This is a genomic window from Bradyrhizobium sp. URHA0013 (genome assembly GCF_000518345.1).
Lineage (GTDB): Bacteria > Pseudomonadota > Alphaproteobacteria > Rhizobiales > Xanthobacteraceae > Bradyrhizobium.
Window position 1 is genome coordinate 370493 of record NZ_KI912426.1, and the last position, 57671, is coordinate 428163.

51 protein-coding genes and 3 pseudogenes (2 of these 54 running past the window's edge) are annotated in these 57671 nt (G+C 64.3%); 32 read left to right on the forward strand and 22 right to left on the reverse strand.

What is annotated here, in order from left to right:
* On the reverse strand, positions 1-855 hold the 5' portion of the coding sequence (locus N551_RS0122385; RefSeq protein WP_027568772.1) for an indolepyruvate ferredoxin oxidoreductase family protein. The gene continues 2622 nt to the left of window position 1, outside the view; 855 of the gene's 3477 nt are visible here — the first part of the coding sequence; the start codon lies at positions 853-855; the stop codon falls past the left edge of the window.
* A 187-nt stretch (positions 856-1042) separates the two neighbouring features.
* On the opposite strand from N551_RS0122385, the gene N551_RS0122390 reads away from it, so the two are divergent.
* From N551_RS0122390 to N551_RS0122400, 3 genes are all read left to right on the forward strand, one after another.
* The gene (locus N551_RS0122390) at positions 1043-2011 is read left to right on the forward strand and encodes a hypothetical protein (protein ID WP_027568773.1); all 969 of its coding nucleotides are present in this window, start codon (positions 1043-1045) and stop codon (positions 2009-2011) included.
* 204 nt (positions 2012-2215) lie between these two features.
* Complete coding sequence (locus N551_RS0122395; protein ID WP_027568774.1) at positions 2216-2917, forward strand: cysteine hydrolase family protein; 702 nt, start codon at positions 2216-2218, stop codon at positions 2915-2917.
* Between the two features lie 10 nt (positions 2918-2927).
* Positions 2928-4583: a hypothetical protein gene (locus N551_RS0122400; RefSeq protein ID WP_027568775.1), complete on the forward strand. Its 1656-nt coding sequence runs from the start codon at positions 2928-2930 to the stop codon at positions 4581-4583.
* Here N551_RS0122400 and N551_RS0122405 read toward each other — a convergent pair whose 3' ends face one another.
* The 10 genes from N551_RS0122405 to N551_RS0122450 all read right to left on the reverse strand — a co-directional run bounded on the left by N551_RS0122405 (position 4584) and on the right by N551_RS0122450 (position 13728).
* Positions 4584-5408 carry a carbohydrate ABC transporter permease gene (locus tag N551_RS0122405; RefSeq protein WP_027568776.1) on the reverse strand — a complete coding sequence of 275 codons (825 nt, stop codon included), beginning with the start codon at positions 5406-5408 and terminating at the stop codon, positions 4584-4586.
* Positions 5405-6343, reverse strand: a complete 939-nt coding sequence (locus N551_RS0122410) for a carbohydrate ABC transporter permease (RefSeq protein WP_018457161.1) — start codon at positions 6341-6343, stop codon at positions 5405-5407. Before N551_RS0122410 ends, N551_RS0122405 begins: the two co-directional genes overlap by 4 nt.
* Positions 6340-7662 carry an ABC transporter substrate-binding protein gene (locus N551_RS0122415; protein ID WP_027568777.1) on the reverse strand — a complete coding sequence of 441 codons (1323 nt, stop codon included), beginning with the start codon at positions 7660-7662 and terminating at the stop codon, positions 6340-6342. The genes N551_RS0122410 and N551_RS0122415 overlap by 4 nt, the downstream gene beginning before the upstream one ends.
* A 78-nt stretch (positions 7663-7740) precedes the next feature.
* Positions 7741-8520: a sulfur oxidation c-type cytochrome SoxA gene (gene soxA, locus N551_RS0122420; RefSeq protein WP_027568778.1), complete on the reverse strand. Its 780-nt coding sequence runs from the start codon at positions 8518-8520 to the stop codon at positions 7741-7743.
* Positions 8517-8834, reverse strand: a complete 318-nt coding sequence (gene soxZ, locus N551_RS0122425) for a thiosulfate oxidation carrier complex protein SoxZ (protein ID WP_027568779.1) — start codon at positions 8832-8834, stop codon at positions 8517-8519. The genes soxA and soxZ overlap by 4 nt, the downstream gene beginning before the upstream one ends.
* Complete coding sequence (locus N551_RS0122430; RefSeq protein ID WP_027568780.1) at positions 8834-9301, reverse strand: SoxY-related AACIE arm protein; 468 nt, start codon at positions 9299-9301, stop codon at positions 8834-8836. Before N551_RS0122430 ends, soxZ begins: the two co-directional genes overlap by 1 nt.
* Positions 9302-9309: 8 nt before the next feature.
* Entirely contained in the window at positions 9310-9762 is a 453-nt protein-coding gene (gene soxX, locus N551_RS0122435; RefSeq protein WP_027568781.1) for a sulfur oxidation c-type cytochrome SoxX, read from the reverse strand.
* Positions 9755-11026 carry an NAD(P)/FAD-dependent oxidoreductase gene (locus tag N551_RS0122440; protein WP_027568782.1) on the reverse strand — a complete coding sequence of 424 codons (1272 nt, stop codon included), beginning with the start codon at positions 11024-11026 and terminating at the stop codon, positions 9755-9757. The genes soxX and N551_RS0122440 overlap by 8 nt, the downstream gene beginning before the upstream one ends.
* Positions 11027-11080: 54 nt before the next feature.
* A complete protein-coding gene (locus tag N551_RS0122445; protein ID WP_027568783.1) occupies positions 11081-13267 on the reverse strand; it encodes a molybdopterin cofactor-binding domain-containing protein in 2187 nt (728 codons plus the stop codon).
* An 11-nt stretch (positions 13268-13278) separates the two neighbouring features.
* Positions 13279-13728: a (2Fe-2S)-binding protein gene (locus tag N551_RS0122450; protein WP_007594050.1), complete on the reverse strand. Its 450-nt coding sequence runs from the start codon at positions 13726-13728 to the stop codon at positions 13279-13281.
* Between the two features lie 256 nt (positions 13729-13984).
* On the opposite strand from N551_RS0122450, the gene N551_RS0122455 reads away from it, so the two are divergent.
* On the forward strand, positions 13985-15604 hold the full coding sequence (locus N551_RS0122455) for a B12-binding domain-containing radical SAM protein (RefSeq protein ID WP_027568784.1): 1620 nt from the start codon (positions 13985-13987) through the stop codon (positions 15602-15604).
* A 4-nt stretch (positions 15605-15608) separates the two neighbouring features.
* On the opposite strand, the gene N551_RS0122460 is transcribed toward N551_RS0122455, so the two are convergent.
* Positions 15609-16997: an MFS transporter gene (locus tag N551_RS0122460; protein WP_027568785.1), complete on the reverse strand. Its 1389-nt coding sequence runs from the start codon at positions 16995-16997 to the stop codon at positions 15609-15611.
* A gap of 169 nt (positions 16998-17166) precedes the next feature.
* Here N551_RS0122460 and N551_RS0122465 point away from each other — a divergent pair, with 169 nt between their 5' ends.
* Both N551_RS0122465 and N551_RS37360 read left to right on the forward strand, forming a co-directional pair.
* Positions 17167-18228 carry an isocitrate/isopropylmalate dehydrogenase family protein gene (locus N551_RS0122465; RefSeq protein WP_027568786.1) on the forward strand — a complete coding sequence of 354 codons (1062 nt, stop codon included), beginning with the start codon at positions 17167-17169 and terminating at the stop codon, positions 18226-18228.
* 240 nt (positions 18229-18468) lie between these two features.
* On the forward strand, positions 18469-18822 hold the full coding sequence (locus tag N551_RS37360; protein ID WP_081747934.1) for a UBP-type zinc finger domain-containing protein: 354 nt from the start codon (positions 18469-18471) through the stop codon (positions 18820-18822).
* 111 nt (positions 18823-18933) lie between these two features.
* Here N551_RS37360 and N551_RS0122475 read toward each other — a convergent pair whose 3' ends face one another.
* A complete protein-coding gene (locus tag N551_RS0122475) occupies positions 18934-19677 on the reverse strand; it encodes an SDR family NAD(P)-dependent oxidoreductase (protein WP_027568787.1) in 744 nt (247 codons plus the stop codon).
* 162 nt (positions 19678-19839) lie between these two features.
* Here N551_RS0122475 and N551_RS0122480 point away from each other — a divergent pair, with 162 nt between their 5' ends.
* From N551_RS0122480 to N551_RS0122495, 5 genes and pseudogenes are all read left to right on the forward strand, one after another.
* A complete protein-coding gene (locus tag N551_RS0122480) occupies positions 19840-20610 on the forward strand; it encodes a methyltransferase domain-containing protein (protein ID WP_027568788.1) in 771 nt (256 codons plus the stop codon).
* Between the two features lie 184 nt (positions 20611-20794).
* On the forward strand, positions 20795-21796 hold the full coding sequence (locus N551_RS0122485; RefSeq protein WP_027568789.1) for a DctP family TRAP transporter solute-binding subunit: 1002 nt from the start codon (positions 20795-20797) through the stop codon (positions 21794-21796).
* A 151-nt stretch (positions 21797-21947) separates the two neighbouring features.
* Positions 21948-22424: pseudogene (locus N551_RS39775) on the forward strand (TRAP transporter small permease); the annotation flags it as partial.
* 219 nt (positions 22425-22643) lie between these two features.
* Positions 22644-23924 (forward strand): TRAP transporter large permease subunit, encoded by a 1281-nt coding sequence (locus N551_RS39780; protein ID WP_245287869.1) that lies wholly within the window; start codon positions 22644-22646, stop codon positions 23922-23924.
* Between the two features lie 121 nt (positions 23925-24045).
* Positions 24046-25977 (forward strand): alkyl/aryl-sulfatase, encoded by a 1932-nt coding sequence (locus N551_RS0122495; RefSeq protein ID WP_027568791.1) that lies wholly within the window; start codon positions 24046-24048, stop codon positions 25975-25977.
* Positions 25978-26161: 184 nt separating this feature from the next.
* Here the strand turns inward: N551_RS0122495 and N551_RS0122500 are convergent, their stop codons facing one another.
* Positions 26162-27232: a glycosyltransferase family 4 protein gene (locus N551_RS0122500; protein ID WP_027568792.1), complete on the reverse strand. Its 1071-nt coding sequence runs from the start codon at positions 27230-27232 to the stop codon at positions 26162-26164.
* A gap of 277 nt (positions 27233-27509) precedes the next feature.
* On the opposite strand from N551_RS0122500, the gene N551_RS0122505 reads away from it, so the two are divergent.
* The 4 genes from N551_RS0122505 to N551_RS0122520 are packed head-to-tail and all read left to right on the forward strand — an operon-like array spanning position 27510 to position 33415.
* The gene (locus N551_RS0122505; protein ID WP_027568793.1) at positions 27510-29273 is read left to right on the forward strand and encodes an ABC transporter ATP-binding protein; all 1764 of its coding nucleotides are present in this window, start codon (positions 27510-27512) and stop codon (positions 29271-29273) included.
* A gap of 56 nt (positions 29274-29329) precedes the next feature.
* A complete protein-coding gene (locus N551_RS0122510; RefSeq protein ID WP_027568794.1) occupies positions 29330-31534 on the forward strand; it encodes an amylo-alpha-1,6-glucosidase in 2205 nt (734 codons plus the stop codon).
* Positions 31535-31556: 22 nt separating this feature from the next.
* Positions 31557-32078 (forward strand): PRC-barrel domain-containing protein, encoded by a 522-nt coding sequence (locus N551_RS38970; RefSeq protein ID WP_027568795.1) that lies wholly within the window; start codon positions 31557-31559, stop codon positions 32076-32078.
* A gap of 23 nt (positions 32079-32101) precedes the next feature.
* Positions 32102-33415 (forward strand): MFS transporter, encoded by a 1314-nt coding sequence (locus N551_RS0122520; RefSeq protein ID WP_027568796.1) that lies wholly within the window; start codon positions 32102-32104, stop codon positions 33413-33415.
* A gap of 38 nt (positions 33416-33453) precedes the next feature.
* Here N551_RS0122520 and N551_RS0122525 read toward each other — a convergent pair whose 3' ends face one another.
* From N551_RS0122525 to fixL, 4 genes are all read right to left on the reverse strand, one after another.
* A complete protein-coding gene (locus N551_RS0122525; RefSeq protein ID WP_007594028.1) occupies positions 33454-34155 on the reverse strand; it encodes a helix-turn-helix domain-containing protein in 702 nt (233 codons plus the stop codon).
* Between the two features lie 84 nt (positions 34156-34239).
* Positions 34240-34680: a response regulator gene (locus N551_RS0122530; RefSeq protein ID WP_027568797.1), complete on the reverse strand. Its 441-nt coding sequence runs from the start codon at positions 34678-34680 to the stop codon at positions 34240-34242.
* A 58-nt stretch (positions 34681-34738) separates the two neighbouring features.
* A complete protein-coding gene (gene fixJ / locus N551_RS0122535) occupies positions 34739-35356 on the reverse strand; it encodes a response regulator FixJ (RefSeq protein ID WP_027568798.1) in 618 nt (205 codons plus the stop codon).
* A 3-nt stretch (positions 35357-35359) separates the two neighbouring features.
* Positions 35360-36877 carry a sensor protein FixL gene (gene fixL / locus N551_RS0122540; RefSeq protein ID WP_027568799.1) on the reverse strand — a complete coding sequence of 506 codons (1518 nt, stop codon included), beginning with the start codon at positions 36875-36877 and terminating at the stop codon, positions 35360-35362.
* 204 nt (positions 36878-37081) lie between these two features.
* On the opposite strand from fixL, the gene N551_RS0122545 reads away from it, so the two are divergent.
* The 10 genes from N551_RS0122545 to ccoS all read left to right on the forward strand — a co-directional run bounded on the left by N551_RS0122545 (position 37082) and on the right by ccoS (position 46628).
* Positions 37082-37915, forward strand: a complete 834-nt coding sequence (locus N551_RS0122545) for a universal stress protein (protein WP_027568800.1) — start codon at positions 37082-37084, stop codon at positions 37913-37915.
* 38 nt (positions 37916-37953) lie between these two features.
* Positions 37954-38379: an HPP family protein gene (locus N551_RS0122550; protein WP_027568801.1), complete on the forward strand. Its 426-nt coding sequence runs from the start codon at positions 37954-37956 to the stop codon at positions 38377-38379.
* 344 nt (positions 38380-38723) lie between these two features.
* Positions 38724-40373, forward strand: a complete 1650-nt coding sequence (gene ccoN / locus N551_RS0122555; protein WP_007607681.1) for a cytochrome-c oxidase, cbb3-type subunit I — start codon at positions 38724-38726, stop codon at positions 40371-40373.
* A 10-nt stretch (positions 40374-40383) separates the two neighbouring features.
* Positions 40384-41118, forward strand: coding sequence for a cytochrome-c oxidase, cbb3-type subunit II (ccoO, locus tag N551_RS0122560; RefSeq protein ID WP_007594017.1), 735 nt, complete (start codon positions 40384-40386; stop codon positions 41116-41118).
* 13 nt (positions 41119-41131) lie between these two features.
* Positions 41132-41296, forward strand: coding sequence for a CcoQ/FixQ family Cbb3-type cytochrome c oxidase assembly chaperone (locus N551_RS0122565; protein WP_007594016.1), 165 nt, complete (start codon positions 41132-41134; stop codon positions 41294-41296).
* Between the two features lie 6 nt (positions 41297-41302).
* Positions 41303-42178 (forward strand): cytochrome-c oxidase, cbb3-type subunit III, encoded by an 876-nt coding sequence (gene ccoP / locus N551_RS0122570; RefSeq protein WP_027568802.1) that lies wholly within the window; start codon positions 41303-41305, stop codon positions 42176-42178.
* A gap of 111 nt (positions 42179-42289) precedes the next feature.
* The gene (ccoG, locus tag N551_RS0122575; RefSeq protein WP_027568803.1) at positions 42290-43756 is read left to right on the forward strand and encodes a cytochrome c oxidase accessory protein CcoG; all 1467 of its coding nucleotides are present in this window, start codon (positions 42290-42292) and stop codon (positions 43754-43756) included.
* A 15-nt stretch (positions 43757-43771) separates the two neighbouring features.
* Positions 43772-44257, forward strand: a complete 486-nt coding sequence (locus N551_RS0122580) for a FixH family protein (protein WP_027568804.1) — start codon at positions 43772-43774, stop codon at positions 44255-44257.
* 11 nt (positions 44258-44268) lie between these two features.
* Positions 44269-46461: a cation-translocating P-type ATPase gene (locus tag N551_RS0122585; RefSeq protein WP_027568805.1), complete on the forward strand. Its 2193-nt coding sequence runs from the start codon at positions 44269-44271 to the stop codon at positions 46459-46461.
* Entirely contained in the window at positions 46461-46628 is a 168-nt protein-coding gene (ccoS, locus tag N551_RS0122590) for a cbb3-type cytochrome oxidase assembly protein CcoS (RefSeq protein WP_027568806.1), read from the forward strand. The genes N551_RS0122585 and ccoS overlap by 1 nt, the downstream gene beginning before the upstream one ends.
* Here the strand turns inward: ccoS and N551_RS0122595 are convergent.
* Both N551_RS0122595 and N551_RS0122600 read right to left on the reverse strand, forming a co-directional pair.
* Positions 46625-47827 (reverse strand): MFS transporter, encoded by a 1203-nt coding sequence (locus N551_RS0122595; RefSeq protein ID WP_027568807.1) that lies wholly within the window; start codon positions 47825-47827, stop codon positions 46625-46627. The two genes, ccoS and N551_RS0122595, sit on opposite strands and share 4 nt — an antisense overlap.
* A 100-nt stretch (positions 47828-47927) precedes the next feature.
* Positions 47928-48410: a cupin domain-containing protein gene (locus N551_RS0122600; RefSeq protein ID WP_027568808.1), complete on the reverse strand. Its 483-nt coding sequence runs from the start codon at positions 48408-48410 to the stop codon at positions 47928-47930.
* A gap of 242 nt (positions 48411-48652) precedes the next feature.
* On the opposite strand from N551_RS0122600, the gene N551_RS0122605 reads away from it, so the two are divergent.
* Both N551_RS0122605 and N551_RS36170 read left to right on the forward strand, forming a co-directional pair.
* The gene (locus N551_RS0122605) at positions 48653-48937 is read left to right on the forward strand and encodes a hypothetical protein (RefSeq protein ID WP_027568809.1); all 285 of its coding nucleotides are present in this window, start codon (positions 48653-48655) and stop codon (positions 48935-48937) included.
* 80 nt (positions 48938-49017) lie between these two features.
* Positions 49018-49735: pseudogene (locus N551_RS36170) on the forward strand (peroxiredoxin-like family protein).
* A 24-nt stretch (positions 49736-49759) separates the two neighbouring features.
* On the opposite strand, the gene N551_RS0122615 reads toward N551_RS36170, so the two are convergent.
* Entirely contained in the window at positions 49760-50647 is an 888-nt protein-coding gene (locus N551_RS0122615) for a LysR family transcriptional regulator (RefSeq protein WP_027568810.1), read from the reverse strand.
* A gap of 172 nt (positions 50648-50819) precedes the next feature.
* Here N551_RS0122615 and N551_RS36175 point away from each other — a divergent pair.
* The 3 genes and pseudogenes from N551_RS36175 to N551_RS0122630 all read left to right on the forward strand — a co-directional run bounded on the left by N551_RS36175 (position 50820) and on the right by N551_RS0122630 (position 53891).
* Positions 50820-51642, forward strand: a pseudogene (locus N551_RS36175) (3-hydroxybutyrate dehydrogenase).
* Positions 51643-51712: 70 nt separating this feature from the next.
* A complete protein-coding gene (locus N551_RS0122625; protein WP_027568811.1) occupies positions 51713-52855 on the forward strand; it encodes a patatin-like phospholipase family protein in 1143 nt (380 codons plus the stop codon).
* Positions 52856-52940: 85 nt separating this feature from the next.
* The gene (locus N551_RS0122630) at positions 52941-53891 is read left to right on the forward strand and encodes an oxygenase MpaB family protein (protein ID WP_027568812.1); all 951 of its coding nucleotides are present in this window, start codon (positions 52941-52943) and stop codon (positions 53889-53891) included.
* Positions 53892-54018: 127 nt separating this feature from the next.
* Here the strand turns inward: N551_RS0122630 and glgA are convergent, their stop codons facing one another.
* Entirely contained in the window at positions 54019-55434 is a 1416-nt protein-coding gene (gene glgA / locus N551_RS0122635) for a glycogen synthase GlgA (protein WP_035961758.1), read from the reverse strand.
* A 191-nt stretch (positions 55435-55625) separates the two neighbouring features.
* On the opposite strand from glgA, the gene N551_RS0122640 reads away from it, so the two are divergent.
* A complete protein-coding gene (locus N551_RS0122640; protein WP_027568814.1) occupies positions 55626-56822 on the forward strand; it encodes a CaiB/BaiF CoA-transferase family protein in 1197 nt (398 codons plus the stop codon).
* 160 nt (positions 56823-56982) lie between these two features.
* Positions 56983-57671: the 5' portion of an alcohol dehydrogenase gene (locus N551_RS0122645; RefSeq protein WP_027568815.1), read on the forward strand. The gene runs 379 nt beyond the window's last position; only the first 689 of its 1068 coding nucleotides appear in the window; its start codon is at positions 56983-56985; its stop codon lies beyond the right edge, outside the window.

Here is a 57671-nt window from a genome sequence, read left to right on the forward strand (position 1 = left end):
CTTGCCGGTCGCGACGATGCCGAGCCGTGCCGGCCTGGAGTCGAGTACAATGCGGTCGAGCTGGTTGGCACGGGCAAACGCCTGCACCGCCGCCATCTTCGGGCCGAACAGGCGCTTCTCGGCGTCCAGCGGCGGGTCGGGCCAGCGGATGTTGAGGCCGCCGGGCGGCATCTCGAAATCTTCGGGGAGCTTGATCTGGATGCGTTCGGGATCGCTATAGATCGAGGCCGAACTCTCCACCGTCTCGCTGATCGCCTTGAATCCGACCCAGCAGCCGGAGAAGCGCGATAGCGCAAAACCGTAGAGGCCGAGGTCGAGGTAATCCTGCAGCGTCGCCGGGTTGATCACGGGGATCAGTGCCGCTGCAAATACCTGCTCGCTCTGGTGCGCCAGTGTCGAGGACTGGCAGCCGTGGTCGTCACCGGCAAGCGCGAGCACGCCGCCATTGAGCGAGGTACCGGCCGCATTCGCATGCTTGAGTGCGTCGACCGAGCGATCAACGCCGGGCCCCTTGCCGTACCAGATACCGAACACGCCATCGACCTTGGCGCCGGGAAACAGACCGACCTGCTGGCTGCCCCAGACGGCGGTCGCCGCGAGGTCCTCGTTCAGGCCGGGGACGAAGGCGATGTCGTGCTGCTGGAGGTGTGACTTCGCGCGCCACAGCGCGTGGTCGTACATGCCGAGTGGGGAGCCGCGGTAGCCCGAGATGAAGCCGCCGGTGTTGAGGCCCTGAAGCCGGTCGCGTTCGCGCTGCAACATGGGCAGCCGGACCAGCGCCTGCGTGCCGGACAGGAAGATCCGCTTCGATTCGAGCCGGTATTTGTCGTCCAGCTCGACCTGCATCAGCGTCATTTCAGGAGTCCTCGTCTCTTGTTCGGCTTTTATTCGACTTGGTATTCGACTTGGGGTTTGCGCTGCGGGAGGGAGGAGCGGCTGCGCGACGCGAATGTGACAGTCAAAGGGATGCGCAGACGAAGTCAATATCGCTGGCCGCATCCGTGGCGCTCCTGCTAGTCATGGCTTGCTTGCGGAGGACATCATGACGGCACAGGCGTTCGATACCGAGATCACGGAGACCGACGGAGCTCTGATCGGGCCGTGGCGTCAGCCGCGCCAAATGCTGCAAGCCCAAACCTACGACGCGCACGCCTCGATCCACGACGACGCGACCGCGCAGAAGCTCGGGTTCAAGGGCGGCACCATCGAGGGTCCGACCCATTTCAGCCAGTTCGCACCGCTGGGTGCGCGTTTGTGGGGATCGGCCTGGTTCGAGAGCGGCTGTCTCTCCGCGCATTACCGCAGCGTCTGTTACGAAGGCGAGGAGGTGCAGGCGACCCTGTCGAAACCGTTGCCCGACACTAGCCAGTGCCAGATCCAGATGGTCAAGCGCGACGGCACGGAGGTGCTGCGCGGCACGGCCTCGGTCGGAGAACCGCACGCCGCGACCGCGCTGGAGGCGCGTCTTGGCGAACTCAAGCCGCTCACTGATCCCGTGATCCTGCGCGACGTGAAGGTCGCGCAGACGAGTCGGCGCCAGGCGGTGCGGATGGCGTTCGATCAGATCATGGGCGACCTCTATCCGTTCTCGCTGCGGCAGAAGCTCGCCGTCATCACCGAGACCTCGCCGTATTATTCAGGCGCCGGCAATCCTTCTTCGAATCCGTGGGGCAGGGCGATCATCCCGATGGAGATGCTGAGCGTGCTGTTCCAGTACCGCTCCAAGGACGATCCTCTCCCGGCCAAGGGACCGGCCGTCGGTCTGTTCGCCGACCAGGAGATCAGGCTGGTGAAGGGCCCGCTGTTTGTTGACGAGGAGTACGAAGTCGAGCGCGAGGTTGTCGCGCTCTCCGGCAGCCGCCGCACCGAGAGCGCCTGGGTGAAGACGCGCGTGTTCGACAAGACAAACATTGTGGTCGCGACCATGCTGCTGAACATGGCCACGCTGAAGGATTCCTATGCGCCGTATGAGGAAGAATATCGACGGCTGTACGGAGATACTGCCTGCTAAAAACGAGCTTCGTTGTCGCTCATCCTCTAGGCAAATGCACGTCGCAAAGTCGTCGCACAGCGAATAAGCAGACGCGAGGCAGCCTGATAACGTTCTGACAGTGCAGCAAATTTTCCCGCGCTGTCCGCCCGATCGTCATTGTACACAATGGCACGGCGCTTGCAGAACTCCTGGCACAGCGAGTTCTCGCGAGGGGCGGGCGTCATGTTGAACTCAAGCAAGCCGACTTTGGGCGCGATCAGCGCCGAACCCGGGCCGATCGCACTCGACTTGTCGGCCACCGCGCTCCTCATCATCGACATGCAGCGCGACTTCATGGAGCCCGGCGGCTTCGGCGAGACGCTCGGCAACGACGTCAGCCAGCTCGCGCGCGCGGTGAAGCCGATCGGTGCGGTGCTGAAGGCCGCGCGGGATACCGGCATGCTGGTGATCCACACGCGCGAGGGCCATCTGCCCGATCTCTCCGACGCGCCGCCGGCGAAAATCGAGCGCGGCGCGCCATCCCTTCGCATCGGCGATCCCGGTCCCATGGGCCGCATTCTCATTCGCGGCGAGGCGGGCCACGACATCATCCCGGAGCTCTATCCGCTCGACAGCGAGATCGTGATCGACAAGCCCGGCAAGGGCGCGTTCTACGCCACCGAGCTCACCGACGTGCTGGAAAAATACGGCATCGAAAATCTGCTGGTGTGTGGCGTCACCACCGAGGTGTGCGTCAACACCACCGTGCGCGAGGCCAACGACCGCGGCTATCGCTGCGTCGTCATCTCGGACGGCTGCGCGTCCTACTTTCCTGAGTTTCACGAGATGGGCCTGAAGATGATCAAGGCCCAGGGCGGCATCTTCGGGTGGGTCGCAAGCTCAGCCGCGGTTCTGGAGGCGATGAAGATTTCCACATCAGCGTAGGGGCATCACCATGAGCACAGGCACGACAGGGACGGCCGGCACCTCCGAGTTCAAGCCGGCACTATGGACACCGGGCGACTGGAACGCGTTTTTCGGCTTCGGCACCAACATCCTCGTCAACATGCTGGTGCTCACGGGCCTGTTGCGCTTCGTGTTGAAGATGCCTGACAGTCTCGTGTTCGGCCGCATCCTGCCCGCGCTCGGGTTAATGATGTGTCTTTCTACCTTTTACTACGCATACCTCGCCTATCGTCTGGCACAGAAGACCGGCCGCAACGACGTCTGTGCGCTACCGTCAGGCGTCAGCGTGCCGCACATGTTCATCGTCACCTTCGTGATCATGCTGCCGATCACGATCAAGACCGGTGATCCGCTCAAGGGTTGGTCGGCGGGCCTGGTCTGGGTGTTCTTCCAGAGTTTCATCCTGATGATCGGTGGCTTCATTGCGCCTTTCATTCGAAAGATCACGCCGCGTGCGGCGCTGCTCGGCACGCTCGCCGGCGTATCCGTCACCTTCATCTCGATGCGACCGGCACTCGAAATGTACATGACGCCGCAGATCGGCCTGGTCTGCTTCGCCATCATCCTGGTGAGCTGGTTCGGTGGCGTGAAATATTGGCGCGGCATTCCCGCCGGTCTCGTTGCGATTGCGGTGGGCATGGTCATCGCATGGGGATCGAACCTGTTCGGCCTCGGTCTCGGTGGACTGAGTGTCAAGGGCGTCGGTGATGCCTTCGCGAATTTCGGCTTCTCGGTGCCGATCCCGGCGGTGGGCTACGTCTTCTCCGGCTTCGAATTCCTCGGAATCATCCTGGTCACGGCCATTCCGTTCGGCATCTATGATCTCGTCGAGGCCATGGACAATGTCGAGAGCGCGGAAGCCGCCGGCGACGAATATCCGACCACGCGCGTGCTCACCGCCGACGGAATCGTCAGCCTGATCGGCTGCCTGATGGGAAATCCCTTCATCAATGCCGTCTATATCGGCCATCCCGGCTGGAAGGCGATGGGCGGCCGGATCGGCTATTCGGCCGCGACCGGCGTCATGGTGGTGGTGCTGGCCTGGTTCGGCATCATCTCGGTGCTGCTGGCGCTGGTGCCGGTCGTCGCGATCTCGCCGATCCTGCTCTATATCGGCATGCTGATCGGCGCGCAGGCATTCCAGACCACGCCGGTCAAGCACGCGCCCGCCATCGTGCTGGCACTGACGCCGCATCTGGCTGCGTGGGCCAAGCTCCAGATCGACACGATGTTGGGCTCGACCATGAACGCGGCTGCGACGGTCGGCGGAATGGCCGCCGACAAGGCCGACGCGGTCAAGGCGGCCGCGATCGCCGCCTTGCCGCAGCAGGGCGTGTTCTATCACGGGCTCGAGATCATGGGCGGCGGCTCCATCCTCGGCGGCCTGATCCTGGGTGCGATCGGTGTCTTCATCATCGAGCGCGACTTCGAGAAAGCCTCGGCGTTTGCGCTAGTTGGTGCGGTTCTGACCTACTTCGGCTTCATGCACGGCGAAGCCGTCGGCATCGGCGGCGGCTTTGGCGTCACGCCCGCGGTCGCGTTCGCCTATGCCGTGATGGCCGCCGGTCTATTCGCGGCCAGCAGGCTCGGCGCGAGCGAGCCCTACATGCCGCATGCGGACATGCACGCGGCACCGGCGGAGTAGCTACCCGCCTTTGACGGCACCCGCGGTGAGCCCGGCGACGATCTGTCGCTGGGCGAACACCGTCAGCAGCAGCACCGGGAGGGTGACGATCAGCGCGGCGGCCGCGAGCGGCCCCCAGCTCAACTGGTCGAACGAGATCATGTTGTAGACGGCAACCGGCAGGGTGCGGGTCTCGCGTCCGGCCAGCACGATGCCGAACACAAAATTATTCCAGGAGAAGATCACGGCCAGGATGAAGGCGACCGCGATGCCGGGCTTGGCGATCGGCAGCGCGACATGGTGGAAGACCTGCCAGCGCGTGGCGCCGTCGATCAGGGCTGCTTCTTCCAGCTCCATCGGCGTCGTTTCGAAATAGCCGATCATGATCCAGATCACGATCGGCACCGTCACCACGAGGTGGATGATGATCTGCGGCACCAGCGTGCCGAGCAGTCCCAGCCACTGGAACATGAGAAACAGCGGAATCAGATAGGACAGGCCCGGCGTGATGCGGGCGATCAGGATCACGATCGCCGATTTGTGCGCAGCCATCCGCGCAATCCCGTAACCGGCGGGAACGCCGACGAGCAACGCAAGCAGCGTCGCGCTGCCTGTCACGATCAGGCTGTTGATGAAATAGGTCAGGAAGCGGTTGGAGGCGAGCACGTCGGCATAGTTTTTCCAGGCGACATGCTCGGGAATGAACACCGGCGGGTAGGCGGCGTTGTCGATCTCGAATTTGAGCGACAGCGACAGCATCCAGAGAAAGAACAGGATCGCCGGCGACACGATAAGGAACACCGAGAACCACAGGCCGATCTTGCCGATGATTTGCCTTGGACTCATGTGCCGCTCGCGATCTCGGTCCACAGCATGCGTTGGCGCGCATAAAGCATCACCGCCGCGAGCAGAACGATCAGCAGGAAGAACACGACCGCGATCGCCGAGCCGTAGCCGAGGTCGTAATAGGAGAAGGCGACGCTGTAGAGATAGATGTTGATCGTCTCCGACGCCGATCCCGGCCCGCCCTGGGTGATTGCGAAAATGATGTCGAAGCTCTTCACGGCGTCGATCATGCGGATCATGCCGGCGATGAACAGGAATGGCATGATCAGCGGCAGGGTGATGAAGCGGAACACCTGCCAGATGCTCGCGCCGTCGATCTGTGCACTTTCATAAGGCTCTGTCGGGATCGCGGCCAGGCCGCCGAGCACGATCAGCATGACCAGCGGCGTCCATTGCCAGGTCTCGACCAGCACCAGCGAGGGAATGACGGTCGCGGGATGGAATACCCAGAGCTGCGCTGGGATTCCGACCAGTGACAGCAGATAGTTCAGCACGCCGAGCTGCGGGTGGAACATCATGGTCCAGACCAGCGCGATCGCCACCGGCGTCGCCATCATCGGCATGATGAAGACGCCGCGCAGAAAGCCGCGGCCGGGGAATTTCTGGTGAAACACCACGGCCGCGAACGTGCCGAGCACGAGCGGCAGCAGCACGGAGAGTGCGGTGTAGACCAGGGTATGTCCGATGGCCTCAATGAAGCGGGGATCGCTCGTCAGCCGCAGATAGTTGGACAATCCCACGAAGGTGGTCGACGAGCCAACCTTCCACTCGTTCAGGCTCATCCAGATCGTGAAGACCCACGGGAAGATGATGATCGCGATCACGACGACCAGCGCCGGCACCACGAACGGCCAGTAGGACGGCGGCCGCAACTCCTTCTCCGGCGCGGCATCAGACTGTGCCGCGCCCGGAGTCGATTGTGTCAACGCACTCACGCCTTCTCGCTACGCTCCAGGATCGGCCGGTACTGATCGTTGGCCTTCTTCAGCTCGGCGGCAGGATCGGCGCCGGACAAGGTCGCAGTGACCGCGGCGCCGACGATGTCGCGGAATTCGGCGACTGGAATCACGACGGGCAGGCCCAGCTTGCTGATCTTGCCGGAATCGATCACCGATTGCAGCCATTCCTTGGTTTTGACGCCCTTCTGGACCTCGGGATCGCCAAGGATCGAATTGCGGAACGGCACGCCGCCGCCGGCCTGCAGCAGCCGCGCGCCCTGGGTTTTCGAGACCACCCATTGGCAGAGCAGATAGGCGGCTTCCTTGTTCTTGCTCGCCGCGGCAACGCCGATGCCGTCGCCATAGGTCGAGGAATATTGGCCCTTGGGGCCGGCGGGCACGACGGTGTAGCCGACCTTGCCGACAACGCGCGAGGCGGCCGGGTCTTCCAACGGCGGCGCCCAGCCGACGCCGTCGATCCACATCGCGGATCGGCCTTGCGTGAACGAGGCCATCGACTCCATCCAGTTGAAGCCGGCGACGCCTGGAGGTGCCGACTTTGTCAGGAGCGTCTGATACAGCTTGGTCGCGGCAATGGCTTCCGGACCATCGGTCAGGATGTTGCCCTTGGCGTCGAGGAATTCCCCGCCATAATTGAGGAAGAAGTTGCTCCACATCGCCATGTTGGCGTTGCGCAAGCCGCGCCCGACAAAGCCGTAGATGCCTTCCTTGGTATCGGTGAGCTTCTCGGCCGCCGCGGCCATCTCGTCGAGGGTCTTGGGAACGGCGACGCCCTTCTTCTCGAACAGCTCCTTGTTGTAATAGAGGATGAAATAATCCACCGACCACGGCAGTGACAGCATCTGGCCCTTGTCGTTCCTGGCATATTGCAGGCCCGCGGCCGAGAAGTCGCTCTCGACGAGATCGGGCGCGGTGAGCGCCGGATCCTTCATGAAGGGCGTCAAGTCGGCGAGCCAGCCGGCCTTCTCGAACTGCCGCTTCTGCACATGATAGCTGAGATGGACGACGTCGAAGCTTGGACGGCCCGAGGTGAACTCGATCACCACCTTCTGGCGCTGCTGCTGCTCGGGAATCTGCTCCGCTTCGACCTGGATGCCGGTGAGTTCGGTGAACTCCTTGACGTATTTTTGCAGGTTGTCGCCGCGGGGCCCCTTGGCGAGGATCACCTCGAGCTTGGTCCCTGCGTATTTCTTCCAGTTCACCTGGGCGCGCGCCGGCAATCCCGTCAGGCTGAGCGCGCCAGCTGCGGCAGTGCCCGTCAAGAGCGTACGACGCGAGATTTTGTGGTTGACCACTTGAGGTCCCTCCCTATGACTCAATTTGGGCGGATACTAGCGGCCGTTCTGCGTCTGCCTAGCCCTAATCTGTGGAATTCAGGGCCGCACGGCCGGCGTTTCCATCGGCAAGCCATGCGCTCGAGACATCAGATAGAGTTCGAGCGCGACCAGCTCGGGCGCGCCGAAATCATAGGCCTGGGCGCGGACACCCGTCATGCAACTGCGTAGCCGCCGCTCCAGCGATCCCAGCGTCTGCCATTCCAGGCGATAAAGCGGATAGCCGGTTGGCTGTCCCTGCGTGATCGGCCCGCCGGCAAGCCGGTTGTTGAAATTGTCGTCGTGGCAATTGGTGCAGGCAAGGTTGAGCTGGCCCTCGCGCTGCATGAAGAGGTCGCGGCCCTGTTCGACGAATGGCTTCAGTTGCGGATCGTCGCCGGCCGTGATCGCGACCCCGCGCGATTGGTGCGCGACCAAGGCGGACAGCGCCAGCAGGTCGCGGCTCTCGTAGGGGAGCGGCGGTGCCTGCTGATGATTGCTGCGGCACAGATTGATGCGCTGGTCGAGCGTGACCGGGCGTGCCAGCGCCTTGTCGAAGGCCGGGTAGCGCGCCGCGACGCCTTTCATGCTGCCGCGTGCATCGCCATGGCAATCCGCACAGGCCTTGTCGGCGCTGCCGGTCCTCTTCGTCCACAACGCCTCACCGTCGAGCACGAACAGCATGCCGGGATTTGAGCTGTCGTCATCCTGCATCGCACGCGTGTCCGGCCCCATGAACGAATAGCCGGAGCGACGCGCGTCCAGTCGAATCTCGCCGGCGAGCAGGGCAGGGGCCGTGGCGAGGAGCGCCGCGGCCGATATCGCGCGCCAAAAACTCATTCGACCGTGATCGACGCGGACGCGCTGGACGAATAGCCGTTGTCGCCGATCCATTCGAACTCGAACTTGCCGCTCTCCTTCGCGACCGTGAAGAACGACAGATAGGGATTGGCCGCGATCGCCGGGAAGAGATCGGCGCGAAAAATCTCGGTGCCGTTGTAGCGGCACGTGAAGCTCGTGATGATGTCGCGCGGGACCAGCGCGCCGTCCGCGGTATGGCGGAAGCCGGTCTCCATGATGTGCGAGGTCAACGTGCGGATCTCGACGATTTCGCCGCGTCTGGCTTTCGCCGGAACGTTGATGAGCGCGGCCATCAATTCATCTCCTCGGTGCAGGCGGCCAGCGTCACGACGATTTCGGTCGTGACCTGCCAGAACGTGTCGTCGGAAAGGCGCGCGATCGCCACCACCTTCTGGGTATCCGCGAGCCGAATCCGGGTCGAGATTTGGGCGCGGCCGGAGGAGGGGCCGAGATGGAAGTTGCCGATGTTCGGCTGCGGGTTCTTCTCGTTGAAGACGTGGATGCTCTTGACGTAGTCGTTCGCCGTCATCGGACTCGCGACGCTCACGGTCAGCGGCACCGTGTTGCCGTTCTCGACTAGCGGCGGAATGTCGAGCTTCACCTTGCCGGTGCGTACAGGTGCTTCGCCGACGACGTTGCGGATCGCGGCGGTGAGCATCGCCGGTGTCGCTTCGAGCGGTCGCAGGGTGACGATCGGGATCGTCCCGGCGACCGTCACGCTTCCGGCAAGGTTCAGGAATTGTCGTCGCGTGGTCGGCATGAACAGTCCTAGTCCCGAAGCGCTGCAATAAAAGCCACGATGTCCTCGATCTCGGCGGCGGACAAGATCGGTTTGCCGACGAAATTTCGCCCGACCCGCACGAGGTGATCGGTGCGATAATAGGACGGCATGATGGTCTCCGGGTTGAAGCGCGCCGCATCGACCAGTCGAAGCCGCAACTGGCTCACCGTCCAGCGGTTCCCCGCACCCGAGAGGTCAGGCGCGAGGTCGCCCTGGAACCGGGTCTCCGGGAAGGGGCCGGAATGGCACAGGATGCAGGTCGTCGTGCGCGCGAGCACGAGCGCGCGCCCGCGCGCGGCATCGCCGGGCGCGCCGGTGAGCGATTCCGCAATGCCGTCGCCGGCGATATTGTAGGGCAGGAGCTCCTCGGCTCCCGCATGGCAGGCGAAGGCGATACTGGCGGCGATCAGCGCTGCGATATGGACCGATGTTCTAGCCAAAGGTGTCCGCCGTGATGGTTTGAAACCAGCGCTCCGTTTCAGCCGCCTCGCGGGCGCGCAATTCGCGCGGCGCATCGACCGGGCTGGTCGCGCCGCCCTCGACCTCGGCGAAGATGTCGCCCCTGGGCTGGTAATTGCCCGCGAGTGAAAAGCCGTAGCCGGGTGCGACAATGTTGTAGCAGACGCCTGTCAATCGCGGCGTTTCTGGTGCGCGGCCGGCAAGGAGGCTCACGATCGCGGAAGCGCAGGCCTTGCCCTGTGCGCTTGCCGCGGATGCCGATTTGGGAATGCCCCCGCCGAGGCAGGCATCGCCGATGACGTGGATGTTCGGGACGAGTTTCGACTCGAAGGTAACAGGATCGATCGGGCACCAGCCGGTGGCATCCGCAGCGCCCGCGACCTCGGCGATGCGTCCGGCACGCTGCGGCGGGATGACGTTGGCGACGTCAGGGGTGTAGTTGCCGAACTCGGTGACGATGGTCCCGGTCGCGGGATCGACCGAGGTCACGCGGCCGCCTTGCGACAGCCCGATGCGTTCGATCATGTCGCCGTAAAGCTCCTTCCACGCCCTTTCGAACAGTCGCTGCTGGGAGAAATTGTCCTTGGCATCGAGGACCAGGATCTTTGAGCGCGGCTTCTTCGTTTTCAGGTAATGCGCGATCAGGCTGGCGCGCTCGTAAGGCGCCGGCGGACAGCGCGAGGGATTGGCGGGGATCGCAATGGCGACAGTGCCGCCGTCCGGCATGGCCTCCAACTGGCGACGCAGCAGCAGCGTCTGCGCGCCAGCCTTCCAGGCATGCGGCATCTTTTCTGATGCCGCGTCGTCGTAGCCAGGCAGAGCCTCGAAATGGAAGTCGATGCCGGGAGAGAGGACGAGACGATCATAGGGCAGCGCAACGCCATCGGCCGTCACGACGCTGCGCAGCTGCGGCTCGATTGTGGTTACGGCCTGGCTGATCACCGTCACACCTTCGGCATCGAGCCTGTCATAGCCAAATTGCTGAGCTTCGATGTCGCGCAGGCCGGCGATCACCTCGTTGCTGAAGGGGCAGGAGGTGAAGACCGCATTGGGTTCGATCAGGATGACTTGCAAGTTTGCCTGCGCGCGCTTCAGCGCGCGGGCGCACGCGGCGCCGCCAAAGCCGCCGCCGACCACGACGACGCGGCCCGCCGATTGCGCGCGCAGGATCGAAGGAACGGCGAATGATGTAGCCGCGGCGGCGATGCCGAGGACGGCATCCCGCCGTGTCACCGACGCATTCATGAGTCTTGTCCGGAAAGGGTGCCGCGGCGAGCGTTACGGCCGCCGCGGCATTTTTCAGGCGAAGGTGATGTTCTGGTCGCGTAGCGGCACCGAGCGGATGCGTTTGCCCGTCGCCGCGAAGTACGCATTGAGCACCGCCGGTGCCGCGACGCCGATGGTCGGCTCGCCGACACCGCCCCAGAACCCGCCGCTCGGCACCATCACCGATTCGACCTTCGGCATCTCGTTGATGCGCATCGAATTGTAGGTGTCGAAGTTGGTCTGCTCGATCTTGCCGTCCTTGACGGTGCAGCCGCCGTAGAACAAGGCACTAAGGCCATAGACGAAGGAGCCCGCGATCTGCCGCTCCACCTGTGCCGGATTGACGACGTAGCCGGGGTCGGTGGAGGCGACGATGCGATGCACCTTGATCTTGTTGCCGTCGGTCACCGAGATTTCGGCGGCGCCGGCGACATAGCTGCCATAGCCCATCACCTGCGCGATGCCGCGATAGATGCCCTGCGGCGCCGGGGTGCTCCAGCCGATCTTCTCGGCCACGGCGTTGAGCACCGCCAGATGCTTGGGATGATTGCCCATCAGCTTGCGGCGGAATTCGAGCGGGTCCTGGCCTGCGGCCTGGGCCAGCTCGTCCATGAAGCATTCCATGTAGATCGCGTTGTGATTGACGTTGACGCCGCGCCAGAAGCCCGGCGGAACGTGCGGGTTGCGCATCGCATGCTCGACCAGGAGGTTTGGCACGGAGTAACCGAACGCGGCTTCGCCGGACTGGGCGACGCCCTGGAACGCGGCCGGATCCATGCCGTTCTGCAACGCTTCGGGGCGGAGCGAGAACAGGATCGATTGCCCGGACAGGCGGTAGTGCAGCGCGACCAGATTGTTGTCCGCATCGAACGCGCCGGTCATCTTGCACTGGGTGATCGGGTGATATCGGCCGTGCGCCATGTCCTCTTCGCGCGACCACAACAGCTTGATCGGCGTGCCCGGCATCTCCTTGGCGATCAAGACGGCTTGGCGGACATAGTCGGTCTGGCCGCGCCGGCCGAAGCCGCCGCCGGGCATCACCTTGTGCACGTCGCACTTCTCCGCCGGCAGGCCCGACGCTTCCAACGTGGCCGCGAAGGCCGCCTCGCCATTCTGCGTGCCGCACCAGACCTCGCATTTGTCCGCCGTGTAGAGCGCCGTGGCGTTCATCGGCTCCATGGTGGCGTGGTTCTGGTAGGGATAGCTGTAGACGGCCTCGATCTTCTTGGCGGCACCGGCAATCGCCGCCTTCGCGTCGCCGTTCTTGTTGCCGACATAGGCCGGCTGCCCGTTGTCGAGACCCTCGGTCAGCCATTTCGCGATCGACTCGCTCGAGACCTTGGCGTTGTCGCCCTCGTCCCAGACGATCGGCAGCGCCTCCAGCGCGGTCTTGGCGTGCCACCAGGTGTCGGCAACGACCGCGACCGCGGTGTCGCCGACCTTGACGACCTTCTTGACGCCCTTCATGCCGGTGATCTTGGCTTCGTTATAGCTCTTCAGCTTGCCGCCGAACACCGGGCAGTCCTTGATCGCGGCGTTCAGCATGCCCGGCAGCTTGACGTCGATGCCGTAGATCATGGTGCCGGTGGTCTTCTCTGCGGTGTCCAGCCGCTTCACGCCCTTGCCGATCAGCTTCCAGTCCTTGGGGTCCTTAAGCTTGACGTCGGCCGGTGGCGTCAACTTGGCCGCGGCCTCGGCCACCTTGCCGTAGGTGGTGGCCTTGCCGGACGGCGTGTGGGTAATGACGCTGTTGGCGGCCGCGCATTCCGATGCCGGCACTTTCCACGCCTCGGCGGCGGCCTGGATCAGCATCACGCGCGCGGTGGCACCGCCCTTGCGGACATAGTCTTGCGAAGAGCGGATGCCGCGGCTGCCGCCGGTCGAGAAATCGCCCCAGACGCGCTTGCGGGCGACGCTCTGGCCCGGTGTCGGATATTCGGTCGAGACCTTCGACCAATCGCATTCGAGTTCCTCGGCGACCAGCTGGGCAAGGCCGGTGAGCGAGCCCTGGCCCATTTCCGAGCGGGCGATGCGGATGACGACGGTGTCGTCGGGTCTGACCACGACCCAGGCGCCGATCTCGGGTGAGCCGTCGGCCGCGCGGACCACGGCGGGGCCGCCGAAGGGGATATCGAGGCCGATTGCGAGACCCGCGCCGACCGCGGCGGTGCCGACGACGAAGGCACGGCGGTTCATCCTGGGAGAGACATGCTTGTTCATGTGGCGGCTCCTTACGCGCTTGCGATCGTGTGGATCGCTTCGCGCACCTGCTGGAAGGTGCCGCAGCGGCAGATATTGGTGATGGCCTCGTCGATGTCGGCGTCGGTCGGCTTCGGCTTCTCGCTCAGCAGCGCCGCCACCGCCATGATCATGCCGCTCTGGCAATAGCCGCATTGCGGCACATCCTGGGCGATCCAGGCTTCCTGCACCTTGTGCAGTGCGTTGCCGGAGGCGAGCCCTTCGATGGTCGTGATCTTCTTGCCTGCGGCCTCGCCAACTGAAACGCCGCAGGAGCGGGTGGCGACGCCGTCGATGTGAACGGTGCAGGCGCCGCATTGTGCAATGCCGCAGCCATATTTCGTACCGGTCAGGCCGGCATTCTCGCGGATCGCCCACAGCAGGGGCGTATCCGGCTCGACGTCGAGCGTGAAGGTTTTTCCGTTGATTGTTAGGTTTGCCATCGCAGTCCCCTGATTGGCCCAATCCATCGACTGGACTCAGCGGCGCAATGTGTCCGGCAAATTGGAAACGTTCAAATCAATAGTCCGAGGGGTGAGCGGCGGGAATTCCTTCCCCGGGCGCCCGCGGCACGGCTTGGGGCGACGTCCACCGGCTTCCGCGCCGCCCCCTTTGGAACCGAGAGCGACAGTTTGTCCCTTTTGCCGGGGTGCAAGTCGACAATGCTCTGCTACAGTGGAATCAGCCAAAAGAGGTTCCATGAACGTACCGCAGCCTTGCAAAGTCCTGATGCTCTATCCGCTGTTCTCGGCAGAGTCCTTCTGGAGCTTTGGCGAATCCTGCAAAGTGTTGGGCGTGAAGCGTCCCGCGGCCCCTTTGGGGCTGATCACCGTTGCCGCGATGCTGCCCGAGAGCTGGACGGTCCGGCTGATCGATTGCAACACGGAATCCTTCAGCGACGAGGATCTTTCCTGGGCCGACGTCGTCTTCACCGGCGGAATGATGCCGCAGCAGGCCGACACGCTGCGCCTGATCGAAATTTGTCGTGCCGCGGGCAAGCCGGTGGTCGTCGGCGGTCCCGATCCCACCTCGAGCCCCCATATCTATGAGAGGGCTGACTTCCAGGTGCTCGGAGAGGCCGAAAGCGTTCTCCACGAATTCGTCGCGGCCTGGGACAGTGGCGCACGCTCCGGCGTCTTCATCGCGCCGAAATTCCAGGCCGACGTCACCAAGACGCCGGTGCCGCGCTTCGACCTGCTCAAGTTCGAGGACTACCTTTATCTCGGTGTGCAGTATTCCCGCGGCTGCCCGTTCACCTGCGAGTTCTGCGACATCATCGAGCTCTATGGCCGGGTGCCGCGAACCAAGACGAACGAGCAGATGTTGGTCGAGCTCGACAGGCTCTACGCCATGGGCTACCGCGGCCATCTCGACTTCGTCGACGACAACTTCATCGGCAACAAGAAGTCGCTCCGGCTGTTCCTGCCCCAGCTGGCCGAATGGCAGCGTGCCCACGGCTACCCCTTCGAATTGTCCACTGAAGCCTCTGTCAATTTGGCCGACGATCCCGAGCTATTGGACCTGATGGGCCAGGCGAATTTCTTCGCCATCTTCGTCGGTATCGAAAGTCCGGATCCCGCGACGCTGGTCGCGATGCGGAAGAAGCAGAACACGCGGCGCAACATCGCCGAGAGCATCCACAAGATCTACGCCGCGGGCATGCTTGTCACCGCGGGTTTCATCGTCGGCTTCGACAATGAGAAGCTCTCGATGGCTGATGCCATGATCGACTTCATCGAAGAGGCGGCGATCCCGGTCAGCATGGTCGGCCTGCTCTATGCCTTGCCGAACACCCAGCTGACGCGCCGCCTGGAGCGCGAAGGCCGGCTGCATCCGGGCCATGACCTGGCGCCGACCATCGGCGCGGATCAGTGCACCGCCGGGATCAACTTCGATCCGGTGCGTCCATTGCGCGACATCCTGACGGACTACAAGCGCGTGCTGGAGCACATCTACAGCCCGGCGGCCTATGCAAGGCGCATCGACCGTCTGATGACGCTGCTCGACCGCTCTCGCCAGCGCCAGGAGCTCGCGGAAGGCGATATCCGCGCCCGGATCGGCGCGATGGAAACGGTGCACAAGGTGGTCACAGCCCTTCCCGAGGCGCGCGGACCGCTGTGGCAGACCTTCATGAACTGCGCCAAGCGCGACACAACATCGGCGCGGATTGCCGTGCAGATGATCGCCGCCTATGCGCATCTCGGGCCGTTCTCGCGCAAGGTCATCGCTGCCATCGATACGCGCCTCGCTGCACTCGACGAGGAGACGGTCATTCCGGTCGCGACCGTCGAGGCGACGGCGGCCCGACATCTGGCCTGACGGTCTACTTCATCGCCAGCCGCAAAAAGCTCATCACGCTGCCGAGTGCCGCGAACCCGGCGCCGAGTGCCAAGGCCACGACCGCGCCGTCGTGACCGGCCAGTGAGAAGCAGGCTGCGGCGAGCGCCGCCCCCGTCGTCTGCCCCGTCAGGCGCGCGGTGGCGACGATGCCCGAGGCGCTGCCGCTGCGATGCGGTGGCGCGCTCGACATCACCGCCTTCATGTTTGGCGCCTGGAAGAAGCCGAATCCCATGCCGCAGATCACCATCCGCCAGATGATGTCGGGGATCGCAGGATTGGCCGGCAGCATCGCGAGCAGCGCCATGCCGAGGCCGAGCAGCACGAGGCCGATGCCGCCGAGCAGTCCGACCGCGTGCCGGTCGGAGAGGCGCCCGGCGATCGGCGCCATGATGCCGACCACCAGCGGCCACGGCGTCATGAAGAAGCCGGTCTCGACCTGCGAACGCCCCAGCACGTCCTCGAAATAGAACGGCAGCGAGACGAAGGCGAGGCCCTGCACCGCAAAGGAACACACCGCCGTCGCCGCCGACAGCGCGAACATCGGCCGGCTGAACAGGTCGATCGGCAGCATCGGCGCCGGATGGTCGGCATGGCGGCGCGTCAGGATGAAGCCGAGCGCGAGAGCCGTGACCAGCTCGATGCCCACGACCACCGGTGAGAGATTATGCGCAGCACTGCCGATGCCCGTGATGAACAGGCCGAGGCAGGCCGACGCGAGGGCCGCGCCGAGAAAGTCAAAGCCGTGATCGGCGCGCGGCGTCTTCGGCAGCATCGCAAATCCGATGCCGAGCGCGACGAGGCCGAACGGGATGTTGACGGCGAACAGCCATGGCCACGGGCCGAGCGCGAGGATGGCGGAGGCGATCGAGGGACCGAAGGTGAAGGCGGTCGCGACCACCAGCGCGTTGTGGCCGAAGCCGCGGCCGAGCATCCTTCCGGGATAGACGAAGCGCACCAGCGCCGTGTTGACGCTCATGATGCCGCTCGCACCCAGCCCTTGCAGCGTGCGCGCAACCAGCAGGCTCTCCAGCGACCAGGCCACCGCGCAGAACAGCGAGGCGATGGTGAACAGGATCAGGCCGCCAAGATAGATGCGCTGGTGCCCGACGATCTCGCCGAGTGCTCCCAGCGGCAGCAGCGTCGCCACCAGCGCGATCTGGTAGACGTTGACCACCCAGACCGATTGCTCTGGGCTGACATGCAGGTCGCCGGCAATGGCGGGCAGCGCGATGTTGGCGATCGCGGTGTCGAGCGAGGCCATCGCCAGCGCGGTGAAGATCGCGGCAATGGCCCAGTGCCGCTGTGCGGCTGGAAGGCCGTCGGAAATGGTGTGGTCGGGCTCGCGCGCGCCGGAAGGTAACGTGATTGTCATTGCGTGGGCGCGTGGCTCCGGAGGCCGGCTACAGGGGACTTGGCATGTACTACGGCGCGGCCGCGTTCCACAGGCATATGCTTGCATGCAGTGTATGCGCGAAGGCTGGGCGATGAACCTGCGCGCCGGCGTATGATCGCGCGAACTGCTGCAATGTCAGGGGAGCGCCATGCACATCGTCGTTTTGCCCGGTGACGGCATCGGGCCTGAGATCACGACCGCGACATCAGGCGTGCTGCGCGCGGCCTCCGAGCGCTTCCAGCTCAATCTGCGGCTGGAGGAGCACGCAGTCGGCCATGCGAGTCTCAAGCAATTCGGTACGACGGTGCGCCCCGAGCTGCTCGACATCGTCCGCGCCGCCGACGGCCTGATCCTCGGGCCGACCGCGACCTTCGATTTCAAGGACGAGGCCCATGGCGAGATCAACCCGTCGCGGCATTTTCGCAAGAACCTCGACCTCTACGCCAATGTCCGGCCGGCACGCACCTATGCGGGGCTGTCCGGCCGGGTCGGCGATTTCGACCTCGTCGTGGTGCGCGAGAACACGGAAGGGTTTTACGCCGACCGCAACATGGAGCAGGGCAATGGCGAGATGCTGGTCACATCGGACGTCGTGATCTCGCTACGCCGGATCACGCGCCTGTGCTGCGAGCGCATCGCGCATGCGGCGTGCCGGCTGGCGATGAAGCGGCGCAAGCATTTGACCATCGTGCATAAGGCCAATGTGCTCAAGCTTGGCGACGGCATGTTCCTCGAGATCTGCCGCGAGACGGCGAAGGCCTATCCCGGTCTTGGGGTCGACGACATCCTCATTGACGCCATGATGGCGCATGTGGTGCGCAACCCCGACCGCTTCGACGTCATCGTCGCCACCAACATGTTTGGCGACATCCTGTCCGATCTCACCGCCGAGCTCTCCGGCAGCCTCGGCCTCGGCGGCTCGCTCAATGTCGGCGACAGCTTCGCCATGGCGCAGGCCGCGCATGGCTCGGCGCCTGACATAGCCGGACAGGACGTTGCCAATCCGGTCTCGCTGATCCTATCCACGGCGCTGCTGCTCGGATGGCACGGCGAGAACAGCGGCGCGGTGCGTTACGAGGAAGCCGCACGTGCGATCGAGGCGGCGGTCGCGAAGGCGATCGGCGAGGGCTGGGCGACACGCGACGTCGGCGGCAAGCTCGGCACGATCGCAGCGGGGGCCACGATCGCGGAGATCCTGCAGGCGGGGTGAGTGGTCACGCGGGGGCTTGCGAGTTTTTTTTGAGGGCCCGAAACAAAAAACGCGAAAACAACCCCATGCACAGTAGAGCGCCCCTTGATCGATATGGGATTTTCGAACCGCGTCACGACGACATTCGCCGCCGCCATGACGTTGACCCGTCGGGCAAAACACTGGCAAAATGCGATCGTGGCGGAGATCGCGGCGTGAATGCATCGGTGGTGGCCGCGGGCAATTTCAGTGAGCTGACCTATGAAGTCTGAGAGGGGTGGCATCAATCTCGCGGCCAAACCAAGCGGAACGGGGTGCGTGGAATGCTCGGCTGCGGGCGGGTGGTGGTTTCACCTTCGCAGATGTGTCGAATGCGGTCACATCGGCTGCTGTGATGCGTCACCAAATCAGCACGCAACGAAACACAGCGCGGCGACAGGTCATCCGATCATCACGAGCTTCGAGCCGGGCGAACGATGGTTTTACGACTATCGCACGGGAGAGGCTTTCGCCGGCCCGAAGCTTCAAGGTCCTCACGCGCATCCGTTGGATCAGCCGGTGCCCGGACCGGACGGCGCGGTGCCTCCAGACTGGCAAACGCTGCTGCATGAGTAAGGCGGTAGGCCGTAGGATGGGTAGAGCACTTGCGAAACCCATCAGGTTTCACGTCGTATGCTGTCGATGGGTTTCGCTGCGCTCTACCCATCCTACGAAGTCCAATCGGTTCTAGAACTGATACCTCCGCAGCCCCCCATCCACCGGGATCACCGTGCCCGTGATGTACCGCGCCACCGGTGACGCCAAGAACACCGCCAACGCCGCTAGGTCCTCCGGCTCGCCCCAATAGCCGACCGGGATCTCTTCCTCCGCGAAGCGCTCGCGATAATCAGGCGCGTAGTTGCGGCGGATCTGTTCGCTCATGATGCGGCCGGGCGGGATGCAGTTGATGGTGATGCCGTGCTCACCGACCTCGCGCGACAGGCCCTTGGCCCAGGCGTGCACGGCGGCTTTGGCGGCGAACGCGGCGTTGAGGCCTTCCGGCTCTGACTTGCCGGTGATGTTGACGATGCGGCCCCATTTGCGCTCGATCATCTGCGGCAGCAGCGCATGCGCGATGCGGCGATAGCTGGTGAAATTCAGTGCGATCGCTTCGTCCCATTGGCTGTCGGGGGCATCGACGGGGAGGGGGCGGCTGCCACCGGCATTGTTGATGAGGATGTCGACATGGCCGAGCTCTTTGAGCGCGAAGGCCGAAATCTTCTCGGCCGCGTCCTTGGCCATCACGTCCTGCTCGAAGGGCGTGATCAGATCGGAGCCGACTTCTTTCACCAGCTCGGCGAGCAGGTCGGTCCGCCGTGCCACGCCGACGACGCGCACGCCTTCGGCAGCCAAGCCCTTGGCGATGGCACGGCCGATGCCGACGCTGGCTCCGGTGACGACGGCGGTTTTCGATGTGAGCCCAAGATCCATGGTGACACGCCCTCTTGTTCGCTTTTCTGCTTGTCGCTGGGCCGTTCGTTTTTCTGTTCGTTTCCTGCCCTGTCCCCGTCAGCCCGATTTGCCCGACCGGGACGAGCAGTGGTAACCAAGAGCCGCGTTGAAGGAAACACGAAAAAGAAAAGGCGCCGAGCGATGGTCTGGGATCCGCAGCAATATCTGAAATTCTCCGGCCACCGGCTCCGGCCCGCCGTCGACCTCTTGATGCGGATTCCGGATTCTGGTCCGCGTGCGGTTGCCGATCTCGGCGCCGGCGCCGGCAACGTCACCAAGCTGATCAAGGAGCGTTGGCCGGACGCGACGGTGACCGGTGTCGAGGGTTCGGCCGAGATGGTCGCCGCCGGCCGCAAGGCGGCGCCGGATGTGGAATGGTCACACGAGGACCTCGGCCATTGGCGTCCGACGAAGCAATATGACGTCGTCTATTCCAATGCCGCGCTGCACTGGCTGCCCAATCATGCGGCCCTGTTTCCGTCGATCATGGAGAAGGTGACGCCCGGCGGAATGCTCGCCGTGCAGATGCCGCGCAACTTTCTGGCGCCCTCGCATGTGCTGATCGGCGAGACCGCGCTGAACGGCCCCTGGCGGTCCAAGGTCGAGCATCTCGTCACGCCGCCGCCGGTCGAAGCGCCAGCCTACTATCACGGTCTTCTTGCTCCGATGTCGGCCAATATCGACATCTGGGAGACCGAATATCTGCAGGTGCTGGAAGGCGAGAATCCCGTGAAGGAATGGACCAAGGGGACCTGGCTGACGCGCTATCTCGACATCTTGCAGGGCGACGAGAAGGCCGCGTTCGAAGCTGCCTATGGGATGCGGGTCGCGAAAGCCTATCCGAAGAACGCCGCGGGACAGACGCTGTTTCCGTTCCGGCGTCTGTTCATGGTTGCCCAGCGCAACGGCTGATCGCACTGCCGCAATGCGACATAAGCGCTCGCTTCCGGAACGGCAGCAGGAGCCGGGTTGCGCAAGATAGCTTGGCTGCGGCAAATTGGGCTTAGGTCTAGTTGTTCGGGTGGCGGATTGCTGTCAGTACTGAAATCGGAAAACAAAAAAGACCCGGTTTTAGAGGTTGTTGGGAGGTTCGTTCATGCGCAAGCTGCTTCTTGCGGTCGCCGCCGCAGCCATTCTTATGGCGCCCGCCGTTGTCGAGGCCCAGAGCCCGATCGTCATCAAATTCAGCCACGTCGTCGCCAATGACACGCCCAAGGGCAAGGGCGCCCTGAAGTTCAAGGAACTTGCGGAGAAATACACCGACGGCAAGGTCAAGGTCGAAATCTACCCGAACTCCACGCTGTACAAGGACAAGGAGGAGATCGAGGCGCTGCAGCTCGGCTCGGTGCACATGCTCGCCCCTTCGACCGCGAAGTTCGCCCCGCTCGGGATCAAGGAGTTCGAGGCGCTCGACCTGCCCTGGCTGTTCAAGGACGACCAGACCTATTCCAACGCGATGAAGGGCACGATCGGCAAGTGGCTGTTCGATAAGCTCGAGACCAAGGGCATCACCGGGCTCGCTTACTGGGACAACGGCTTCCACATGCTCTCCGCCAACCGTGCCCTGATGAAGCCGGCCGATTTCCAGGGTCTCAAATTCCGCATCTCCGGATCGAAGGTCGCCGACCAATATCTCCGGATCATGGGCTCGATCCCGCAGATCATGGCGTTTTCCGAAGTCTACCAGGCTTTGCAGACGGGCGTGGTCGACGGCTGCGAGAACACCGCGTCCAACTACCTGACGCAGAAATTCTACGAGGTGCAGAAGGACATCACCGTGTCCTATCACGCGCACCTGCAATATGCCGTCATCGTCAATTCGAAATTCTGGTCCGGCCTGCCGCCCGATATCCGCGCCCAGCTCGAGAAGGCGATGAACGAGGCGACCGACTACACCAACCAGATCGCGCACCAGGAAAACGAGGATGCGCTGGCCGAGATCAAGAAGACGGGCAAGACCACGCTGCATTATCTGACTGACGCCGATCGCAAGGCGTGGCAGGAAGCGATGCAGCCGACCTACAAATGGGCAAAGGGGCGGGTTGGGCAGGAGGTGCTCGATCTCGTCGCCAAGGAACTCGACGTCAAGATGAACTGACGCCGGCGCGCTTTGAGAACAACCATGAACGGTCGGGGGTGATCGCACTCCCGGCCGTTGCTCTTGAATGATGGGCCAAGCTGAGGGGACCAAGTTGCTGCGTGCATTGAATCGTGTGCTCGATCATCTCGAGGAATGGCTGATCGCGACGATGATCGCGGCCGCGACATCGCTCATCTTCGTTGCCGTGCTGCACCGATATGGCGCCGGGCTGTCGATCGACATCGCCAAATGGGCGGAGGCGCGCAACCTGACCTTGCTGGCGGTCCCCGCGCGAGCCGCGTTCGTCTGGCTTGCCGCTCTCGACCTGTCCTGGGCGCAGGAACTCTGCATCTACATGTTCATCTGGATGGCGAAGTTCGGTGCGGCCTACGGCGTGCGCACCGGCATCCATGTCGGCGTCGACGTCCTGGTCAATGTCCTTCCCGGCGGATCGCGCCGCCGCGTCATCACGTTCGGCCTGATGTGCGGCGCCCTTTTCACGGCGATCGTGTGCTATTTCGGGGCCGCGTTCGTCAGCCAGATGTGGCAGACCGGCCAGCAATCCAACGATTTGGAAGCGCCGATGTGGCTGGTGTATCTCACCATCCCGCTCGGCTCCGGGCTGATGTGCTTCCGCTTCCTGCAGGTCGCCTGGTCGTTCTATCGCACCGGCGAGTTGCCGCATCACGACATGGCCGGCGTCGAGGGCGTCGAAATAGACCCGGTCCATCCGGCCCCGGTCACGCGCAGTCAGGTCGTCCGCGACGAACGCAGCCCGCTCGGCTGGGTCCTGATGTTGTTGCCGGTCCTGATCGTCGCCGTGTGCTTCGCCCATTCGGCGCACGTGATCACGCTGCCGCAAGGCCTGCGTGTCGCCGTCGTCTTCGGCCTTCTGCTGTCGTTGATGCTCACGGGCATGCCGATCTCGATCGCGCTCGGTCTGACCGTGCTCAGCTTCATGTTCACGTTGACCGACGTGCGGACGGAATCGGTGGCGCTGAAGCTGTTCACCGGCATCGAGAGCTTCGAGATCATGGCGATCCCGTTCTTCATCCTTGCCGGCAACTTCCTGACCCATGGCGGCGTGGCGCGCCGGATGATCACATTCGCGACTTCGCTGGTCGGTCATTGGTACGGCGGCCTTGCGCTCTCGGGCGTGGTCGCCTGTGCGCTGTTCGCCGCGATTTCCGGCTCGTCGCCGGCCACCGTGGTGGCGATCGGATCGGTGATCCTGCCCGCGATGGTCGCGCAGGGATTTCCGAAGAGGTTCGGGGCGGGCGTGATCACGACCTCCGGCTCGCTGGGAATTCTCATTCCACCGTCGATTCCGATGGTTCTTTTTGCCGTCTCCACCAACACCTCCGTCGGCAAGCTGTTCATCGCCGGCATCGTGCCGGGACTCGTGCTCGCCATGCTGCTCGGCGCCACGACGTTCTATCGGGCCTGGCGTAACGACTATCCGAGGATGCCGAAAGCAACCCTCTACGAGCGCTTCGATGCGTTCCGCAAGTCGATCTGGGGTATCCTGCTGATCGTGATCGTGATCGGCGGCATCTACAGCGGCCTGTTCACCCCGACCGAAGCTGCCGCCGTCAGCGCGGTGTACGCCTTCATCGTCGCCGTGTTCATCTACAAGGATCTGAAGCTGCGAGACGTGCCGCGGGTGCTGCTGTCGTCGGCAAATCTTTCGGCGATGCTGCTCTACATCATCACCAACGCCGTCCTGTTCTCGTTCCTGATGACTTACGAGAACGTGCCGCAAGCGCTCGCGCAGTGGATGATCGACCAGGGCCTCGGCTGGATCGGCTTCCTCCTCGTCGTCAATCTCCTGCTGCTGTTGGCCGGCAACGTGATGGAGCCGTCCTCGATCATCCTGATCATGGCGCCGATCCTGTTTCCGGTTGCGATCAAGCTCGGCATCGATCCGATCCATTTCGGCATCCTGATGACGGTGAACATGGAGGTCGGGCTGTGCCATCCGCCGGTCGGCCTCAATCTCTACGTCGCCTCGGGCATCGCCAAGATGGGTATCACCGAGCTCACGGTCGCGGTGTGGCCGTGGCTGCTGACGATGCTGGGATTCCTGGTGCTCGTGACCTACTGGCCAGGTCTGTCGCTGTGGCTGCCAAGATTGCTGGGCATGTAGCCCGCGAACACGCTGCATCTCTCCACCTGTGGGCGCGGGGAAACGCATCACTCCGTCCCCACCATGGCAATCGACCGCGAGATGCGGTTAGATGCCGCACGCAGGCGGGGAGGAGATCAAGATGACGGACACGTCCAGCAACGAGCCGAAGGGCGCAACACCGTCCGTTATCGCGCAGCAAACGGCGATGCTGAATGCGTTGCCGTTCTCCGACACGCGGGATTTCGACGATTCCGCGCGCGGCTTCCTCGGCACCATCGAAAACGCGGAGATCACCAATCCGCAAGGGCGGACGGTCTGGAGCCTCGAGCCTTACGGCTTTCTCGCCGCCGAGCAGGCGCCGGCCACGGTCAATCCGAGCCTGTGGCGGCAGTCGCGGCTCAACATGCAGCACGGCCTGTTCGAGGTCGTGCCCGGAATCTACCAGGTGCGCGGGCTCGACATCGCCAACATGACGCTGATCGAAGGCGACAGCGGCGTCATCATCGTCGACACCCTGACCTCGATCGAGGGCGCGCGCGCCGCGCTCGAACTCTACTACAAGCACCGCGGCCAGCGACCGGTCGCGGCCGTGATCTTCACGCACACCCACACCGACCATTGGGGCGGCGCGCGTGGCGTGCTGGAGGAGGATGCACGCGCGAGCGGCCGCGTGCCGGTCATCGCGCCAAACTTGTTCATGGAGCATGCCGTCTCCGAGAACATCATCGCGGGACCTGCGATGCTGCGGCGGGCGCAGTACCAGTTCGGGCCTCTCCTCGCCAAGGGAGCACGTGGGCAGGTCGATTGCGGCCTCGGCAAGTCGATGGCAGCAGGTTCGGTGGCGCTGCTGCGGCCGACCGATTTGATCATGGCGACCGGCGACCGGCGCGTGATCGACGGCGTCGAATTCGAATTCCAGATGGCGCCGAACAGCGAAGCGCCGGCGGAAATGCATTTCTTCATCCCGCGCTACAAGCTGTTGAACCTCGCCGAGAACTGCACCCACAACTTCCATAATCTGCTGCCGTTCCGCGGCGCCGACGTGCGCGACGCGCTGGCCTGGTCGAAATATCTGGGCGAGGCCTTGCAGCTCTGGGATGGCAAGGCGGAGGCGATGTGCGGCCAGCATCACTGGCCGGTGTGGGGACGCGAACGCATCGGCACGATGATCCGGCAGCAGCGCGACCTCTATAAGTTCGCGCATGACCAAACCATCCGCCTGATGAACCACGGTCTCACCGCGGCCGAGATCGCCGAGACTATCCAGCTGCCCGAGAGCCTGGAGGGCGCCTGGCACGGCCGCGGCTATTACGGCCACATTCGGCACAATGTGAAGGCGATCTATCAAAAGTACCTGGGCTGGTACGACGCCAATCCGGTCAATCTCGATCCGCTGCCGCCGGTTGAGTCGGGCAAGAAATATGTGGAGTACATGGGCGGCGCCGACGCCATCCTCGCGCGGGCGCGTGCCGATTTCGATAAGGGCGAATTCCGTTTCGTGGCGCAGGCGCTCGGCCATCTCGTCTTTGCCGAGCCGGACAATCAGGCTGCGCGTGCGTTGCTGGCGGATACGCTGGAGCAGCTCGGCTACGCCGCCGAAAGCGCTACCTGGCGCAATGCCTATCTGTTCGGCGCGCAGGAATTGCGCCAGGGCATGCCGAAAGTGCCGGCGCGGCCGCCGATGCCGCGCGAGACGCTGGCGGCGCTGCGCACCTCACAGCTCTGGGACGTGCTCGGCAGCCGCCTCAACGGACCGAAGGCGGAAGGAAAGCACATCGTGCTGAACTGGAGCTTTTCCGACACCGGCGAGACCTTTGTGCTCAATCTGGAGAACTGCGCGCTGACTTACACAGAGGGCATGCAGGCGGAAAGCGCCGATGCCAGCTTCACGCTGGCGCGGTCGACGCTCGACGAGGTGATCGCGAAACTGACCAGCTTCCCGGAGGCCGTGGCCGGCGGCAAGGTCAAGTTCGCCGGCAACCCGATGCGCCTCGCCGAGCTGATGGGCCTGATGGACGAATTCCCGCGCATGTTCGAGATCGTCGAGCCGAAGCGGGCGGTGGTGAGGTAGCGCTAAGCCTTCTTCCGTCATCGCGAGCGCAGCGAAGCAATCCAGAATCTCTCGGCGGGGACGGTCTGGATTGCTTCGCTGCGCTCGCAATGACAGTTGATAGAGAGGAGCGCGCCCCACAAATGTCGATGGCCGGGACATGCCCCGGCCATGACGGTCGCGACGGGATGGGCGCGTGCTCCTGCTACTCCGCGCTGCTCACCAGCTTGATCCGCGGCGCCTGTTCCTCGCCAAGGCTGCGATAGGCCGCGAGATAATCCAGCGCCATGCGCCGCGCCGTGAAGCGCGTCTCGAACTGCTTGCGGATAACGGAGCGGTCGAGTTGCTGCAGGCGGCCGACGACGCCGGCGGCGCTGAGGACGTCCTCGACGACGAAGCCGGTGAGTCCCTCGTCAATGATCTCCGGCACCGAGCCGCGGTTGAAGGCGATGACCGGCGTTCCGCAGGCCATCGCTTCGATCATCACTAGGCCAAACGGCTCCGGCCAGTCGATCGGCAGCAAAAGGCCCAGCGCGCCGCTCAAGAACTCCGACTTCTCGTGATCGCTGATCTCGCCGATGAATTCCACCAGCGGATTGTTCTCGATCATCGGCCGGATCAGCTCGTCATAGTAATCCTGGTCGGCACGATCGACCTTGGCTGCGATCTTGAGCGGAATGCCGCAATGCGTCGCGATCTTGATGGCGCGATCGACGCCCTTTTCCGGCGCGATACGGCCGAGCACGGCGAGGTATTCCTGCTTCGCCTGCTTCGGCGTCAGCAGATTCTCGGGCAGGCCGTGGTGGATCGTCCTCACCCAGTTCGCCTGCGGCACCGGCCGGCGTTGCGCGTTCGAAATCGAGACGACGGGGACCTTCGAGAAGGTATTGAAAACCGGTTGATGCTCCGGCAGATCGAGCCGGCCGTGCAGCGTGGTCAGGAACGGCGTCGGCTGCCGGTAGAACAGCGACCACGGATAATAATCGAGATGGAAATGGAGGAAGTCAAACTCCTCGTCGTCACATTTCTGCCGCACCCGCTCGAGCATCACCATGTGCAGAGCATTGGGATCGCGCACGGAACCGTCGAGGCGGAGCGCCCGCGGCCATAACGCGTCCAGCTTCGCCGAGGTTTGCGAATCGCCGCTGGCGAACAGCGTCACGTCGTGGCCAAGAGCCACCAGCTCTTCCGTCAACCAGTGCACCACCCGCTCGGTGCCGCCATAAAGCTTGGGTGGAACTGCCTCCGTCAACGGAGCAACCTGCGCGATGCGCATCTCACCATCTCCTCTGTGCGATCATGATTGTAGAAAGCCCCCGCCTGTTCAGCACCGGCATGCCAATCAAGGGAACGTTCCCGCACTTGCGAAGTTCCTCCTTCCGAACGTTACTTATTCGACACGTCGGATGCTCGTCGCGATGCTGCCATCACATCATCGCAGAACGCCCGCATCCGCATGTCGTGATCAGTGTGCCCGGGAACCGAGGCGAAGTGGTCGATGTTCAGTCGACTAACAGAAAAATTGAAAACATCACGACGGGGTCGATAATCACATGGATCATCTTTCTGGGTATGCGCACCGGCCGTTTGCCTTTGTTTTGCGCTATCTTCGGCGTCGGCTCGCGTCGCATCTCGTGATCCTGACCGCAGTCGTCGCGGCCGTTGCCTGCTCCGTAGGCACGCAGTATGGCGTCAAATCCCTCGTCGACAGTCTGTCGGCCGGCGCTGCGCATGGTGGGAGCGTATGGCTGGCATTCATTTTCCTCATGACGCTGATCGCCGCCGACAATTTCCTTTGGCGGATCGCGAGCTGGACGGCCAGCTTCACCTTCGTGCGTGTCACGGGTGATCTGCGCCGTGACATCTTTCGTCATCTGACCGGCCACGCGCCGAGCTACTTCTCCGACCGCATGCCCGGCATGCTGACCAGCCGCATCACGGCGACCTCGAATGCGGTGTTCACGGTCGAGAACATGTTCGTCTGGAATGTGCTGCCGCCGTGCATCGCAACGGTTGCGGCCATCGCGCTGATTGGAACCGTCAGTCCCTACATGGCGCTCGGCCTGATCGTGATCGCCGGCGGCATGGTGCTTGCGATGTTCCGCCTCGCCGCCGCAGGAAAACCGCTGCATGACGACTTCGCCGACAAGGCCGCCGTCGTCGACGGCGAGATGATCGACGTCATCAGCAACATGCCGCTGGTGCGCGCCTTCTGCGGCATCGGGCACGAGCATGAGCGGTTCGACGCGACTGTGAACCGGGAGCTCGCCGCACGCGGCCGCAGCCTGCGCTATCTGGAGAAGCTGCGGCTTATCCATGCCGGCGTCACTGTCGTGCTCACGATCGCCCTGATGGCTTGGGCGATCATGCTCTGGCAGGACGGCCGGGCGACCACCGGCGACGTGGTGCTGGTCTGCACCCTCGGTCTCTCCATTCTGAACGCGACGCGCGATCTCGCGGTGGCGCTGGTCGACGTCACCCAGCACGTTGCCCGTCTGACAGAGGCGATTGCCACGCTGCTTGTGCCGCATGAATTGCGCGACCACCCCGAGGCCGAGCCGCTGGTGAAGAGCGGCGCCGCGATCGCGTTCAACAATGTCACCTTCGGCTATCCCGGGGCTGAGAAGATCTTCGAGCGCTTCAGCCTGCGCCTGCAACCCGGCCAGCGCGTCGGCCTGGTGGGCCAGTCCGGCGGCGGCAAGTCGACGTTGTTCACGCTGCTGCAGCGCTTCTACGATACCGACGAGGGCAGCATCACCATCGACGGCCAGGACATTTCCAAGGTGACGCAGCTGAGCCTGCGCGAGGCGATCTCGGTCGTGCCGCAGGACATCTCGTTGTTCCACCGCTCGATTCGCGAGAACATCCGCTATGGTCGCCCGAACGCGACCGACGACGAGGTGCTGCGGGCGGCGATTGCGGCGCGCTGCGACTTCATCGACAGCTTGCCGGAAGGTTTGGACACCATGGTCGGCGACCGCGGCGTCAAGATGTCCGGCGGTCAGCGCCAGCGCATCGCAATTGCGCGCGCCTTCCTGAAGGACGCGCCGATCCTGCTGCTGGACGAGGCGACCGCCGCGCTCGACAGCGAATCCGAGGAGGCGATCCGCGAGGCGTTGTCGCGGCTGATGCGCGGCCGCACGGTCATCGCGATCGCGCATCGTCTCGCTACCCTGCGCAATTTCGATCGCGTGGTCGTGTTGAGGGGTGGTAAGATCATCGAGGACGGGTCGCCCGAGCGTCTGATGCAGGGCCACGGGCCCTATCGTGAGCTGGTCACGCAGGAAATGAGCCGGCTCGCCCAGGCCGCCGCGTAAACCAACAGTCGCGTTCGAGTCGGTTGCGTGTCGAAACAAGCGCAGGGGAGCTGCTGATGTCGGCTGAAGCCGTTACCCAATTCGTCTCCGTGACGCGGACCGTGGACCAGGTCGCGGAGCAGCCTTTCTACATTCCGATGACGGGACCGTCGGCGCGGCCGCGGCGTTCGCTCAAGCACGACGACACCTTTATCGTGCTCGACAGCCATGGCGACATCGGCGCTTCGGCCGGCGGGCCCGATGGGCTGTTTCATCACGACACGCGCTACCTCGCGAGGCTCGAGCTCGTGCTCGACGATCTCCAGCCGTTGCTGCTGGGCTCGAACCTGCGCGACGACAATTCAGCCCTGACCATCGATCTCACCAATCCGGACATCTACCGGCAGGGCAGCCTCGTGCTGCAAAAGGATCTGTTGCACATCGTGCGCACGATCTTCCTGTGGCGCGGCACCGCCTATCAGCGCATCGGCGTGCAGAACCACGGCGACCGCCCGGCCGGCTTCGCGCTGACGCTGCTGTTCGACAACGATTTCGCCGATCTGTTCGAAGTCCGCGGCGAGCGGCGCCCGCGCCGCGGCATCGGCTCGAGCCGGCTGTTGGGACCAACCGACGTGCTGTTCGACTACCGCGGTCTCGATGACGCCGAGCGCACCACGGGCCTGCATTTCGACCCGCGCCCGACGAAGCTGTCGGTGAATGCCGCGACCTGGCAGCTCGAACTCGACCCGCATGAGTCGAAATCCCTGTTCGTGGCCGTGTCCTGCAATCGGCCGATCGCGGAGAAGCCGGCGCGCTTTTTCCAGAGTTTGCTCGCCCATCGCCGCGAGATGCGGCAATCGACGATGGGCGCCACCAGCATCGAGACCTCCAACAACATCTTCAATGAGGTGCTGTGCCAGGCCATGGCCGACCTCAACATGTTGATGACGGAGACGCCGCAGGGCCGCTATCCCTATGCGGGGATTCCCTGGTACTCGACGACATTCGGCCGCGACGGGGTGATCACGGCGCTGCAGATGCTGTGGGTCGATCCGCGAATCGCCAAGGGCGTGCTGCGGCGGCTCGCCCATTTCCAGGCCAAGGCGGTCGATCCGCTCGCCGATGCCGCGCCGGGCAAGATCCTGCACGAGATGCGCGGCGGCGAGATGGCGGCGCTGCGCGAGGTACCGTTCGCGCAATATTACGGCAGCGTCGATTCCACGGCCTTGTTCGTCCTGCTGGCGGGAAGCTATTTCGAGCGCACCGGCGACGAGACGACGTTGACCGAGCTGTGGCCGGCCATCGAGGCGGGGTTGGCCTGGATCGACGGCCCCGGTGACCCCGACAAGGACGGCTTCGTCGAATATCAGCGCGCTACGGAAAAGGGCCTCGCCAACCAGGGCTGGAAGGATTCCTACGACGCGATCTTCCATGCCGATGGCCAGCTTGCGGAAGGCAATCTCGCGCTGGCCGAGGTGCAAGGTTACGTCTTTGCCGCCAAGCGGCTCGCCGCGCGCTGCGCGCTCCGGCTCGGCAAGCCCGATCTCGCCAGGAAGCTCGAGGCCGAGGCCAAGACGCTGGCCGAGCGTTTCGAGGCCGCGTTCTGGTGCGAGGAGCTCGGCACCTATGCGCTTGCACTCGACGGCAAGAAGCGGCCCTGCAAGGTGCGGACCTCCAACGCCGGCCAGGTCCTGTTCAGCGGCATGATCCGCGAGGACCGCGCGCGCCTCGTCGCCGCCGATTTGATGCGGCCGCATTTCTTCTCGGGCTGGGGCATCCGCACCGTCGCTGTCGGCGAGGTGCGTTACAACCCGATGTCCTATCATGATGGGTCGATCTGGCCGCACGACAATGCGCTGATCGCGCTCGGGCTCGCGCGCTACGGGCTCAAGCATTCGGTCGCGCATGTCTTCAAGGGACTGTTCGACGCCGCGACCTACATGGACCTGCGCCGGTTGCCCGAATTGTTCTGCGGCTTCCGGCGCGAAAAGCGGCGCGGCCCGACGCTCTATCCGGTCGCCTGCGCGCCGCAGGCCTGGGCTAGCGCCACGGCGTTCACGCTATTGGAGGCGGCGCTGGGCATCGAGTTCGACGTGGACCGCGGCGAGATCCGGCTGCGCAATCCGCATCTGCCGGCGTTTCTGCATGAGGTGATCTTGCGCGATCTGCGTCTTGGCGAGTCCAGCGTGGACCTGCGCGTCAGCCGCCATGGCGACGACGTGGCGCTGGAGGTGTTGCGCACGCGTGGCCAGATTCAGGTCTCGATCGTGCTGGCGCGCTAGCGGCGCGCCGGAAGGAGGGTGCATGCGTACCGCCGGATGGTTGGCCTTGGGCGTCGTGATCGTCGGCGGAATGACGCTCGCCGTGTCACGTGCCGCGGAGGAGTCGCCCGCACCCGCGACTGAAGCGAATGCACCGCCGACGGCGCAGCCGCCGGCGTCATCGGTCCCCGTCACGCCAAAGAATGCCGCGCCACCGCCGTCGGTCACGATCATCGGCGCGAGCGATGCGCACGGTGTGCTTGGCCGTGACGTGCTCAGCGCGGCGAACGAGGACATGGGCCGCATCGTCGACGTCATCGTCGATCGGAGCGGGCACGTGCGCGCTGCCGTGATCGATTTCGGCGGCTTCCTCGGCGTCGGCAGCCGCAAGATCGTGGTGGACTGGAACGCGATGCGGTTCGGCAAGATCGTCAACAAGAAGGACAGCATCACGCTGGAATTGACCAAGGCACAGGTCGCAGCCGCGCCAGAATACAAGGAGGACACGCCGATGGTGGTGCTCGGCGCGTCCGGCAGCCTGCAGCCGCTGCAAGCTGTTCAGTGAGGCGCGGGGAGGGATGGCCGCCGGTGCTGTTGTCGAGGAAGCCGAATCATGCGGATCGCGAGGGCCGCGTTGAGCAGGATAACGTCTCGGCGCCGTCGCCGGCCGGCATTCCGGCGCCGTCGCGCCAGAGCCTGCGCGGCCTCGACTGGTTCATCTTCTTCCTCGCCGACGTGCAGACCGGATTCGGGCCGTTCATCGCGGTCTATCTGACGACTCAGAAATGGACCCAGATCGAGATCGGCCTCGTGCTGTCGATCGGGGGCATCGTTGCCCTGATCGGCCAGATGCCAGGCGGCGCCATCATCGATGCCGCGAAATCCGAGCGGCTGGTCGCCGGCCTCGCGATCGCCACGATCGGCTGCTGCGCGCTCGCCTATGCGGCGATGCCGATCTTCCCCGTGGTGGTGGCTGCGGCCACCTTGCATGCGGCAGCGAGCTGCGTGCTCGGACCGGCGATCGCGGCGATCAGCCTCGGTCTGGTCGGCCCGCTCGCGATCGGCGAGCGTCTCGGCCGCAATGCGCGATTTGCTTCGCTTGGTAACGGCGTTGCGGCCGCGGTGATGGGAACGGCCGGCTATCTGCTGTCGAGCCGCTCGGTATTCCTGGTGACCTTCCTGCTTGCAATCCCCACTTTGATCGCGCTCTCTCGCATCCGCGAGCACGAGGTCGACATCGCGCGCTGTCACGGCGAGATGCCGCGCGAGGCGGAGGATCGCGGCGACACCAATATCTGGCATCTGATCCGGCAGCGGCCGCTCATTGTCTTCGCGGTCAGCGTGCTCTTGTTACAGCTCGCGAACGCCTCGATGATGCCGCTGATGGCAAGCGCGGTGACGGCGCGATCGAGCGAGTGGGCGACGGTGCTCGTAGCCTTTTGCATCGTCGTGCCGCAAGCGATCGTGGCGCTGCTGTCGCCGAGCGTCGGGCGCAAGGCGCAAGCATGGGGTCGCAGGCCGCTACTGCTGATCGGATTCGCGGCGCTGACGATTCGCGGTCTACTGTTCGCGACCGTGCGCGATCCGTATCTGCTGGTGCTCGTGCAGGTGTTCGACGGCCTCACTGCGGCGGTGTTCGCGGTGATGATCCCGCTGATCGTGGCCGACGTCGCCTTCGGCAGCGGCCATTTCAACCTTGCGCAGGGCATCGTCGGCACGGCCATGGGCATCGGCGCGTCGCTGAGCACCGCGCTCGGCGGCTATGTCAGCGATAAATTCGGCAATGCCATGGCGTTCACCGGACTGTCCGGCGTCGCGGCGACGGGACTTCTGCTCATTCTGCTTGTGATGCCGGAGACGCGGCGCAAGGGCATGATCGCAGCAAAAGAAATGGCCGGCTGAATCAATCAGCCGGCCATGAGGGGATGGGAGAGGGTAGATCAGGCGTCGAGATTGTGCAGGCGTGCGCGGTTGCGCAACACGATCTGGCGGGCGCCGGAGAAGCCGAGAATGCCCTGGGCGTGAAGCTGTGACAGCGCGCGCGAGACGGTCTCGAGCGTGAGACCGAGATAGTCGCCGATGTCGCGGCGGCACATCGGCAGCGCCATCATGCCGGCAACTGCGAGGCGGCGGTCCATTTCGAGCAGGAAGGTTGCGACGCGCTCCATCGCGGTCTTGCGGCCCAGCAGCAGCATGTGGTCTTCGGCATGGCGAAGCTCACCAGCGGTCATGGCCCAGAGCTTGCGGGCGACCTGGACGTCGGTGGCTGCGGCCTTCTCGAGGCTCGCGCGCTTCACGAGGCGCACCGTGGTGTCGATGATGGCTTCAGCAGCCAGGCGATGGGTGGTGCCGGATTCGAGGCCGAACACGTCGCCGGGAAGGTGGAAGGAGCCGATCTGGCGACGGCCGTCGGAGAGAAGCTTGTAGCTGCGCACGGCGCCGGTGACGACCTGATAGACGTACTCGGCCGGCTCGTCCTCGCCATAGATCTCCTCTTCCTTGCGGTAGGAGAACTCGGTGGCAACGAGGCCGACATGGCCAGCGATCGCACCGAACTGGTCGGAGACGGGATGGCCCGGGGCGATCTTGCTGCCGTTGATCTGGGTCTTGATCGCCTGGGTGTTGATCGTCTGGGTCAGCATCTGCGCCATCTCCGTTGTGATGACGCTTTGGTACCCGGTATCGGGTGCCTCGAAAATTTCGCGAGATATCTTAAGGGGGGTGCCTTACGTAGAATCCCGTAGGTCAGCGTGGACCCGGTTCTGGATGGCGTGGCGAATGCGTTTGATCAGGTTTTCGTCCAGAAGCGGCTTCAGAATCACTTCATTCACGCCTGCGGCCGCCGCCCGGGCCGTGATATTCGAGTCGGGATAGCCGGTGATCAGGATCACCGGGGTGTCGCCCTCGGACTGGCGCAGTCGCCCGGCCAGCTCGATGCCGTTGATGTCGGGCATCTTGTAGTCGATCAGGTAACAGTCTGCACCGGACGGACTCGCCGCATTGAGCAGCGCCGTGGCGTTCCTGAAGGTCCGCACGGCAAAACCGTCGGTTTCCAACAGGAAGCGCAGGGAGCCCAGCACGGCGTTGTCGTCGTCCACCACATAGACGGTTAATTTCGCGGGTGACGACATCGGGAGCCGCTCAGGATGGGAGCTGATCGCAATCATTCCGATCTGGTAGCACAGGGCGGGCGGACGGTTTTGACTTGCCTCAATCCTGGTGACTTCAATCGTTGAGCATTCCGGCCCGCATTGCCAGCCGCACCAGTTCCGACAGGCTGTTGGCCTGCATCTTGGTCATCACATTGGCCCGGTAGACCTCGATGGTGCGTGGGCTGATGTCGTACTCGCGGGCGATCAGCTTGTTGGAGAGGCCCGCGATCAGCCCCTCCATGACCTGGCGTTCCCTGGGGCTCAGGGAAGCGACGCGAGCGGCGACATCCTGGGCGATGGCGTCGTTCTTGGCCGCCGGCTCGCCCTCGCGGATCGCTGATTCGATCATGGCGACGAGGCGGTCATCTTCGAACGGCTTTTCCAGGAAATCCATGGCACCGAGCTTCATCGCCTCGACCGCGAGCGGCACGTCGCCATGGCCGGTCATGATCAGGATTGGAAACCGGCTGCGCTGCGCCTTGAGGCGCTTGAGAAGCTCGATCCCGTCGATGCCGGGCATGCGCACGTCGGAGACGACGCAACCGAAGGCGAGGCCGGGCAGGGCGTCGAGAAAACCCTGCGCGTTGTCGAACAGTGTGACGCCGAAGCCAACCGAATCCAGCAGGAAATTCAGCGAATCCCGCATCGCCTCGTCGTCGTCAATGACGTAGATGATTCCCTTGGTCGTCATGGATCAGTTCTCGTCGGCTGCCGGCAACGTGAAGCGGAATGTCGCTCCACCCGATGCGTTGCTCTCGGCCCACATCCGGCCGCCGTGAGCCTCGATGATCGAGCGGCTGATGGATAGTCCCACGCCCATGCCGGTGTCCTTGGTGGTGAAAAAAGTCTGAAACAGGTTCGGCATGACGTCGTCCTGGAAGCCGGAGCCGGAATCGGAGACCTCGATCTCGATCATGTCGTCGGCGACGCGGGTGTTGGTGACGACGAGCTCGCGCCGAGGCGACTGCGCCATCGCTTCCAGCGCGTTGCGGAAGAGGTTGACCAGCACCTGCTGGATTTGCACCCGGTCGGCGAGCACGAGATCGGCATTGGGATTGAGGCTGAAGCGAAGCTGCACGTCCTGCTCGCGCGCGCCTGCCAGCCCGAGGGCGCCGGCCTCCTCGATCAGCTTGGACAGGCTCTCGATCCTTTTCTCCGATTCGCCGCGGGAGACGAAGTCGCGCAAGCGGCGGATGATCTGGCCGGCGCGCAGCGCCTGCTCGGCGGCCCGGTCCAGCGCGCTCTCGATCTTCGGCGTATTCGGATCCTGGCTTCCGGCGAGCAGCCGCCGCGACCCCTTCATGTAGTTGCTGATCGCTGCCAGCGGCTGGTTGAGCTCGTGAGCGAGCGCGGACGCCATTTCGCCCATCGCGCTTAGCCGCGAGACGTGGACAAGTTCGGACTGCAGTTCCTGGAGCCGCGCCTGGGTTTTCTGATGCTCGGTCAGATCGCGGACGAAACCGGTAAAATAGGGCTCGCCGCCCGACTGCATCTCGCCGATCGACAGGTGCATCGGAAAGGTCGTGCCGTCGCGGCGCTTGCCGGTCACGATCCGGCCGATGCCGATGATGTGCGGGTCGCCGGTGGTGCGATAGCGCGCGATGTAGCCGTCGTGACGTGAGCTGTCGGGCTCCGGCATCAGGATGCGGACGTTCTGGCCGATCGCCTCCGACTCGACCCAGCCGAACAGGCGCTCGGCCGCCGTGCTGAAGAACTGGATGATGCCGTGGCCGTCGATGACGATCATGGCGTCGGGAATCGTCTGGAGGATCGAGCGGAGGTGACTCTCGCGGGTGCGCAGGGTCTCCTCGACCTGCTTTTCCTCATCGACGTCAAGAAAGATGCCGCTGAGATGTCGGGCGGCGCCGGCGTCGTCCCGAATTAGCCCCGCGCGGGCGCGGATCCACTGCGCTCTGCCCGACGCCCCCGTGACCCTGAACGACACGTCGAAGCTGCCGCCCCGTTCGGAGACGCGCCGGATCGCAATCTCGATCCGCTCGCGGTCGTTCGGCTCCAGCCGGGACAGGAACAGCGCATAACTCACCGATTGGTCAGAATCGACTCCGAACAGGGTTCTGGCCGTCTCCGACCACTCCAATTCCAGCGTCTTGAGATCGAGATCCCAAGTCCCGACGCCAAATCCCTCGATTCGAACGCGGAAATGTTCGCCCCGGCCGTCATCTTGCGGATGAATCACACGGGTCGGCGCCACACGATCACTCCCATTCTGATGCGGGGAACCGCACAGCGTTGCCGTCGGCAATGTACCCAAGGAGGGGCCAGAGGCAAGTTCCGATGTCTTATACCATTGGCAGATTTCGGGCGCGCGCGGTGATCCAAGGTTTTGATCTATCTCATCCTGCCAGCCGGCGGCCGGCTTACGATCGGATCAAAGCTCATTGCCCCGGAGACTCCGATGACATACGCGACCGTGATGGTCAGCCTGGCGCTCGATCAGCCCAACGAGGCGCGGCTTCAGGTCGCGGGCGAGCTTGCCGAACGATTTGAGGCGTCGATCATCGGCCTTGCTGCGGCGCAGTTCGCCCCGCCGATCTACTTCAGCGATGGCGCCGCAGCGCAGGGACTGATCGATGAGGGAGAAGCCTCGGTCAAGCGACGCCTGGGCGAGCTCGAGGCGCAATTCCGCGCCGCGATCAGGAATCGCGGCGGACATGTAGAATGGCGCAGCGCCATGGATTTCCCGGCGCGCTTTACGTTCACCCAGGCGCGTTGCGCCGACATCATCGTCACCGGCGGGCAGAGCCCGGCCTTCTCCGACGCCTTCGCGCTCGCGAGCCCAAAGGATCTGGTGATGCAAGCCGGCCGGCCGATCCTGGTCGTGCCTGACGGTATCAACTGGCTCGACCTGCGCAGCGTCCTGGTGGCGTGGAAGGATACGCCGGAAGCCCGGCGGGCGCTGGCCGATGCACTGCCGATCCTGCGCAAGGCCAGGGATGTCACCGTCCTTGCAATTCCCGAAGGCGACGACGATCGCCCCGCCGCGGTCGCTGGCGTGACCGACGTGACGGCGTGGTTTGCCCGCCATGGCGTGACCGCGATCGCGCGCGTTTCCGAAGCGGCCCGCAACGAAACTGTCGCCGGGCACCTGGAGAAGATTGCCGGCGATGTCGGCGCCAGCCTGATCGTCGCCGGTGCCTACGGTCATTCGCGCTTCCGCGAGCTGATCCTCGGCGGCGTCACCCAATATCTGGTCACTCAATCTGCCCGCTGTGTGCTGCTGTCGCACTGACGCGGGAGCGGTGCAAGACGAATCAAAGAGGACGCGCCGTGTACAGATTCCTTGAGCAGACCGTCGACGGCTACATGACGCACGACGTCAGGACGGTGAGGCGCGACCTCGACCTGCTCGCGCTCAGCGAGATGTTCGAACGCGACGATTTCAATTCCTACCCGGTCGAGGACGACGGGCAGGTCGTCGGCATCGTCACCAAGTTCGACATCCTGAAGTGCTTCGCCTTCACGCCGAGCCAGATGTTGCCGCGCTACCACGACCTGATGAGCCGCAAAATCGGCGACGTCATGACGCCCGACTTTATCTATGTCAGCCCCGACACGCGGCTGACGCGCGTGCTCCAGATCATGGTCGAGCACCGCATCAGGAGCATCATCGTGCTCGACGGAGCGCAGAAGCTGGTCGGAATCATCGCCCGCGAGGACGTCATCGCGGCGCTCAAGGCGACGGCGAGAGACTGATCAGGCACGCCGTGATTTTACGGGGAGCTTCTTTTTCTTCCCTTGTGGGAGAAGGTGGCATAGGCCGCCTTCGGCGTCCGTTCTTGAGAACGCTGAAGCGAAGCTTCGGCTATGGCCGGATGAGGGGTTCTCTCCATGGAAAGGCGACTTTCCGTGCGGAGCCAACCCTCACCGAGCGAGTTTGCCGCGCCGTCCTCGCTGCCCTCTCCCGCAAGGGGAGAGGGCACATCAACTGGCGTGGCGCAACTCTCACATTAACAGAAATCCACATAGCTTGATTTCAATCAATTCCCCGCGAGGATGAATGTGGTTTCTGGCCCTGTGTTCTTTCAGAGAGAATCCGCATGAGCCAGCCCTCCATCTCCAAGTCCATGACGTCAGGTGAAAGCGGCCTGGCTGTCGTGTTCGCGGTCACCGCCTTCCTCTGCGTGATTGCCTCGGCCAAGGCGCTCGATGCGCCCTTCGCCTTCCACGCCGCGCTGAGCGCGGCAGCGAGCCTCGCCGCGGTCTTCTGCATCATCAACCGCTACCTCGACCGGCCGGCGGCGCTGCCGCCTGCGGAGATCAATGGGCGCCCCAATTACAACATGGGGCCGATCAAGTTCTCCTCCGTCATGGCGATGTTCTGGGGCATTGCCGGCTTTCTCGTCGGCCTCATCATCGCCTCGCAACTGGCGTGGCCGGCGCTGAACTTCGATCTGCCCTGGACCAGCTTCGGGCGCCTGCGTCCGCTGCACACGTCCGCAGTGATCTTCGCCTTTGGCGGCAACGTCCTGATCGCGACCTCCTTCTACGTCGTGCAGAAGAGCTGCCGCGTTCGCCTTGCAGGCGATCTCGCGCCCTGGTTCGTCGTCGTAGGCTACAACTTCTTCATCCTGATCGCCGGCACGGGCTATCTGCTCGGCGTCACCCAATCGAAGGAATATGCCGAGCCGGAATGGTACGCCGATCTGTGGCTGACCATCGTCTGGGTCACCTATCTGCTGGTCTTCCTTGCCACGATCATCAAGCGCAAGGAGCCGCACATCTTCGTCGCGAACTGGTTCTATCTCGCCTTCATCGTGACGATTGCGGTCTTGCATCTCGGCAACAACCCGGCGCTGCCGGTCTCGGTGTTCGGCTCGAAATCCTACATCGCCTGGGGCGGCATCCAGGACGCCATGTTCCAGTGGTGGTACGGCCACAACGCGGTCGGCTTCTTCCTGACCGCCGGCTTCCTCGCCATCATGTACTACTTCATCCCGAAGCGGGCCGAGCGGCCGATCTACTCCTACCGTCTCTCGATCATCCACTTCTGGGCGCTGATCTTCCTCTACATCTGGGCCGGCCCGCACCATCTGCACTACACGGCGCTGCCGGACTGGACCCAGACGCTCGGCATGACCTTCTCGATCATGCTGTGGATGCCGTCCTGGGGCGGCATGATCAACGGCCTGATGACGCTGTCGGGCGCCTGGGACAAGCTGCGCACCGATCCCGTGCTGCGCATGCTCGTGGTCTCCGTCGCCTTCTACGGCATGTCGACCTTCGAAGGCCCGATGATGTCGATCAAGGTGGTCAACTCGCTCAGCCACTACACCGACTGGACCATCGGCCACGTGCACTCCGGCGCGCTCGGCTGGGTCGGCTTCGTCTCCTTTGGCGCGCTCTACTGCCTCGTGCCCTGGATCTGGAATCGCAAGGGCCTCTACAGCCTCAAGCTCGTCAACTGGCACTTCTGGATCGCGACGCTTGGCATCGTCCTCTACATCTCGGCGATGTGGGTGTCCGGCATCCTCCAGGGTCTGATGTGGCGCGCTTACACCTCGCTCGGCTTTCTCGAATATTCCTTCATCGAGACTGTCGAGGCGATGCATCCCTTCTACATCATCCGCGCTGCCGGCGGCGGGCTGTTCCTGATCGGCGCGTTGATCATGGCCTATAACCTCTGGATGACGGTTCGCGTCGGCGAACAGGAAGTCCAGATGCCCGTCGCTCTCCAGCCGGCGGAATGAGGAGTTTTCCATGTCGTTCTGGACACGCCACCAAATCTTCGAAAAGAACTCGATCATCCTGATCGTCGGCATCCTGCTGGTGATCGCGATCGGGGGGCTCGTCGAGATCACCCCGCTGTTCTACCTCAAGAGCACGATCGAGGCGGTCGACGGGATCCGGCCGTATACGCCGCTGGAGCTCGCCGGGCGCAACGTCTACATTCGCGAGGGCTGCTATCTCTGCCATTCGCAGATGATCCGGCCCTTGCGCGACGAGGTCGAGCGCTACGGCCATTTCTCGCTGGCCGCCGAGAGCATGTACGACCATCCGTTCCAGTGGGGCTCGAAGCGCACCGGTCCCGATCTTGCCCGCGTCGGCGCCAAATATTCCGACGACTGGCACGTCACTCATCTGACCAACCCGCGCGCAATCGTGCCGCAGTCGGTAATGCCCGGCTATCCGTTCCTCAGCCAGACCGAGGTAGATCCGGACACGATCGCCGACCACATGCGCACGCTGCGGACCGTCGGCACGCCCTACACCGACGACCAGATCGCCAATGCGGGCGCCGACATGAAGGCCCAGGCCGATCCTGACAATGCAGGCTCCGACGCTTTCACCAAGCGCTACGCCAAGGCCGTGGTGCGCAACTTCGACGGCAAGGCCGGCACGCCGACCGAGATGGACGCGCTGATCGCGTATCTCCAGATGCTCGGCACGCTGGTCGACTTCAAGATCTACAACGAGAAAGCCAATCTTCGCTGAGAAGGCACCAACGATGAAAGCCATCCTGACCCTCGACAATCTCGCGTCCGGTCTCGTGACCACGATCTGGACGCCGGTGTTCGTCGCGATCTTTGTCGCGATCATCGCCTACGCATTCTGGCCCCGTAACAAGGCAGCTTTCGACGAAGCGGCACACCTGCCGTTGCGGGAGGAGTAAGAGATCATGACCGATCATCATAGCGACATCGATCCCGTCTCCGGCAGGTCCACGACCGGACATGAGTGGGACGGCATCAAGGAGCTCAACACGCCGCTGCCGCGCTGGTGGGTGATCAGCTTCTACCTCACCATCGTCTGGTCGATCGGCTACTGGATCGTGTATCCGGCCTGGCCGCTGATCTCCAGCAATACCACCGGCCTGTTCGGCTACTCGACACGCGCCGACGTCGCGGTCGAGCTCGCCAATCTCGAGAAGATCCGAGGGGCCAAGATGGTTGCGCTGGGCGCGGCCTCACTCGCCGACATCGAGAAGGATCCAGCCCTGCTGGCGCTCGCGCGAGCCAAGGGCAAGACCGTGTTCGGCGACAATTGCGCGCCGTGCCATGGCTCAGGCGGCGCCGGCGCCAAGGGCTATCCGAACCTCAACGACGACGACTGGCTGTGGGGCGGATCGCTCGACCAGATCATGCAGACCATCCAGTTCGGCGCACGTTCCGGTCACGCCAAGGGGCACGAAGGCCAGATGCTCGCCTTCGGCAAGGACGGCGTGCTGAAGCCGGACGAGATCGTCACGGCCGCCAACTATGTTCGGGCACTGTCGGGCCTTCCGACCCGCAAGGGCTATGACGCGGCCAAGGGCGAGAAGATCTTCACGGAGAATTGCGTCGCCTGCCATGGCGACGGCGGCAAGGGCAACCCGGAGATGGGCGCTCCCAATTTGACCGACAAGATTTGGCTCTATGGTTCGGACGAGGCGTCGCTGATCGAGACCATCAGCCAGGGCCGCGCGGGCGTGATGCCGGCCTGGGAAGGGCGGCTCGATCCCGCCACCATCAAGGCAATGGCAGTTTACGTCCACTCGCTGGGCGGCGGAAAATAGCCAATCCGGGACAGGCGGGGGCGAATAAAAAAAGCCCCCGCTTGCGCTGGATCAACTGACGCGGCGGCGTCGGGTCTAGGTTTTATCGCACCTCTCGAAAAGCTCCAGGCGATGAACAGGACCGTGAACCCAAAAGAGCTCCCATTAGACGATGACAACGGGCCGCTCTATGTGGCCCAGAAGAAAGTCTATCCCCAGAGCATCTCCGGCACCTTCCGCCGGATCAAATGGGGCCTGATGGCGTTCTGCCTCGGCGTCTATTATTTCCTGCCGTTCGTGCGCTGGAACCGCGGCCTCGGTGCTCCGAGCCAGGCGGTGCTGATCGATCTTCCCAACAGCCGCTTTTATTTCTTCTTCATCGAGCTGTGGCCGCAGGAGGTCTACTACTTCACCGGCCTGCTGATCGTCGCCGCGGTGGCGCTATTCCTGATGAACTCCGTCGGCGGCCGCATCTGGTGCGGCTATCTCTGTCCGCAGACGGTGTGGACCGACCTGTTCTATGCGGTCGAGCGCCTGATCGAGGGCGACCGGCGCGAGCGGATGAAGAAGGACAAATCGTCCGACCCGATGAAGCTGGAGCGCATCTCCGAGCTCGTGCTCAAGCATTCGATCTGGCTCTTGATCGGGTGGTGGACCGGCGGCGCCTGGGTGCTCTATTTCAACGACGCACCGACGCTGGTTAGGGAACTCGTCACCTTCCAGGCGCCGATGATCGCCTATATCTGGATCGGCATTCTCACCGCGACGACTTACGTGCTCGCCGGCTTCATGCGCGAGCAGGTCTGCACCTATATGTGTCCGTGGCCGCGGATCCAGGCCGCGCTCACCGACGAATGGGCGCTCAACGTGACCTATCGTTACGACCGCGGCGAGAAGCGTACCTCGGTCAAGAAGGCGGCCGAGCTGCGCGCGCTCGGCGAGCAAGTCGGCGACTGCGTCGACTGCTACCAATGCGTCGCCGTGTGCCCGACCGGCATCGACATCCGCAATGGGCCGCAGCTCGAATGCATCCAGTGCGGGCTCTGCATCGACGCTTGCGACAACGTGATGACGAAAATCGGCCGGCCGAAGCGGCTGATCGGCTATGACAACGACGTCAACATCCAGCGCCGCCAGGAAGGCAAGGCGCCGGTCTACCGCATTGTCCGGGCTCGCACCGTCGCCTACAGCGCGATCATCGCGGCGGTCGGCGGCATCATGATCTATACGCTGGCGACCCGCAGCCTGCTCGACATCAACGTGCTGCACGACCGCAACCCGGTCGCTGTCAGGCTCAGTGACGGATCGATCCGCAACGCCTACACGGTGCGGCTGCTCAACAAGAGCGGCTACGACCGAGTCATCGCGATCGACGCGAACGGTCCGGTCAATGCGACGATCCATGTCATCGGGATCGATTCAGTGACGCAGGACCGGCCGATGATCGTGGTTCCGCGCGACTCCACCAGCGAGCTGCGGGTGCTCGTGACCGCGCCGGTGGAGGGCAATCCGGAAAAGTCGATCCCGGTTCGCTTTCACGTCACCGATATCGGGCTCGGCGAAGTCGCCAGCGCCACCGACAATTTCGTCGCGCCCTAGGATCAGGAGTTCGCCATGGCAACCAAGCCGCTGACCGGAACCAAGGTGTTTCTGATGCTGGTCGCCTTCTTCGGCGTCGTGATCGGCGTCAACGTGACCATGATGAAGCTCGCGATCGCGACGCTGCCGGGCACGGACGTCGACAGCCCCTATGCCGCGGGGCTCGCCTATGACCGTGAGATCTCCGCGGCCCAGGACCAAACCGCGCGAAAATGGAAGGTCAACGCGCATGTCGAGCGCCGCGCCGATGGCGGCGCCGTGCTTCAGGTCGAGGCGCGCGACGCGAGCGGACAGCCGATCGCCGGACTGAAATTCGGCGGCCGCCTGGAGCGGCCGACCGACAAGCGCGCCGATCTCGCCATCGAGCTCTCGGAGGCCGGCATCGGCCTCTATCGCGGCAATGCCGCATCGGTCGCGCCGGGCCAGTGGGATCTGGTGATCGAGGGCGAGGCGCGGGGAACGCGCGTGTTCATGTCGCGCAACCGCGTGATCCTGAACTGAAGGATCTTGCCATGCACGTCTCGCGGGACTTTTCGCATTACGTCCGGACTGCGGCCGAGGGCGTCCAGCACATCGACCTCGCGGTCGAGGGCGTTCACTGCGCCGGCTGCATGGCCAAGATCGAGCGCGGTCTGTCCGCGATTCCCGACGTCACGCTGGCACGCGTGAACCTCACCGACCGGCGCGTTGCACTGGAATGGAAGGCGGGCACGCTCGATCCGGCCCGCTTCATCGACCGCCTCGAAGAGCTCGGCTATAAGGCCTATCCTTACGAAACCGAGAGCACGGAGGCGAGCGAGGTCGCGGAATCGCGCTTCCTGCTGCGCTGCCTCGGCGTCGCCGCGTTCGCCACCATGAACGTGATGATGCTGTCGATCCCGGTGTGGTCCGGCAATGTCTCGGACATGCTGCCGGAGCAGCGCGATTTCTTCCACTGGCTGTCGGCGCTGATCGCACTGCCGGCGGCGGCCTATGCCGGCCAGCCGTTCTTCCGCTCGGCCTGGCGCGCGCTGTCGGCCAGGACCACGAACATGGACGTTCCGATCTCGATCGGCGTGACGCTGGCGCTCGGCATGTCCGTGGTCGAGACTATCAACCACTCCGAGCACGCCTATTTCGACGCGGCGATCATGCTGCTCACTTTCCTCCTGGTCGGTCGCTTCCTCGACCAGAACATGCGCCGGCGGACCCGCGCGGTCGCGGGCAATCTCGCCGCGCTCAAGGCGGAGACCGCGGCCAAGTTCGTCGGGCCTGACGAGATATCTCAAGTGCCGGTGGCCGCGATCTATCCCGGCGACATCGTGCTGCTGCGCCCCGGCGAGCGCTGCGCGGTCGACGGCACCGTGATCGAGGGCCGTTCCGAGATCGACCAGAGCCTGATCACCGGCGAGACGCTCTATGTCACCGCCGAACAGGGCACGCCGGTCTATGCGGGATCGATGAACATCTCAGGGACCTTGCGGGTGCGGGTCTCCGCGGCCTCGGAGGCGACGCTGCTTGCCGAGATCACGCGGCTCCTCGACAATGCGCTGCAGGCGCGCTCGCGCTACATGCGGCTCGCCGACCGCGCCTCGCGTCTCTACGCGCCGGTGGTGCATGCCACCGCGCTCGTCACCATCCTCGGCTGGGTCATCGCGGGCGCCGGCTGGCATGATGCGATCGTGACCGGCGTCGCGGTGCTGATCATTACCTGTCCCTGCGCGCTCGGGCTCGCCATTCCAACGGTGCAGACGGTGGCTTCGGGCGCGATGTTCAAGGCGGGTGTGCTGCTGAATTCCGGCGATGCCATCGAGCGTCTCGCGGAAGCCGATCACGTCATTTTCGACAAGACCGGCACGCTGACGCTGCCCGATCTCGAAGTGATGAATGCGGCCGATATCCCCGCTGATATCCTCGAGCTTGCCGGGCGGCTCGCGCTGTCGAGCCATCATCCGGTCGCGGCCGCGGTCGCGCAGGCCTCCGACGCCAGATCGCCGATCGTCGGCGCGGTCGAGGAGGCCGGCCAGGGCGTGCGCGCTGTGGTCGATGGCATCGAGATTCGCCTCGGCCGTCCGTCCTTCTGCGGCGCCGAGACGCTGGTCTCCGACGTGACAAATCTCGATCCCGAAGCCTCCGTCGTGGCGTTCAGCAAGAGCAGCGAAAAATTCATCCTCTCCGTGCGCCAGGGCCTCCGTCCCGATGCGCAGGCTGTGATCGCGGCGCTGAAGGCGCGCAATATCGGCATCGAGATTCTCTCCGGCGACCGTGAACCGGCGGTGATCGCGGCGGCCCATGCGCTGGGCATCTCGGAATGGCGGGCCGGTGTGACCCCGGCCGACAAGATCGCGCGGATCGAGGTCTTGAAGCAGCGGGGCATGAAGGTCCTGATGGTCGGCGACGGCATGAACGATGCGCCGTCGCTGGCGGCAGCGCACGTCTCGATGTCGCCGATCTCGGCCGCGCATTTGAGCCAGGCGACCGCCGATCTCGTCTTCCTCGGCCGACCGCTGGCCCCGGTCGTCGCCGCCATCGACGCGTCGCGCAAGGCGCTGCACCTGATGCGGCAGAATCTCTGGCTTGCGATCGGCTACAATGTCCTCGCGGTGCCGGTCGCGATCAGCGGCGTCGTGACGCCCCTGATCGCGGCTGCCGCCATGAGCGGATCGTCGATCCTGGTGATGCTGAATTCGCTGCGTGCGCGCGGCGCCTCGCGGGAGATCGTGTGATGGAGATCCTCGTCATCCTGGTGCCGCTGGCGCTGATGCTCGGTCTCGCCGGTCTCGTCGCCTTCCTCTGGTCGCTCCGGAGCGGCCAGTACGACGATCTCGACGGCGCCGCATGGCGCGCCATCGCCGACGACGAGCCGCCGCAGGAGGTGCCGGTCAAGCGCTAGCGCTTCAAGGCGAGCGTCAGCAGGGCAGCCGCAGCAAGGGCAGCGCCGACACCCGCGACGCACGCCTGCCAGCCGAACCCGTCGAACAGCCGGCCGAGCACGGCCGTCCCGACCAGGCCGCCGCAGAAGTAGCAGGCAAGATAGGTCCCGCTGGCGATGCCGCGGCTGTCGGTCGCCGTCTGTCCTACGAATCCTGTCGCAGCCGCTTGCGCGAAGAAGGTGCCGACGCCGACCAGAACCATGCCGGTGACGACTTCGCCCAGATGCGGCGCCAGCAGCAGCGGCAGGCCCAGCCCGGCGACGGCCAGCGAACCCCAGATCGTCGGCCGCGCTCCCAGCCGCGTGGCCACCTTGCCGGCCAGCAAGGTCGTGACGACCGACGGCAGGAAGACGAAATAGACAAGGCCCAGGTCCATCATGCCGAGCGAGAGCGGCGGCTGGACCAGCACAAAATTCACGAAGGTGAAGGTGCCGATGAAGGCGAACAGGATGCAAAATCCAATGCCGAAGGCCGCGCGCAACTGCGGATTGCGCCAGTGCGCGATCGTGGCGGAGTGGGGAGATCCCGCAGGCATCATCGCATGCATCGGCCGCACGCGCCCGATGGTGAAATAGACCAGCACTGCGCCGCCCAGATTGAGGGCTGCGAAGAAATAAAAATTCCAGGCGAGGCCCAAGCCGTCGGCGACCGCCGCCGAGATCAGCCGGCCGACCAGGTTGCTGGCGACATTGCCGGTGATGTAGGCGGCAAAGGCGCCGCCGGCATCCGTCGTGCTGCATTGTTCGCCGAGATAGGCGAGGGTGAGCGCGAAGGCCGATGCCATGCACAGGCCCTGCGCGATCCGCAAAGCGGTGAAAACCGCGAGATTTGGCGCGGTCGCCAGCAGGCTGGTGGGGACTGCCAGCAGCGCGAGGCTGAGCAGGATGCCGGTCTGCCGGTTGATGCGCGGGCTGAAGAAGCCGACGACGAGGCTGGCTATCGCCATGCCGAAGGTGCTGGCATTGACGGCAAAGCCCATCGCCGCAGGTGTGACGCCGTAATGGCGCGTCAGCGAAGGCAGGATCGCCTGCGTCGCGAACAGATCGACGACGGTGAGGAAGGCGGTGAGGCCGATGACTAGGGAGCGAAGCGCGAGACCTGGCGAATGCGCGTCCATCGTCATCGCGGTCGGTTTGATCGGCGCGGAAAGATCGGTCATGGCAGGCCTCCCTTGTGATGAATGTGGCGCCCGCATGTGGGGCAGCATGGGGATCACGGGCGCCACATTCCGTCACGCGGGCGCTGGGGTCGCGCACCCGTTACATGTTGTGGTCGTGCGGGTCCTTGCGGACGTCGCCGACATAGAGAATGACCATTTCCTTGCCGAGGTTCTTCCACCAGTGCGAGGTGCCGGACACCTCGGGGCGGATGTCGCCGGCCTTGTGCACGATCGGATCAACGCAGTTGGAAGCGTGTTCGACGATCTCGCCTTGCTGCACGAAGATCAGGGCGGGGCGGTCGTCATGGCTGTGCCAGGGCACGATGCCGCCGGGCTCGATGGTCAGCTTGCGGAAGCGCAGCTCGCGGCCCTCGATGTGTGCCGGCTGCTTGCCGAGGTCGATGGCGCCGAGCGTGACGTCGGTGACGCCGACCGGCTTGTAGTCGACCATCTGCTGCGCGTTCGGCTTGATCTTGTCGGCCGGGCATTCACCGGCGGAGACCGGCTGCGCCGAGAGTGTCAATACGCCGAGGATGGCAAGGCCGGGCCAGACCGCGCGCAACAATGTGGGATGCCTGAACATCGGGATGTCTCCTGTGTTGGCCGCAACCGCAATGGTCGTCGGCTATGTCGGGACTTTCGTCGAGAGGGCGCTCGGTCTGAAATGCTCTTTCGCTCTCGCTGCGATAGACCGGCGCTATCGGGCCCGATACGCGCTCGCTATCGAACCGATTGGGGATCGGCATTTCCGCTTCCCGAGCGCTTGGCGTTCGATGGCGGGGCGCCCGATTGGCGGGCGTTCACGTCAATCCGGAGGAGCATCTCATGACGAAATTATCCAAGACCTTGATTGCCACGGCTGCGTTCGCGGTCATCGCCACATCGGCCTTCTCGGAGGCCGCATGGGATTTCAAAGCCGGCATGGCCTACATGTATGGCGGACCCGGCAAGATGTCGGCGATGGCTATGGCCCCGGCGGAGAAGAACCACGAGGCCATGATGAAGAGCGCCAAGAAGGTCCCCGACAACACCGTCTTTTTCATGAACAACGGATCGCTGTATTCCACCTCGGGGCGGCTGGATCCGACCGGCAATTTCTACGTCAACTGATCGCGCGCGCATGACAGCCGCCCCTTGCGGGCGGCCGGATCGGGCACCTAATATTCGTCCCCTGAACGCTGGAGCGCAAGATGACCTCTCTCTCGCCGGCCGATGCCGAGCGGCTCAAACTCGCCTTCCAGCGCTGCCGTGACATGGATGGCACGCTGAACGAGCAACTCCGCGCCTATGCCAACGCCAGCCGCGACGTGTTCCCGGCCTATGGCGAGGCAGTCGATCGTCTGGTGACCAGATTGAATGGAGGCGGCGGCGGCGACACCGCCCCGCGTCCGGGCGACGCAATGCCGTCGTTCATGTTGCCTGACGAGAGCGGGCGTCTCGTCGCGCTGTCCTCACTGCTCGAGAGCGGCCCAGTCGCCGTGATGTTTTTCCGCGGCCATTGGTGCCCCTATTGCCGGCTCAATGTCCGCGCGGTGGTCCCGGGCGCTTGATAGCATCGAGTCCATGGGTGCGCGGATTGTCGCGATCATGCCGGAGACGCAGGAATACACCCAGCAGCTCAAGGCGGAAGCTGGTGCCCCATTTCCGATCCTGACCGACCTCGACAACGGTTATGCGTTGTCGCTCAGTCTCGCGATCTGGCTCGGTGCCGAGATCCAGCACCTGTTGTCCTATCAGGACATGGCGAAATTCCACGGCAATGATGGCTGGATGCTGCCGATCCCGGCCGTGTTTGTCGTTGGTCGCGACGGTCTCGTGAAAGCCCGCTTCGTCGATCCGGATTTCCGCAAGCGCATGGAGATCGATGATCTGCTTGAAGCGTTGGAAGGCGCGAGCAGGGAGGCCTAAAAGAGTGAGGAGCGAGCGTGGCTGCTACCCCGCAATCTCCCGCCAATCCGCACCGCGCAACATGCGCATAACGGCATTGGCCACCGCCGTGCGCTGCCGGCCGGCCACCCCGTAGAGGCTGACGGTGCGACGGGCGTCCAGCCCGGCCACCGCAGCGCGCGTCAGCGTCTCCGGAACGGGCGAGGTGTGCGGCAGCATGGCGACGCCGATGTCGGCCTTGACCAGCTCGATCAGGTCGCGCTCGTTCGAGATTTCGTGACCCTGCTCGACCGCGATGCCGTGCTCGCGCAGGCTCGCCGAGATACGGGCGGAATGCTCGCAAAATGTCCGGCTCAGCAGCTGCTCCGCGCGCAGATCGTCCAGTGCGATGCTGCCGCGGCCGGCCAGGCGGTGCCCGTCGCTGACCACGAGCTCGAAGCTCTCGGTGAATAGCGGCCAGACATCGAGCCGCTCCCAGGCCTCGTCGATGTCCGCGGCAATCCCTAACTCGGCCTCGCCCTTCTTCAGGAACTCGGCCACTTCACGACTCGAGCCGCGCAGGAAGCGGAATTCGAGCCGGTTGAACTGCCGCTTGATCTGGTTGAGATGCGGAATGAGGAGCGACAGGTCGATCGAATGCGTCAGCGCGACGCGGAGCGCGCCGATCTCGCCGCTCCGGAACGAGGAGGCCAGCGATCGGGCGCCGGTGGCCGCTTCGAAACACTGCTTCAGCAGAGGATGCATGCGCTGTCCGAGCTCGGTCAATTGCGCTGCGGGCCGTTCGCGGCGAAACAGATCGCCGCCGAGCTCGGCCTCGAGCTGCTTGATCGCGCGTGTCAGCGAAGGCTGCGTCACGTTGCATTCTTCGGCGGCGCGCGTGAAGTTCAAGAGCTGCGCCACCGCGAGGAAATAGCGGACCTGGTGCATTTCCATGGATCGGCTCTCCAGCAAGACCTGGCGGAAGCTAGCCGATCGGGGCGGAGAATGACATCCCGGCCGCAATAGCGCACGGGCATGGTTTCGGAAGCCAACGGGCATTTCCGTCAAACCAGGCGATCCCTCAGAGTCGGCTCAACATCAGTCATCGTGTCGGAGCATTTTGCCAATGAATATGTCCGTGAAGCCGCAGACGTCCGCCGCCCGGGCGCTCGCGGACAAGGTTGCCCTCGTCACGGGGCTCAACCAGTGGCATCGGCCTCGGTATCGCGCGGGCACTTGCCGCGGCCGGCGCCGACATCGTGCTGAACGGCCTTGGTGTGGCGGCCGAGCTCGACCGGACGCGCGAGCAGATCGCGGCGGAGTTCGGCGTGAAGGCAAGCTTTTCGCCGGCCGACATGACGAGGCCGAATTCGATCGCCGAGATGATCGCGGCGACGGTCGCGCAGGCCGGCCGGCTGGATATCCTGATCAACAATGCCGGCATCCAGCACGTCGCGCCGCTGGAGCAGTTTCCGGTCGAGAAATGGGACCAGATCCTCGCGATCAATCTGTCGTCGGCCTTCCACACCACGCGGCTCGCGCTGCCCGCAATGCGACAGAACGGGTTCGGCCGGATCATCAACATCGCCTCCACGCATGGTCTCGTCGGCTCGCCGTTCAAGGCGGCCTACGTCGCGGCCAAGCACGGCATCGTCGGGCTCACCAAGGTGACCGCGCTGGAGACCGCAGAAGAGGGCATCACCTGCAACGCGATCTGTCCCGGCTATGTCTATACGCCGCTGGTCGAGGCGCAGATCGATGGACAGGCCAAGGCGCACGGGATCTCGCGCGACCAGGTGATCCGCGACGTGCTGCTGGCGCAACAGCCCAACAAGCGCTTTGCTACGGTCGAGGAGCTCGGCGCGCTCGCGGTATTCCTCTCGACTGACGCGGCGGCTTCGATCACCGGCGTCGCGCTGCCGGTCGACGGCGGCTGGACCGCGCATTAACATGAGCCGGCGTAACAAGTGGCGGCCGGCAGCGAATCTCGGAGCAGTGCAGGCTGATCAGGAGCGAACCATGAACGGCACGCAGAGTAACATCCAGCGCAAGGACCTGCCCGGGCAGGTCGTCCTCGTGCTTCCAGGCGGCGGTGCGTTAGGCTCCTACCAGGCGGGCGTCTATCAGGCGCTGCACGAGGCCGGTATCGAGCCGGACTGGATCATCGGCACCTCGATCGGTGCCATCAATGCCAGCCTTATTGCGGGTAATGCGCCGGAGCACCGGCTCGCGCGCCTGCGAGAGTTCTGGAAGCGGATGGAGCAGAAGCCGGTCTGGGACTCGGGCACCACATTTCCCGGCTTCAACGAGAAGCTGGCCTATTGGTCGGCCGTGACCCACGGCATTCCTGGGTTCTTCCGACCCAATCCGCTGGCGCATGCCGGGGATGCCTATCCGCTGGGCGCCGACCATGCCGGCTTCTATTCCACTGCGCCTCTGGAGAAGACGCTGCGCGAGCTGGTCGATTTCGATCTGGCCAACCGCTGCGCGCCGCGGCTGACGGTCGGCGCGGCTCACGTCGGCACCAGCCAGATGCGCTATTTCGACAGCCGCGACGGTGTGCTGACGGTGAAGCATGTCATGGCTTCAGGCGCATTGCCGCCGGCATTCCCGGCAGTGCGGATCGATGGCGAACTCTATTGGGACGGAGGCATCCTCTCGAATACGCCGACGGAGGCGGTGTTCGACGACAATCCGCGCAAGAATTCGCTGATCTTCTTCGTGCATCTGTGGAATCCCGTCGGCGCCGAGCCGACCACGATGGCGGAGGTGCTGAACCGGCACAAGGATGTGATGTATTCGAGTCGGATCGCGAGCCAGATCGAACGCCAGCAGCAGGCCCATCGCCTGCGCCACGTCATCAACCAGCTTGCGGAACGCCTGCCTGAGAGCGAACGCGGCGATGCCGCGGTGAGGGAGCTGATGAGCTACGGCTGTCCGACCCGTATGCATGTCGTGCGGCTGCTGGCGCCGCAACTAGATCGCGAGACCCACACCAAGGATATCGACTTCAGCTCGTCGGGGATCACGCGGCGCTGGCATGCCGGCTATGCCCACACGAGGTCGGTGCTCGCGCGAAAACCGTGGATCGGCGAATTCGATCCACTTGCCGGCGTGGTGCTGCACGAGCATATGGACGAGATGCCGATGGCGGCGGAGTAGAACCGCAAGAGATCGTCCGCCATCATCGAAATGCCACAGGCCTTGCGGATCGTCGCTCTTTGTCCGCAGCTGAAAGGGCATGCAAGTGGTGTCGGGAAGCGATCTGGAACTGGCGCTCGATCACGTCCGCGCGGATATGGCGGGACCGATTGCCGGCGTGTTCGGTCCTGACACGGTGACCTGGCGGATCGACCGCGAAGCCGTGATTTTTCTCGGTGCCGGTCGTGCGTTGTTGCTGCAGCTGGCGCATCCCTGGGTCGCCGCCGCCATCGCCGAGCATTCGAAAACCTTGGCCGATCCGATCGGACGATTTCACCGCACCTTCGACACCGTCTTTGCCATGGTGTTCGGCTCGCTTGACCGCGCGCTGTCATCATCGCGGCAACTGCACCGGCGCCACAGCATGATCGTCGGCGAGATGCCGGAGACCGTCGGTCCGTTCGCGGCAGGCTCGCGCTACTGTGCCAACGACATCCCGTCGCTGCGCTGGGTTCATGCCACGCGGGTCGAGACCGCGCTGATGGCGCATGATCTGGTTTTGCCACCGCTCTCGGTAGATGAGCGCGAGCGCTACTGGGCCGAGAGCCGGTTGTTCGGTGCCTTGTTCGGGTTGACGGCGCACGACCTACCCGCGGACTGGTCGGGCTTTGTGGCCTACACCGTGGCGATGGCGCAGTCGGACACGCTGACCGTCAGCCCGGCCGCGCGCGAAATCGCCACACAAATCTTCAGCGGCTCCCGTCCGTGGTTGCGGCCACCGCGATGGTATCGCTCGCTCACGGCGAGCCTGCTGCCGGAACGCCTGCGTGTGGGGTTTGGGTTCGAGCTTGACGAACGCGACAAGAGGGCAGCCGAGAATGCGCTCCGCTGGACCAGGCGCGTCTATCCGAAATTGCCGGATCGCTTGCGCTATGTCGGTCCCTACCAGGAAGCGCAAGCGCGGCTGCGCGGCGAGCCGCAGCCCGACTGGATGACGCGGTGCCTCAACCGTGCCTGGATCGGCCGCCCGCAGATGGATATGCGCGGGAGGGGGTGAAGTCCTCCGCCGTTGCCACAAACCACCGTCATTACGAGGAGCTCTTGCGACGAAGCAATCCAGGCTGCTGCCACGGAAACAGTCTGGATTGCTTCGCTACGCTCGCAATGACGAGGAAACGCAGGCCTCACACCGACGCCAGCTTCCGGTACAGCGCGTTGTAGCTGCCGGCCGGGATGCTCCAGGAGAACGAGCGTCCCATCGCACTGCGACGCATGGTGTCGAGCTGGTCTTGCGCCATGAAGGCGGAGAAGGCGCGGCGGACGCCGCCGAGGAAGGATTCGTGCGAGGGTTTTGAGAACAGGAAGCCGGTTTCGCCGTCGGTAATGGTCTCGGCGAGGCCGCCGGTCTGGTGACCGATCGGCAGCGAGCCGAAGCGCTGGGCGTACATCTGGCTGAGCCCGCAGGGCTCGAAGCGTGACGGCATCAAGGTGAAGTCGCTACCGGCGAAGATGCGGCGCGCCTGGGCCTCGTTGAAGCCGATCACGACCCCGATCGCGTCGGGGCGCCGGCGATGCGCGTCGATCAGCGCCTGCTCGAGCGCCGGCTCGCCGGAGCCGGTGACCACGATCTGCCCGCCGGCATCGACGATCTCATCGGCCGCCGCCAGCACGAGGTCGATGCCCTTCTGGTGCACCAGCCGGGCGACGATGCCGAACATCGGGCCGCGCGACACCGCAAGCCCGAACTGCTTGCGCACATAATCCGCATTGGCCTTCTTGCCGACCCAGTCGCCGGCGCCGAACTGCTGGGCAAGCTGGGCGCAGGAACGCGGGTCCCAGCTCTCGTCGATCCCGTTGAGGATGCCGGTGAGCTCGGCCGCGTCGGAGCGGACTCGAAGCAGGCCTTCGAGACCGCAGCCGAATTCATCCGTGGTGATCTCCCGCGCGTAGGTGCCGCTGACGGTGGTGAGATGCGATGCGTAGACCAGCCCGGCCTTGAGGAAGGAGAGCTGGTCGTAGAACTCGACGCCGTCGATGTGGAAGGAGCTCTCCGGTGCGCCGATCCGCCGCAGCGAGTCCTTCGGGAAGAGGCCCTGATAGGCGAGGTTGTGGATGGTCAGGATCGACGGCAGCTTGGAGCCGCGCCACGCGAGGTAGGCCGGCACGAGCGAGGCCTGCCAGTCATTGGCATGGATCAGGTCGGCTGCCCAATCCTTGTCCAGCGTGCCCATCGCGAGCTCAGCGGCGGCCGAGGCAAAGCGCGCGAAACGGATGTCGTTGTCGGGCCAGTCGCGCCCGGACTCGTCGCCATAGGGGTTGCCGGGCCGGTCGTAGAGTTGCGAGCATAACAGCACATAGACCGGCAGGCCGTCCTTGGTCGCGGCGCGGCCGAGCGAGCAGGCCGGCATCTCCGCAAAAGGCGGACAGCGGCCAACGATCTGAATATGCGTGAGTTGTTCGATGATGTCGCGATAGCCGGGCAACATGACCCGGATGTCAGCGAAAGGACGGAGGGCTCGGGGGAGTGCAGCGGAAACGGCTCCAAGTCCGCCGACGCGGACAAAGTCGTCCATCTCTGTCGTAACGAACAAGACCCTCAAGAACTGCTGCCCTCTGCCGGAGCCCGATTGCTGCTATGCAAGAACGGGTCCAGTTGCCCCGGAATTCCCAAAGCCGCCCGCCAGACGCGTTCGGTAAAGACTTTCCTACTCAGCCGCCGCCCTTTAGGGTCGGCGCACGAACAACAGAGAACTTCGATAAGTTCCTAACTGACCCGAGGACGCAAGCAGGCATGCAGCTATCAGATAAGCATGAGGGGACGACGACAAAGGCCTTCGCCGGCCTCCGGGTCCTGGATTTTTCGACCACCATTGCCGGTCCCCATTGTGCGCGGATGCTCGCCGACATGGGCGCCGAGGTCATCAAGATCGAGACCGACGGCGGCGAGACGATGCGAACCCGGCCGCCGCTGCGCAAGGGCTGCAGCACCGTGTTCGGCCAGCTCAATGTCGGGAAGAAGAGCGTCGTGCTCGACCTCAAGTCCGAAGAGGGCAACGAGGCGGTCCGCCGGCTGGCCGCGACGGCCGACATCCTGGTCGAGAATTTTCGCCCCGGCGTGATGCACCGGCTGCGGCTCGACTATGACAGAATGCGCGCCGTCAACCCGAAGCTGATCTACTGCTCGATCTCCGGCTACGGCCAGAGCGGCCCGTCGGCCGAGCTGCCGGCCTACGCGCCGGTGATCCATGCGGCATCCGGCTACGACATGGCGCATCTCGCCTACCAGCCCGGCCGCAGCCGCCCGGATTATTGCGGCATCTACCATGCCGACGTCGTCACCGGCACCTACGGGTTCGGCGCGATTGCGTCGGCGCTCTACCAGCGCACCCTGACTGGGCTCGGCCAGCACATCGACGTCTCCATGCTGGAATCGATGCTGACGCTGACATTGATCGAGTTGCAGAACTCGCAGTTCACCGTGAAGCCGCCGCCGCGCCCGATGTTCGGGCCGACCGAGACGGCGAGCGGTTATGTCATGATCACGGTGGCCAGCGAGAAGACGTTTCAGGGACTGATGGGCGTGATCGGCCGCCCCGAGTGGATCTCCGATCCGCGCTTCTCCACCTACGCCGCGCGTCGGGACCATTGGGCCGACTTGATGGACGGTGTCGAGGCCTGGTCGCGGCAGCTCTCGACCGATGTCTGTCTTGTCGCGCTAGGTGCGGCCGGCGTGCCGGCCTCGGCCTACCGCACTGTGTCCGAAGCACTGGCCGATCCGCAGCTCGCGCATCGTCAGGCGCTCTCGTCCGTGGAGGACGAAGGCGGTTCGTTCCAGGTCCTCAATCTGCCGTTCCGGATGACCGGTGCCGACACGACACCGGGCAAGACGATGGCCGTGCTTGGCGAGCACACCGACCGGCTGCGCGCGGAGATCGGGCTCACCGACGGTGGACCAACTCCGTTAGCCAAAACAGCTGCGCAAACCTGACGGCAAGGTTGACGGACAGCTTCGTGCAGCGAGCAATGCGGCGTTGCGCGTGGCCGGCTTGCCATCATCCGTCGGCCTCAACTAGACAGGTCCGAGTTTGTCTCGTCCTGCCGCCCATGCCATGGTGGCGACGACAAGAAAAGTATCCGGGAGGACGCCAATGAAAAGTTTCAAGGTCGCCGATTTCAAGGCGCCGCTGCAGGAGTTCGACGAGGCGACGCCGCAGCCGTCGGGCACGCAGGTGTTGATCAAGGTGAAGGCCGCCGGCGTCTGCCATAGCGACCTCCACATCTGGGAAGGCGGCTACGATCTCGGCCACGGTCGCAAGCCGCTGTCGCTGAAGGATCGCGGCATCAATTTGCCGCTGACCATGGGACACGAGACAGTCGGCGAGGTCCTCGCCTTCGGCCCGGACGTGAAGTCGTCGGATCAGGGCGACGTGAAGATCGGCGATGTCGGGCTGGTCTATCCCTGGATCGGTTGCGGCAAATGCGCGACCTGTCTCGCCGGCGACGAGAACATGTGCCTGACGCCGCGCTCGCTCGGCGTCTATTGCGACGGTGGTTATTCCGACCACATGCTGGTGCCGCATCCGCGCTATTTGCTCAATCTGAGAGGCCTCGATCCCGCGTCGGCCGCACCCTACGCCTGCTCGGGCGTCACGACCTACAGCGCGCTGAAGAAGCTCGAGCAGCACTTCGACACGCCGATCGTGATGTTCGGTGCCGGCGGACTTGGCCTGATGGCGCTGTCGCTGCTGAAGGCGATGGGCGGCAAGGGCGCCATCATGGTCGACATCGACGCGAAGAAACGCGAAGCCGCGGAGCAAGCCGGCGCGCTCGCGACCGT

Excerpts from the sequence above, each read along its gene's own strand:
- N551_RS0122400 (WP_027568775.1), top strand. The coding sequence starts at position 2,928 with ATGAGCACAGGCACGACAGGGACGGCCGGCACCTCCGAGTTCAAGCCG.
- N551_RS0122625 (WP_027568811.1), top strand. The coding sequence starts at position 51,713 with ATGAACGGCACGCAGAGTAACATCCAGCGCAAGGACCTGCCCGGGCAG.
- N551_RS0122525 (WP_007594028.1), bottom strand. The coding sequence starts at position 34,155 with ATGCTGACCCAGACGATCAACACCCAGGCGATCAAGACCCAGATCAAC.
- N551_RS0122390 (WP_027568773.1), top strand. The coding sequence starts at position 1,043 with ATGACGGCACAGGCGTTCGATACCGAGATCACGGAGACCGACGGAGCT.
- N551_RS0122455 (WP_027568784.1), top strand. The coding sequence starts at position 13,985 with ATGAACGTACCGCAGCCTTGCAAAGTCCTGATGCTCTATCCGCTGTTC.
- fixJ (WP_027568798.1), bottom strand. The coding sequence starts at position 35,356 with ATGACGACCAAGGGAATCATCTACGTCATTGACGACGACGAGGCGATG.
- N551_RS37360 (WP_081747934.1), top strand. The coding sequence starts at position 18,469 with ATGAAGTCTGAGAGGGGTGGCATCAATCTCGCGGCCAAACCAAGCGGA.
- soxA (WP_027568778.1), bottom strand. The coding sequence starts at position 8,520 with ATGAGTTTTTGGCGCGCGATATCGGCCGCGGCGCTCCTCGCCACGGCC.
- N551_RS0122485 (WP_027568789.1), top strand. The coding sequence starts at position 20,795 with ATGCGCAAGCTGCTTCTTGCGGTCGCCGCCGCAGCCATTCTTATGGCG.
- soxZ (WP_027568779.1), bottom strand. The coding sequence starts at position 8,834 with ATGGCCGCGCTCATCAACGTTCCGGCGAAAGCCAGACGCGGCGAAATC.
- N551_RS0122480 (WP_027568788.1), top strand. The coding sequence starts at position 19,840 with ATGGTCTGGGATCCGCAGCAATATCTGAAATTCTCCGGCCACCGGCTC.
- N551_RS0122640 (WP_027568814.1), top strand. The coding sequence starts at position 55,626 with ATGCAGCTATCAGATAAGCATGAGGGGACGACGACAAAGGCCTTCGCC.
- ccoO (WP_007594017.1), top strand. The coding sequence starts at position 40,384 with ATGTCGTTCTGGACACGCCACCAAATCTTCGAAAAGAACTCGATCATC.
- N551_RS0122405 (WP_027568776.1), bottom strand. The coding sequence starts at position 5,408 with ATGAGTCCAAGGCAAATCATCGGCAAGATCGGCCTGTGGTTCTCGGTG.
- N551_RS0122395 (WP_027568774.1), top strand. The coding sequence starts at position 2,216 with ATGTTGAACTCAAGCAAGCCGACTTTGGGCGCGATCAGCGCCGAACCC.
- ccoG (WP_027568803.1), top strand. The coding sequence starts at position 42,290 with ATGAACAGGACCGTGAACCCAAAAGAGCTCCCATTAGACGATGACAAC.
- N551_RS38970 (WP_027568795.1), top strand. The coding sequence starts at position 31,557 with ATGCGTACCGCCGGATGGTTGGCCTTGGGCGTCGTGATCGTCGGCGGA.
- N551_RS0122430 (WP_027568780.1), bottom strand. The coding sequence starts at position 9,301 with ATGCCGACCACGCGACGACAATTCCTGAACCTTGCCGGAAGCGTGACG.
- N551_RS0122615 (WP_027568810.1), bottom strand. The coding sequence starts at position 50,647 with ATGGAAATGCACCAGGTCCGCTATTTCCTCGCGGTGGCGCAGCTCTTG.
- ccoN (WP_007607681.1), top strand. The coding sequence starts at position 38,724 with ATGAGCCAGCCCTCCATCTCCAAGTCCATGACGTCAGGTGAAAGCGGC.
- N551_RS0122545 (WP_027568800.1), top strand. The coding sequence starts at position 37,082 with ATGACATACGCGACCGTGATGGTCAGCCTGGCGCTCGATCAGCCCAAC.
- N551_RS0122580 (WP_027568804.1), top strand. The coding sequence starts at position 43,772 with ATGGCAACCAAGCCGCTGACCGGAACCAAGGTGTTTCTGATGCTGGTC.
- N551_RS0122585 (WP_027568805.1), top strand. The coding sequence starts at position 44,269 with ATGCACGTCTCGCGGGACTTTTCGCATTACGTCCGGACTGCGGCCGAG.
- N551_RS0122475 (WP_027568787.1), bottom strand. The coding sequence starts at position 19,677 with ATGGATCTTGGGCTCACATCGAAAACCGCCGTCGTCACCGGAGCCAGC.
- N551_RS0122445 (WP_027568783.1), bottom strand. The coding sequence starts at position 13,267 with ATGAACAAGCATGTCTCTCCCAGGATGAACCGCCGTGCCTTCGTCGTC.
- N551_RS0122530 (WP_027568797.1), bottom strand. The coding sequence starts at position 34,680 with ATGATTGCGATCAGCTCCCATCCTGAGCGGCTCCCGATGTCGTCACCC.
- N551_RS0122440 (WP_027568782.1), bottom strand. The coding sequence starts at position 11,026 with ATGAATGCGTCGGTGACACGGCGGGATGCCGTCCTCGGCATCGCCGCC.
- N551_RS0122605 (WP_027568809.1), top strand. The coding sequence starts at position 48,653 with ATGACGAAATTATCCAAGACCTTGATTGCCACGGCTGCGTTCGCGGTC.
- N551_RS0122505 (WP_027568793.1), top strand. The coding sequence starts at position 27,510 with ATGGATCATCTTTCTGGGTATGCGCACCGGCCGTTTGCCTTTGTTTTG.
- N551_RS0122450 (WP_007594050.1), bottom strand. The coding sequence starts at position 13,728 with ATGGCAAACCTAACAATCAACGGAAAAACCTTCACGCTCGACGTCGAG.
- N551_RS0122465 (WP_027568786.1), top strand. The coding sequence starts at position 17,167 with ATGCACATCGTCGTTTTGCCCGGTGACGGCATCGGGCCTGAGATCACG.
- N551_RS0122495 (WP_027568791.1), top strand. The coding sequence starts at position 24,046 with ATGACGGACACGTCCAGCAACGAGCCGAAGGGCGCAACACCGTCCGTT.
- ccoS (WP_027568806.1), top strand. The coding sequence starts at position 46,461 with ATGGAGATCCTCGTCATCCTGGTGCCGCTGGCGCTGATGCTCGGTCTC.
- N551_RS0122600 (WP_027568808.1), bottom strand. The coding sequence starts at position 48,410 with ATGTTCAGGCATCCCACATTGTTGCGCGCGGTCTGGCCCGGCCTTGCC.
- N551_RS0122595 (WP_027568807.1), bottom strand. The coding sequence starts at position 47,827 with ATGACCGATCTTTCCGCGCCGATCAAACCGACCGCGATGACGATGGAC.
- ccoP (WP_027568802.1), top strand. The coding sequence starts at position 41,303 with ATGACCGATCATCATAGCGACATCGATCCCGTCTCCGGCAGGTCCACG.
- N551_RS0122500 (WP_027568792.1), bottom strand. The coding sequence starts at position 27,232 with ATGCGCATCGCGCAGGTTGCTCCGTTGACGGAGGCAGTTCCACCCAAG.
- N551_RS0122565 (WP_007594016.1), top strand. The coding sequence starts at position 41,132 with ATGAAAGCCATCCTGACCCTCGACAATCTCGCGTCCGGTCTCGTGACC.
- N551_RS0122460 (WP_027568785.1), bottom strand. The coding sequence starts at position 16,997 with ATGACAATCACGTTACCTTCCGGCGCGCGCGAGCCCGACCACACCATT.
- N551_RS0122510 (WP_027568794.1), top strand. The coding sequence starts at position 29,330 with ATGTCGGCTGAAGCCGTTACCCAATTCGTCTCCGTGACGCGGACCGTG.